51 protein-coding genes, 1 tRNA gene, 3 pseudogenes and 1 riboswitch (1 of these 56 running past the window's edge) are annotated in these 57,362 nt (G+C 63.4%); of the genes and pseudogenes, 21 read left to right on the forward strand and 34 right to left on the reverse strand.

All coding sequences use genetic code 11. The annotated features are described in order from the left end of the window. On the reverse strand, positions 1-519 hold the 5' portion of the coding sequence (locus LK440_RS14735) for a rod shape-determining protein (RefSeq protein ID WP_005018092.1). Its footprint begins 525 nt before the window's first position; 519 of the gene's 1,044 nt are visible here — the first part of the coding sequence; its start codon is at positions 517-519; its stop codon lies beyond the left edge, outside the window. Positions 520-744: 225 nt separating this feature from the next. On the opposite strand from LK440_RS14735, the gene gatC reads away from it, so the two are divergent. Genes gatC through gatB form a run of 3 tightly spaced genes read left to right on the forward strand, consistent with a single transcriptional unit; the run spans position 745 to position 4,040 of the window. Then, positions 745-1,053: an Asp-tRNA(Asn)/Glu-tRNA(Gln) amidotransferase subunit GatC gene (gatC, locus tag LK440_RS14740; protein ID WP_005018090.1), complete on the forward strand. Its 309-nt coding sequence runs from the start codon at positions 745-747 to the stop codon at positions 1,051-1,053. Between the two features lie 3 nt (positions 1,054-1,056). Then, a complete protein-coding gene (gene gatA / locus LK440_RS14745) occupies positions 1,057-2,580 on the forward strand; it encodes an Asp-tRNA(Asn)/Glu-tRNA(Gln) amidotransferase subunit GatA (protein ID WP_005018085.1) in 1,524 nt (507 codons plus the stop codon). 2 nt (positions 2,581-2,582) lie between these two features. Next, entirely contained in the window at positions 2,583-4,040 is a 1,458-nt protein-coding gene (gene gatB, locus LK440_RS14750; RefSeq protein ID WP_005018084.1) for an Asp-tRNA(Asn)/Glu-tRNA(Gln) amidotransferase subunit GatB, read from the forward strand. A gap of 47 nt (positions 4,041-4,087) precedes the next feature. On the opposite strand, the gene pyrE is transcribed toward gatB, so the two are convergent. Both pyrE and LK440_RS14760 read right to left on the reverse strand, forming a co-directional pair. Next, positions 4,088-4,756 (reverse strand): orotate phosphoribosyltransferase, encoded by a 669-nt coding sequence (pyrE, locus tag LK440_RS14755; RefSeq protein WP_005018083.1) that lies wholly within the window; start codon positions 4,754-4,756, stop codon positions 4,088-4,090. Between the two features lie 47 nt (positions 4,757-4,803). Then, on the reverse strand, positions 4,804-5,586 hold the full coding sequence (locus LK440_RS14760) for an exodeoxyribonuclease III (protein ID WP_005018082.1): 783 nt from the start codon (positions 5,584-5,586) through the stop codon (positions 4,804-4,806). Positions 5,587-6,089: 503 nt separating this feature from the next. Here LK440_RS14760 and gdhA point away from each other — a divergent pair. Then, positions 6,090-7,427 (forward strand): NADP-specific glutamate dehydrogenase, encoded by a 1,338-nt coding sequence (gdhA, locus tag LK440_RS14765; RefSeq protein WP_005018077.1) that lies wholly within the window; start codon positions 6,090-6,092, stop codon positions 7,425-7,427. An 83-nt stretch (positions 7,428-7,510) separates the two neighbouring features. Here the strand turns inward: gdhA and LK440_RS14770 are convergent, their stop codons facing one another. Next, entirely contained in the window at positions 7,511-8,035 is a 525-nt protein-coding gene (locus tag LK440_RS14770) for a trimeric intracellular cation channel family protein (protein ID WP_227944739.1), read from the reverse strand. 275 nt (positions 8,036-8,310) lie between these two features. On the opposite strand from LK440_RS14770, the gene LK440_RS14775 reads away from it, so the two are divergent. Next, entirely contained in the window at positions 8,311-9,180 is an 870-nt protein-coding gene (locus LK440_RS14775) for a universal stress protein (protein WP_005018068.1), read from the forward strand. Positions 9,181-9,203: 23 nt separating this feature from the next. Here LK440_RS14775 and LK440_RS14780 read toward each other — a convergent pair whose 3' ends face one another. The 4 genes from LK440_RS14780 to metX form a co-directional block, all read right to left on the reverse strand. Continuing rightward, complete coding sequence (locus tag LK440_RS14780) at positions 9,204-10,271, reverse strand: porin (RefSeq protein WP_005018067.1); 1,068 nt, start codon at positions 10,269-10,271, stop codon at positions 9,204-9,206. 119 nt (positions 10,272-10,390) lie between these two features. Beyond that, complete coding sequence (locus LK440_RS14785) at positions 10,391-11,647, reverse strand: muropeptide transporter (RefSeq protein WP_406564571.1); 1,257 nt, start codon at positions 11,645-11,647, stop codon at positions 10,391-10,393. Positions 11,648-11,708: 61 nt separating this feature from the next. After that, positions 11,709-12,320, reverse strand: coding sequence for a methionine biosynthesis protein MetW (gene metW / locus LK440_RS14790; protein ID WP_005018064.1), 612 nt, complete (start codon positions 12,318-12,320; stop codon positions 11,709-11,711). After that, on the reverse strand, positions 12,268-13,539 hold the full coding sequence (metX, locus tag LK440_RS14795; RefSeq protein WP_025341312.1) for a homoserine O-succinyltransferase MetX: 1,272 nt from the start codon (positions 13,537-13,539) through the stop codon (positions 12,268-12,270). Before metX ends, metW begins: the two co-directional genes overlap by 53 nt. Next, a riboswitch (SAM riboswitch) is annotated at positions 13,533-13,613 on the reverse strand. (Overlaps the previous gene by 7 nt.) Positions 13,614-13,740: 127 nt before the next feature. On the opposite strand from metX, the gene LK440_RS14800 reads away from it, so the two are divergent. Next, positions 13,741-14,748: an Ldh family oxidoreductase gene (locus LK440_RS14800; protein WP_005018060.1), complete on the forward strand. Its 1,008-nt coding sequence runs from the start codon at positions 13,741-13,743 to the stop codon at positions 14,746-14,748. On the opposite strand, the gene LK440_RS14805 is transcribed toward LK440_RS14800, so the two are convergent. From LK440_RS14805 to LK440_RS14815, 3 genes are all read right to left on the reverse strand, one after another. Then, complete coding sequence (locus tag LK440_RS14805; RefSeq protein ID WP_005018058.1) at positions 14,745-15,695, reverse strand: IS481-like element IS481 family transposase; 951 nt, start codon at positions 15,693-15,695, stop codon at positions 14,745-14,747. The genes LK440_RS14800 and LK440_RS14805 overlap by 4 nt on opposite strands. Positions 15,696-15,810: 115 nt before the next feature. Further along, positions 15,811-16,704: an AEC family transporter gene (locus LK440_RS14810; protein WP_005018057.1), complete on the reverse strand. Its 894-nt coding sequence runs from the start codon at positions 16,702-16,704 to the stop codon at positions 15,811-15,813. A 51-nt stretch (positions 16,705-16,755) separates the two neighbouring features. Beyond that, a complete protein-coding gene (locus LK440_RS14815; protein ID WP_005018055.1) occupies positions 16,756-17,241 on the reverse strand; it encodes a hypothetical protein in 486 nt (161 codons plus the stop codon). A gap of 54 nt (positions 17,242-17,295) precedes the next feature. Between LK440_RS14815 and LK440_RS14820 the strand changes: the two genes are divergently transcribed. Both LK440_RS14820 and gshA read left to right on the forward strand, forming a co-directional pair. Then, positions 17,296-18,216 carry an alpha/beta fold hydrolase gene (locus LK440_RS14820; RefSeq protein ID WP_005018051.1) on the forward strand — a complete coding sequence of 307 codons (921 nt, stop codon included), beginning with the start codon at positions 17,296-17,298 and terminating at the stop codon, positions 18,214-18,216. Positions 18,217-18,253: 37 nt separating this feature from the next. After that, a complete protein-coding gene (gshA, locus tag LK440_RS14825; protein WP_025341311.1) occupies positions 18,254-19,840 on the forward strand; it encodes a glutamate--cysteine ligase in 1,587 nt (528 codons plus the stop codon). 457 nt (positions 19,841-20,297) lie between these two features. Here gshA and LK440_RS14830 read toward each other — a convergent pair. Beyond that, positions 20,298-20,372: transfer RNA gene (locus LK440_RS14830), tRNA-Arg, on the reverse strand. Positions 20,373-20,575: 203 nt separating this feature from the next. On the opposite strand from LK440_RS14830, the gene LK440_RS14835 reads away from it, so the two are divergent. After that, entirely contained in the window at positions 20,576-21,463 is an 888-nt protein-coding gene (locus LK440_RS14835; RefSeq protein WP_005018045.1) for a c-type cytochrome, read from the forward strand. An 82-nt stretch (positions 21,464-21,545) separates the two neighbouring features. Here LK440_RS14835 and LK440_RS14840 read toward each other — a convergent pair whose 3' ends face one another. The 4 genes from LK440_RS14840 to LK440_RS14855 all read right to left on the reverse strand — a co-directional run bounded on the left by LK440_RS14840 (position 21,546) and on the right by LK440_RS14855 (position 26,220). Further along, complete coding sequence (locus LK440_RS14840; protein ID WP_005018043.1) at positions 21,546-23,060, reverse strand: 3-hydroxyacyl-CoA dehydrogenase; 1,515 nt, start codon at positions 23,058-23,060, stop codon at positions 21,546-21,548. Between the two features lie 33 nt (positions 23,061-23,093). Then, complete coding sequence (locus LK440_RS14845) at positions 23,094-24,326, reverse strand: CaiB/BaiF CoA transferase family protein (protein WP_005020378.1); 1,233 nt, start codon at positions 24,324-24,326, stop codon at positions 23,094-23,096. Positions 24,327-24,435: 109 nt separating this feature from the next. Beyond that, the gene (locus tag LK440_RS14850; RefSeq protein WP_005018041.1) at positions 24,436-25,584 is read right to left on the reverse strand and encodes an acyl-CoA dehydrogenase family protein; all 1,149 of its coding nucleotides are present in this window, start codon (positions 25,582-25,584) and stop codon (positions 24,436-24,438) included. Between the two features lie 3 nt (positions 25,585-25,587). Continuing rightward, entirely contained in the window at positions 25,588-26,220 is a 633-nt protein-coding gene (locus LK440_RS14855) for a TetR/AcrR family transcriptional regulator (protein ID WP_005018039.1), read from the reverse strand. Between the two features lie 151 nt (positions 26,221-26,371). Here LK440_RS14855 and LK440_RS14860 point away from each other — a divergent pair, with 151 nt between their 5' ends. Both LK440_RS14860 and LK440_RS14865 read left to right on the forward strand, forming a co-directional pair. Further along, entirely contained in the window at positions 26,372-27,364 is a 993-nt protein-coding gene (locus tag LK440_RS14860) for an NAD(P)H-dependent flavin oxidoreductase (protein WP_005018036.1), read from the forward strand. Further along, complete coding sequence (locus LK440_RS14865) at positions 27,361-28,134, forward strand: enoyl-CoA hydratase-related protein (RefSeq protein ID WP_005018034.1); 774 nt, start codon at positions 27,361-27,363, stop codon at positions 28,132-28,134. The genes LK440_RS14860 and LK440_RS14865 overlap by 4 nt, the downstream gene beginning before the upstream one ends. Here LK440_RS14865 and LK440_RS14870 read toward each other — a convergent pair. Then, the gene (locus tag LK440_RS14870; protein ID WP_005018030.1) at positions 28,112-28,945 is read right to left on the reverse strand and encodes an enoyl-CoA hydratase/isomerase family protein; all 834 of its coding nucleotides are present in this window, start codon (positions 28,943-28,945) and stop codon (positions 28,112-28,114) included. The genes LK440_RS14865 and LK440_RS14870 overlap by 23 nt on opposite strands. 77 nt (positions 28,946-29,022) lie before the next feature. Between LK440_RS14870 and LK440_RS14875 the strand changes: the two genes are divergently transcribed. The 10 genes and pseudogenes from LK440_RS14875 to LK440_RS14920 all read left to right on the forward strand — a co-directional run bounded on the left by LK440_RS14875 (position 29,023) and on the right by LK440_RS14920 (position 39,255). Next, entirely contained in the window at positions 29,023-29,886 is an 864-nt protein-coding gene (locus LK440_RS14875) for an NAD(P)H-hydrate dehydratase (RefSeq protein WP_005018028.1), read from the forward strand. A 133-nt stretch (positions 29,887-30,019) separates the two neighbouring features. After that, on the forward strand, positions 30,020-30,253 hold the full coding sequence (locus LK440_RS14880; RefSeq protein WP_005018027.1) for a hypothetical protein: 234 nt from the start codon (positions 30,020-30,022) through the stop codon (positions 30,251-30,253). Between the two features lie 329 nt (positions 30,254-30,582). Continuing rightward, positions 30,583-32,247, forward strand: a pseudogene (locus LK440_RS14885) (ABC transporter substrate-binding protein). Between the two features lie 139 nt (positions 32,248-32,386). Continuing rightward, entirely contained in the window at positions 32,387-33,343 is a 957-nt protein-coding gene (locus tag LK440_RS14890; protein WP_005018025.1) for a M14 family metallopeptidase, read from the forward strand. Between the two features lie 67 nt (positions 33,344-33,410). Beyond that, positions 33,411-34,388, forward strand: a pseudogene (locus LK440_RS14895) (ABC transporter permease). Positions 34,389-34,396: 8 nt separating this feature from the next. Further along, a complete protein-coding gene (locus LK440_RS14900; RefSeq protein ID WP_005018023.1) occupies positions 34,397-35,317 on the forward strand; it encodes an ABC transporter permease in 921 nt (306 codons plus the stop codon). Beyond that, positions 35,314-36,291, forward strand: a complete 978-nt coding sequence (locus LK440_RS14905; protein ID WP_005018021.1) for an ABC transporter ATP-binding protein — start codon at positions 35,314-35,316, stop codon at positions 36,289-36,291. Before LK440_RS14900 ends, LK440_RS14905 begins: the two co-directional genes overlap by 4 nt. Beyond that, positions 36,288-37,298: an ABC transporter ATP-binding protein gene (locus LK440_RS14910; RefSeq protein ID WP_005018019.1), complete on the forward strand. Its 1,011-nt coding sequence runs from the start codon at positions 36,288-36,290 to the stop codon at positions 37,296-37,298. Before LK440_RS14905 ends, LK440_RS14910 begins: the two co-directional genes overlap by 4 nt. A gap of 2 nt (positions 37,299-37,300) precedes the next feature. Further along, complete coding sequence (locus LK440_RS14915) at positions 37,301-38,206, forward strand: hypothetical protein (RefSeq protein ID WP_005018017.1); 906 nt, start codon at positions 37,301-37,303, stop codon at positions 38,204-38,206. Between the two features lie 14 nt (positions 38,207-38,220). Continuing rightward, the gene (locus LK440_RS14920) at positions 38,221-39,255 is read left to right on the forward strand and encodes a M20 family metallopeptidase (protein WP_005018015.1); all 1,035 of its coding nucleotides are present in this window, start codon (positions 38,221-38,223) and stop codon (positions 39,253-39,255) included. 22 nt (positions 39,256-39,277) lie between these two features. Here LK440_RS14920 and LK440_RS14925 read toward each other — a convergent pair whose 3' ends face one another. The 17 genes and pseudogenes from LK440_RS14925 to LK440_RS15005 form a co-directional block, all read right to left on the reverse strand. Then, positions 39,278-41,338: a UvrD-helicase domain-containing protein gene (locus tag LK440_RS14925; RefSeq protein WP_005018012.1), complete on the reverse strand. Its 2,061-nt coding sequence runs from the start codon at positions 41,336-41,338 to the stop codon at positions 39,278-39,280. Positions 41,339-41,380: 42 nt separating this feature from the next. Next, entirely contained in the window at positions 41,381-43,444 is a 2,064-nt protein-coding gene (locus LK440_RS14930) for a primosomal protein N' (RefSeq protein ID WP_038543082.1), read from the reverse strand. Between the two features lie 388 nt (positions 43,445-43,832). Then, a complete protein-coding gene (gene hemE / locus LK440_RS14935) occupies positions 43,833-44,906 on the reverse strand; it encodes a uroporphyrinogen decarboxylase (protein WP_005018010.1) in 1,074 nt (357 codons plus the stop codon). A gap of 82 nt (positions 44,907-44,988) precedes the next feature. After that, positions 44,989-45,198, reverse strand: a pseudogene (locus LK440_RS18135) (helix-turn-helix domain-containing protein); the annotation flags it as partial. Positions 45,199-45,451: 253 nt separating this feature from the next. Next, complete coding sequence (locus LK440_RS14945; protein WP_005018005.1) at positions 45,452-46,402, reverse strand: IS481-like element IS481 family transposase; 951 nt, start codon at positions 46,400-46,402, stop codon at positions 45,452-45,454. 98 nt (positions 46,403-46,500) lie between these two features. Next, positions 46,501-47,451 carry an IS481-like element IS481 family transposase gene (locus LK440_RS14950; RefSeq protein ID WP_005012067.1) on the reverse strand — a complete coding sequence of 317 codons (951 nt, stop codon included), beginning with the start codon at positions 47,449-47,451 and terminating at the stop codon, positions 46,501-46,503. Then, the gene (locus LK440_RS14955) at positions 47,438-47,848 is read right to left on the reverse strand and encodes a hypothetical protein (protein ID WP_005018002.1); all 411 of its coding nucleotides are present in this window, start codon (positions 47,846-47,848) and stop codon (positions 47,438-47,440) included. Before LK440_RS14955 ends, LK440_RS14950 begins: the two co-directional genes overlap by 14 nt. 173 nt (positions 47,849-48,021) lie before the next feature. Beyond that, positions 48,022-48,447, reverse strand: coding sequence for a F0F1 ATP synthase subunit epsilon (locus LK440_RS14960; RefSeq protein ID WP_005018000.1), 426 nt, complete (start codon positions 48,445-48,447; stop codon positions 48,022-48,024). Between the two features lie 9 nt (positions 48,448-48,456). Next, positions 48,457-49,857 (reverse strand): F0F1 ATP synthase subunit beta, encoded by a 1,401-nt coding sequence (atpD, locus tag LK440_RS14965; RefSeq protein WP_005017999.1) that lies wholly within the window; start codon positions 49,855-49,857, stop codon positions 48,457-48,459. Between the two features lie 37 nt (positions 49,858-49,894). Further along, complete coding sequence (atpG, locus tag LK440_RS14970) at positions 49,895-50,800, reverse strand: F0F1 ATP synthase subunit gamma (protein ID WP_005017997.1); 906 nt, start codon at positions 50,798-50,800, stop codon at positions 49,895-49,897. 97 nt (positions 50,801-50,897) lie between these two features. Next, the gene (gene atpA / locus LK440_RS14975) at positions 50,898-52,439 is read right to left on the reverse strand and encodes a F0F1 ATP synthase subunit alpha (protein WP_005017996.1); all 1,542 of its coding nucleotides are present in this window, start codon (positions 52,437-52,439) and stop codon (positions 50,898-50,900) included. Positions 52,440-52,476: 37 nt separating this feature from the next. Further along, positions 52,477-53,016 (reverse strand): F0F1 ATP synthase subunit delta, encoded by a 540-nt coding sequence (locus tag LK440_RS14980; RefSeq protein ID WP_005017994.1) that lies wholly within the window; start codon positions 53,014-53,016, stop codon positions 52,477-52,479. A gap of 12 nt (positions 53,017-53,028) precedes the next feature. Further along, on the reverse strand, positions 53,029-53,499 hold the full coding sequence (locus LK440_RS14985; protein WP_005017992.1) for a F0F1 ATP synthase subunit B: 471 nt from the start codon (positions 53,497-53,499) through the stop codon (positions 53,029-53,031). A 123-nt stretch (positions 53,500-53,622) separates the two neighbouring features. Beyond that, a complete protein-coding gene (gene atpE, locus LK440_RS14990) occupies positions 53,623-53,865 on the reverse strand; it encodes a F0F1 ATP synthase subunit C (protein WP_003815363.1) in 243 nt (80 codons plus the stop codon). A gap of 115 nt (positions 53,866-53,980) precedes the next feature. Further along, positions 53,981-54,862, reverse strand: a complete 882-nt coding sequence (gene atpB / locus LK440_RS14995) for a F0F1 ATP synthase subunit A (protein WP_005017990.1) — start codon at positions 54,860-54,862, stop codon at positions 53,981-53,983. A 66-nt stretch (positions 54,863-54,928) separates the two neighbouring features. Further along, entirely contained in the window at positions 54,929-55,345 is a 417-nt protein-coding gene (locus tag LK440_RS15000; protein ID WP_026087841.1) for an ATP synthase subunit I, read from the reverse strand. Between the two features lie 435 nt (positions 55,346-55,780). Further along, entirely contained in the window at positions 55,781-57,274 is a 1,494-nt protein-coding gene (locus tag LK440_RS15005) for a DUF1254 domain-containing protein (protein ID WP_005017985.1), read from the reverse strand. Positions 57,275-57,362 lie beyond the last annotated feature (88 nt).

Below are 57,362 nucleotides of genomic sequence, written 5' to 3' on the forward strand. Positions count from 1 at the left end.
TTCGGTCGTGCCGCCGCCGATATCGACGACCATGGAGCCGCTGGCATCGGAGACGGCCAGACCCGCACCGATCGCCGCGGCCATGGGTTCTTCGATCAGGTAGACATGCGAGGCCCCCGCGCCCAGGGCGGACTCACGGATGGCCCGGCGCTCGACCTGGGTGGATCCGCAAGGCACGCACACGATGATGCGGGGGCTGGGCGCCAGCATATTGCGCGGATGCACCATGCGGATGAACTGCTTGAGCATCTGCTCGGTGACAGTGAAGTCGGCGATGACGCCGTCTTTCATGGGGCGGATGGCCTCGATATTGCCTGGTACGCGGCCAAGCATCTGCTTGGCTTCCTGGCCGACGGCCTGGATGACTTTTTTGCCGTGAGGGCCGCCTTCGTGACGAATGGCGACCACAGAGGGTTCATCCAGCACGATGCCCTTGCCCCGGACATATATCAGCGTATTGGCCGTACCGAGGTCGATCGCCATGTCGCTGGAAAAATAACTGCGGAGGAATCCGAACATGGGAGCTCAGCTAGATTCAAGAATTAGGGTCGAGCCGCGATCTCAGGGGCGACGAGCTACACCATCGTGGCCTCTGACCGCAGCGATTAAACCGTGAATCATAACTTATAATTTCCTTGGAAATAGCGTACAAATCGCAGCTATTCAAGCTTTGTAACGGGTTCGGCCTGCGCATGCCGCCAGGTTTCCTTCACCCGCTACGCCCCCTGTTTTTGACCCTACCCCATGGCGCTGAACGAACAAGACGTGGCCCGCATTGCCCGCCTGGCCCGAATCGAACTGACCCCCGCGCAGCGCGCCCGGGCGCAGGACGAGCTCAATGGCATCCTGCACCTGATCGAGCGCCTGCAGTCGGTCGACACGCAGGGCGTGGAGCCGCTGGCCCACCCCCTCTCGGCGCACGAGGACATCGTCCTGCGTCTGCGCCAGGATGCCGTCACGGAAGTCCCTTCGGACCAACGCCGCGATGAGCTGCTGGCCAACGCCCCCGAGCAGGACGGCGGCCTATTCCTGGTCCCCAAGGTCATCGAGTAAGCCATGAGTCACTCCCACACTGAATTCGGCGATATCGCCGGCCTGCGCACCGCGCTGGCCGAACGGCGCGTAAGCGCGGTCGAGCTGGCCCAGGAGGGGCTGGCACGGGCTGCCGCCGCCGACCTGAATGCCTTTCTCCATATCGACACCGAGCTGACGCTGGCACAGGCCAAGGCCGCCGATGCCGCTCTGGCCGCCGGTACCGCCGGCCCCTTGGCCGGTATCCCCATCGCTCACAAGGACGCTTTCGTCACCCGTGGCTGGCGCAGCACGGCGGGCAGCAAGATGCTCGACGGCTACGTCAGCCCCTTCGACGCGACCGTGGTCGAGCGTCTGCAAGCCGCCGGCGCGGTATCGCTGGGCAAGCTCAATTGCGATGAATTCGCCATGGGCTCAGGCAATGAAAACTCCGCCTATGGCCCGGCCCGCAACCCCTGGGACCACCAGGCCGTGCCCGGCGGCTCCTCGGGCGGTTCGGCCGTCGCCGTGGCCGCGCGCCTGGTGGCCGCGGCCACGGGCACCGACACAGGCGGCTCGGTGCGCCAGCCCGCCGCCCTGTGCGGGGTCAGCGGCATCAAACCGACCTACGGCACCGTGTCGCGCTACGGCATCATCGCCTTCGGCTCCAGCCTGGATCAGGCCGGCCCACTGGCGGCCAGCAGCCGCGATCTGCTCGAGCTGCTCGACGTCATGAGCGGCTATGACGAGCGCGACGCCACCAGCCTGGAGCACTGCGACGGCGTGAAAAACGCCCCCGGCCGCGTGCGCGCGGCCTACGACTCGACCCAGCAAAGCTACCAGGCGGCTGGCAGCCTGCCGCTCAAAGGCCTGCGCATCGGCGTGCCGGCCGAATTCTTCGGCGCGGGTCTGGCACCCGAGGTGGCCGCAGCCATCGAGGCTGCCCTGCAGCGATTCGAGGCCCTTGGCGCCGAACGCGTGGCCATTTCCCTGCCACGCACCGAACTGTCCATCCCTGCCTACTACGTCATCGCCCCTGCCGAAGCGTCGAGCAACCTGGCGCGCTTTGACGGCGTGCGCTATGGCCATCGCGCCGCCCAGTACAGCGACCTGAACGACATGATCAGCCGATCCCGCGCCGAAGGTTTCGGCGACGAGGTCAAGCGCCGGATCCTGATCGGCACCTATGTGCTGTCGCACGGTTATTACGACGCCTACTACCTGCAGGCTCAGCGCCTGCGCAGATTGATCGCCCAGGATTTCCAGCGCGCCTTCGCCACGCAGTGCGACGTCATCATGGGCCCGGTGGCCCCAGGCGTGGCCAAGAACATCGGCGAGAACCGCGACGATCCGACCGCCGACTGGCTGGCCGATATCTACACCCTGGGCGTGAGCCTGGCGGGCTTGCCGGCCATGTCCGTGCCTTGCGGCTTTGGCAGCACTGGCCGCCCGGTGGGCCTGCAGATCATCGGCAACTACTTCGACGAAGGCCGTTTGCTGGCCATCGCCGACCGCTACCAACAAGTGACCGACTGGCATCAACGCACGCCGGCAACGCAGGACGCCTGACCATGGAATGGGAAATCGTCATCGGACTGGAAACCCATGTCCAACTCTCCACCGAATCCAAGATTTTCTCGGGTAGCAGCACCCGTTTCGGCGCCGCACCCAACACGCAGGCCAACGTAGTGGACCTGGCGCTGCCGGGCAGCCTGCCGGTCATGAACCGCGGCGCCGCCGAACGGGCCATCCTGTTCGGGCTGGCCATCGGTGCGCACGTGGCGCCGCGCTCGGTGTTTGCGCGCAAAAACTACTTCTACCCTGATCTGCCCAAGGGCTACCAGATCAGCCAGTACGAACTGCCCGTGGTGCAAGGCGGCACGCTATCGTTTTTCGTGGGCGAAGAAGAAAAAACCATCAATCTGACGCGTGCTCACCTGGAAGAAGACGCCGGCAAATCGCTGCACGACGACTTCCACCTGGCCAATGGCAACCCGGCCAGCGGTATCGATCTGAATCGCGCCGGCACGCCCCTGCTGGAGATCGTCACCGAGCCGGAGATGCGCTCGGCCGCCGAGGCCGTGGCCTATGCGCGTGCGCTGCACAGCCTCGTGGTGTGGTTGGGCATTTGCGACGGCAACATGCAGGAAGGCTCCTTCCGCTGCGATGCCAACGTGTCGGTACGCCCACGTGGCCAGGCCGAATTCGGCACCCGGGCGGAAATCAAGAACGTCAACTCGTTCCGCTTTCTTGATCGCGCCATCCAATACGAGGCCCGCCGCCAGATCGAGCTGATCGAAGACGGCGGCACCGTCGTGCAGGAGACCCGGCTGTATGACGCCGACCGCGACGAAACCCACAGCATGCGCAGCAAGGAAGACGCGCACGATTACCGCTACTTCCCCGATCCTGATCTGCCCACGCTGGTGATCAGTCCGGACTGGGTGGACGCGGTACGCGCCAACATGCCGGAGCTGCCCAGCGCCATGCGTGCCCGCTTCGTGGCCGATTACGGCCTGTCCGACTATGACGCGGCGCAATTGACCGTCAGCCGGGCCATGGCGGCCTATTTCGAGGAGGCTGCTCGGGCCTTGCCAGCAGGCCAGGCCAAGCTCGCGGCCAACTGGGTCATGGGCGAAGTCGCCGCCACGCTCAATCGCGACGAAAAAGAGCTGGCCCACGCGCCGGTGCAAGCCGCTCAGCTGGCTGCGCTCATCAACCGTATCGTCGACGGCACGATCTCCAACAAGATCGCCCGCGACGTGTTCGCGGCCATGTGGGCCGGCGAGCATGGCGCCGATCCCGATGCCATCATCGCCGCACGTGGCCTGAAGCAAATCAGCGACAGCGGTGCCATCGGTACGATGATCGACGAGGTGCTGGCCGCCAATCCGGCCATCGTCGCGGAATACCGCGCCGGCAAAGAAAAGGCCTTCAACTCGCTGGTGGGCCAGATCATGAAGGCCGCGCGCGGCAAGGCCAATCCGCAGCAGGTCAACGAGCTGCTAAAGGCCAAGCTGTCTGCCTGACCGGCCCGGCCCTTGCCTGCAGGCAAGGGCCGCGCTGCCGATGCCGCTCAGACGCCGTATTTCTGGCGGTAGGCCAGTACCGAAGCGCGATTGGCCGCAAACTGGTCATCGCCTTCAAGCAGTTTGAGGATGTCCGCCAGGGACGCGATGCTGACCACGGGTATGCCGTAGGTCTTGGCAACGTCTTGCACGGCAGAATGCGGCGACAACGCATCATCCGGACCGGCTCGTTCCATGCGGTCCATGGCGATGAGAACAGCCGCAGGCTCGGCGCCTGCGGCGCGGATGATGTCGACCGACTCGCGCACCGATGTGCCCGCGGTGATGACGTCATCGATGATGACGACTTTACCGGCCAGTGGCGCGCCAACCAGCGTGCCGCCCTCGCCGTGGTCCTTGGCTTCCTTGCGGTTGTAGGCAAAGGGGATGTCACGCCCGCCGGCTTGCGGATGCGCGGCCAGGGCCACCGACGTGGCGGTCGACAACGGAATGCCCTTGTAGGCCGGTCCAAACAGCATGTCGAACTCCACGCCGGACTCCAGCAATGCCTGGGCATAAAAGCCCGCCAACTTGCCCACCGAGCGGCCGCTGTTGAACAGGCCGGCGTTGAAAAAATAAGGGCTCATCCTGCCGGATTTGACCTTGAAGCTGCCAAAGCGCAGCACACCCTCGTCAAGGGCGAAACGGACAAAATCGGTGGCGGTGGTCGAGGACATGCGGCGGGTTCCAAATCAGGATGGCAAACCCCGCCATTATCCGCGATTTACAGCGTGAAATCGTAGTCGATGGTCAGGGGTGCGTGGTCGCTGAAACGGGCATCTTTGTAAATGGCTGCGTCACGAGCCGTCTCGGCCAGCCCATTGCTGGCGACGTGGTAATCGATGCGCCAGCCGACGTTCTTGGCCCACGCCTGACCACGATTGCTCCACCACGTATAACCCTCGCCCGTGGCAGCAGGCGCAAGACGGCGGTACACATCGACCCACTTCAGCTCATCGAACACCCGGGTGAGCCAGGCCCGCTCTTCAGGCAGAAAACCGCTGTTCTTGAGGTTGCCCTTCCAGTTTTTGAGGTCCGCTTCCTTGTGAGCGATGTTCCAGTCGCCGCAGATGACCACCTCGCGGCCGCGCGCGATCAGATCGCCCAGATGACGATAGAAATGCTCCATGAAATGGTATTTGGCCGCCTGCCGGTGCTCGCCACTGGATCCCGACGGCAGATAGACCGAGACCACCGACAGCTTGGGGTAGACCAATTCGATATACCGTCCCTCGGCATCGATCTCGGGCACCCCCAGGCCAATGACGACCGACTCGGGCTCGTGCGGGGTATAGATCCCGACGCCGCTATAGCCTTTCTTTTCGGCGTAATGAAAATAACCCCGGCAAGGACCGGGAGCCTTCATCGCCGGCGCGATGTCCGCCTCCTGTGCCTTGAGCTCCTGGACGCAAACGAAATCGGCGTTCTGCTGGCTCATCCAATCAAAGAAGCCTTTGGTATTGGCAGAGCGGATGCCGTTCAGGTTGGCGGAGATGACTCGCAGCATAGAAATTCCAGAAGCAGGTGGCGGCGCAAAATGCCAAGGGCATCAACTATAACGAGATCGCCCCGTTTCGAGGCCCAGGGACGACAAATAAAAAGGGGACAAAAAATTCGGTGAAATTTTTTTATACCCCGAGGCCGGTTTCGACAAAAACGGGGCGCGATTTTCAGAAACCCGCCAAGCCATGGGTATCAGTGAGCCGACAATATTGGGGCCGCATAATCAATCTCATTGATTTTGTTGAAAATAAAACATCGATCTCGCAAAAAACGCCGTACTGAAATTATCGATTTCGACTGCCAAACGTTTTGATGCGTCACCAATAAATAACGGGAATTGGCGACACGATGATGTCGCGCGCCCCCCTGCCGGAGCAGGCAAATCCTCCCTACAATCCGCGCACCAAATCAGTGCTTTTTGATGGCTTCGCACCGTTTCAGATCAGACGGCGCACCGAGTTGATTCATCAGGCACCGCTATGCAGCATTACCGGAGACTTTTTTTTCATGCAGTCATTGAACGACTTCCTGGGCCGCGTCGCCAGCCGCGATCCTCATCAGCCCGAATTCATGCAGGCCGTCCATGAAGTGATGGGCAGTTTGTGGCCTTTCATCGAAAAGAATCCGCACTATGGCCAGCAGGCCTTGCTGGAGCGCCTGGTCGAACCTGAGCGCGTGATCCAGTTCCGCGTGTGCTGGACCGATGACAAGGGCCGTGCCCAGGTCAATCGTGCCTTCCGCGTGCAGCATAGCTCGGCCATCGGCCCCTTCAAGGGCGGCATGCGCTTTCACCCCAGCGTGAATCTGTCGGTGCTGAAATTTCTGGCCTTTGAGCAGACGCTGAAGAACGCCCTGACCACCTTGCCCATGGGCGGCGGCAAGGGCGGCTCGGATTTCGACCCCAAGGGGAAATCCGATGGCGAAGTGATGCGCTTCTGCCAGGCGCTGATGATCGAACTCTATCGTCATCTGGGGCCGGACACCGATGTCCCGGCCGGTGATATCGGCGTGGGCGGCCGCGAGGTCGGCTTCATGGCGGGCATGATGAAGAAGCTGTCCAATTCGGCAGCGGCCGTCTTTACCGGCAAGGGCCTGACGTTCGGCGGCAGCCTGATCCGCCCGGAAGCCACCGGTTACGGCACGGTCTATTTCGCCGAACAGATGCTGCACCGGGTGAGCATGTCGTTTGACGGGCTGCGCGTGTCGGTCTCCGGCTCGGGCAACGTGGCGCAGTATGCCGTCGAAAAGGCCATGGCTCTGGGCGCGCGCGTGCTGACCGTTTCTGACTCGGGCGGCACAGTGCTGGACGAAGCGGGCTTCACGCCCGAGAAACTGCATGCGCTGATGCACATCAAGAACGTGCAGCGTGGCCGCGTCGAGGATTATGCTCAACAACTGGGCTTGCGCTTCCTGCCTGGCGTGCGCCCCTGGCAAATCCCGGTGGACGTCGCGCTGCCGTGCGCCACGCAAAATGAGCTGGATGAAAACGACGCCCGCACGCTGATCGACAATGGCGTGAAATGTGTGGCCGAAGGCGCCAATATGCCGGCGACCCTGGCAGCGGCCCAGGCATTCATCGATGCCCATGTTCTGTATGCACCAGGCAAGGCCAGCAACGCTGGCGGCGTGGCCGTCTCGGGCCTGGAAATGAGCCAGAACTCGGCCCGTCTGTCGTGGACCCGCGAGGACGTGGACCAGCGTCTGCGCGCCATCATGTGCGATATCCACGAAAACTGCGTTCGCCACGGCCATGCCGAATCCGGCTACGTCAATTATCTGGACGGCGCCAACATCGCCGGCTTCGTCAAAGTCGCCGACGCGATGCTGCAACAAGGCCTGTATTGACCCACCCGAGATCTAAAACAAAAGCTCCCGCAAGGGAGCTTTTGTTTTGGGCGCGGCAGAATGTGGCGGCCGCTGGCCGCGTGTCAGTGCCAGTCACCGCGATAGACGAACTTGGGCATCTGCCAATTAAAGCGCAACGCCAGCAAACGCAGGGCCAGCCCCCCGGCCAGCGCGGCCGGCACGGCCAGATTGCTCGTGCCCGTGAAGTCGTCCAGGGCCAGATATACGCTTGCGGTCACCACGGACACGCTGGCGTAGAGCTCACTACGAAACAACAGTGGAATGTCATTGCACAACACATCCCGCAGCACGCCGCCGGCGCAACCGGTAATGACGCCGGTGATCATGATCACCGGCAAAGACAGCTCCATTTGCTGAGCCACTTTGCAGCCGATGACGGTAAAAGCCACCAAGCCCAGCGCATCGAGCAACAGAAAGACCTTGCGCAAATGGCGCAACCTGTGCGCACAAAGCGCCGTGAGCAAGGCCGCCCCGGCCGTCATGGCCAAATACTCGGGATGCACGACCCACGTCAACGGGTAATGACCCAGCAGCACGTCGCGCATCGAGCCTCCGCCCAGCGCCGTCACGCAAGCAATGACGCACACACCGACCTAGTCCATATCGCGGCGCCCGGCCGCCAACGCCGCCGTCATGGCTTCGGCCACGATGGCAACGAGATAGAGCGAATGCAGCAGCAGTGTGGAGGTTTCTGGCGCCATGATTCGAAAGGGGATCGATACGGATGCATTATTGTAGGGCTCCCGCCCTGCCGTTGACGGCAGTCAAGCCCCTGGGGCACGATAGGCGGCAGAATCATTGCATCCCCCGCACAACCGTGCGCTGCCCGGTTGCCAACGGCAGTTCCACCAGGAGTAGACGCATGACCGACCCCACTGGCTCCATTCTGCTCGCCACGGACCTGAGCGCGCGCAGCGACCGCGCCCTGGACCGCGCCATCATGCTGGCCCGCCAGCAGCAATGCCGCCTGGTGGCCCTGCACGTGATGGAGGCCCCCAACGCCACCGCCTTGACCACGCCAGCCTGGCGCCGCCTGACGCCCGACCACAAAGCGTTGGCGCAAAGGCGCCTGGCCGATGACCTGGCCGAGGCCGGCGTCGCCAGCGAGGCGGTGGTCGTCAACGGCCATCCCCTGGATGTCATCCTGGATACGGTGGCGCATTTCGATTGCTCGCTCATTGTGACGGGCGTCGCTCGGGAAACCTCGCTGGGGCGGCTCATGCTGGGAAGCACTGTCGAGCGTCTGGCCCGCCAGGCCACCGAGCCGGTGCTAGTGGTCAAGGCGCGGCCGCGCCAGCCCTATCAGGACGTAGTGATCGCCACCGATTTTTCGGAAGGGTCCCGCCAGGCACTGGCCGCCGCGCTCAAGGTCGCTGGCCAGGCCCGCATCACGCTCTTTCATGCCTACGCAGTGCCGGTCCAACAGGACGGTGTGCCGCAAGATGCCGTCGTGCGCAGCTTCTACAACGACGCCCTGCAGAAGGCCCAGGCCTTTCTGGCAGACACTCCCGAACTGGCCGGGAAAACACCGCCGGACATCGTGCTCGAGCCCGGGCAACCCGAAAATCTGCTATCGGCATTCGTCTTCCAGCGCCGCTGCGATCTGGTGGTCACCGGCACCCATGGGCTGACCGGCATCCTGCGCACGGCCATCGGCAGCGTAGCCGAGAAACTGCTCGAAGCGCTGCCTTGCGACGTCCTCATCGTGCGACAGAACAAGGCAGCGGACTGATCGGGCGGCCAAGGCCGCCACCATCAGAAGATGTGGCGTATGCCCACGGCCGCACCAACCTGGGAGCTCTGTCCGGCGATATCCACCGACGAGGCGTCATAAACCTTGTTGTAGTCCACGGTGCCATAGAGCTGCGTACGCTTGGACAGGGAGTACTCCGCCACGCCCACCAGGGCGAGGCGTTTGCCCTTGTCGCCGTCGACCTGGATATTCTTGGCCACGTCGTAGTAGGCCGCGCCGGTCAGTGCCCAACTACCGGTGGCCTGCCAGGTCGCACCTAGGAAGTAGCCATTGTCCTTGCGATCCAGGCCCGTGGCGGGCACGGCATTGCCCACCACGGCGTTGACCCAGCCGGTCTCGTCACGGCCATTGAAGTAGCCGGCAAATAGTTTGACCGTATCCAGTTGGTAACTGGCGTTGAGGTTCCAGACCTGCTGCCGATAATCGGAATTGCTTTCCGAATAGGTCTTCTGATAGCCGCCGCCCAAGGAGAAAGGACCCGTGGTGTAGGTCAGCGCGGTGCCTACCTGCTTGCCCAGACGATGGTCGGCGAAATCATTGCCAAACGCGTAAGAGACGATGAAATCCAGACCGCCCAGCTTGGCGTTGCGGTAGCGCACGGAGTCCGAGCTGCGGGCTCGGGACATGGCCACTGGCAACCAGGAGTTTTCCGCGTAATTGCCCACGGTCAGCGGATCATACGAATCCGCCAGAATGGTAAAGAGCGGCGTGTCCTGCCGGCCCAGCGAGATGGCGCCCCATTGACCGCCGTCCAGGCCGACATAGGCGTGGCGATTGAACAGACGCCCGCTATCGGATTGCTGGCCATTTTGCAGATTGAAGCCGCTTTCCAGGCGGAAGAAGGCACTCATGCCATTGCCCAGATCCTCCACTCCCCGCAAGCCCCAACGGCTGTTGGAAATGGCGCCGTTCTCCATGGAAAAACGGCTGGAATTGACTTGGGTGGCGCCGTTGCTTGTGCTGAGGTAGCGCAGGCTGGCATCGGCGATGCCGTAGAGCGTAACATTGGTTTCGGCATGGATGGCCGGCGCAATGCACAGGCCTGCGAACGCGATGGCGTATCGCTTCATGGATGTCTCCTCGTGGTCGGGCGGGATCGGCCCTGTGTTGTTGGTCCGGCGTGTCAGGCAGGGCCGCGCGGATAGCGCAGAACAAACCTTATCACCGCCCTACTGCCCCCGCGCAAGGCTCAGGCTTTCGCACCGTCTCGTTCGAGCGCCTCGATGTCGCCTTTGCGCAACCAAAGCAGGACCAACCCCGGCAATGCGATGAAGACCGTCACCATGAAAAACCCCGGCCATCCCATGTAGGCAACCAGCACAGGGGTCAGCGGACCCGCCAGATAGGTTCTCCCCACGGCAGACAAGGCAGACAGCAGCGCGAACTGCGTGGCCGAAAACGCCTGGTTGCACATGGCCATGAGCAAGGCCACGAAGGCCGCCGTACCTAGACCGCCGCACAGATTCTCGATCCCCACTGCCGCAGCCATGAGGGTCAGACTCTTAGGCGCCACCGCAATGACCCAGTAGCCCAGATTGGAGACCGCCTGCAGCAACCCGAAGGCCATCAGCGAACGGTACAAGCCCCAGCGGCCCATGATCGCCCCGCCAGCCAGCGCGCCCACGATGGTGGCGGCCAGCCCGAGCACTTTGTTGACGGTGCCGACTTCGGTGGGCGTAAAGCCCACGCCCCGCAACAGGAAGGTCGTCGACAGCGCGCCTGCGAACGCATCTCCCAGCTTGTAGAGCACGATGAGCGCCAGCAGGGTCAATGCGCCTCGGCGGCTGAAAAACTCACGAAAAGGCTCGACCACCGCCCGTCCCAGGCTGCGCGGCGCGGCCGTGGGGCGCTCCGGTTCGGGAGCCCAGAAGGTGCCCGCGACGCCGGCCAGCATGAGAAATCCCATCAGCACATAGGTCGTGCCCCAGCCGAGCCAGTGATCGGCCAACACCAGAGCCAGCCCGCCCGAGCACAGCATGGCCAGCCGGTAACCCAACACCTTGACGGCCGCGCCGGCTCCCCGCTCATTTTTGTGCAGCACATCCGTGGAATAGGCGTCAAAAGCGATGTCCTGCGAGGCAGACAGAAACGCCACCAGCACCGCCAGGAGCGCCAGAGGCAACAGCGATTCGCCGGGAGACAGCAGGCCCATGCCCATGATCGTGACAGCCAGCAGCAATTGCGTGACCACCATCCAGCTGCGCCGCCGTCCCAGAAAGGGGGGGGCATAACGGTCGATCAGCGGCGCCCAGAGAAACTTCAGCGTGTAGGCACTGCCCACCAGGGTCAGAAAACCGATTTCCTGCAGGGAGACACCCTCGACGGTGGCCCAGGCCTGCAAGGTGCCGCTGGTCAGGGCCAGCGGCAAGCCACTGGCAAAGCCCAGCACCAGCAAGGGCGCCACGCGACGGCTCAAATAAATCCGGTAGCTATCGGAGGCGATGATCAATCTCCACGGCGGTGGCCCGCGGACGGGCCAGTTGCAAGGCAAGGTGAAATAGTAAAACCTATGCCTCGAATCGGTATACCGCAAGCGTGCTACGCCAGCCGGGCAACACCTTGACCTCGTGTTCGTCGTTGAAGGTGGCTCGCTCCAGAATGCGCACGCCTACATCACGCGCCAGATCCTCGAAGTCCTTGAGGGTGCACAGATGGATGTTGGGCGTGTTGTACCACTGGAAAGGCATCTGCCCGGTCACGGGCATACGGCCTCGCAGAATCGACCAGCCGTGGGGCCAATAGCCGAAGTTCGGAAACGACACGATGCCAAAACGGGACACGCGTGCCATCTCGCGCAGAATATGCTCGGTACGGTGCATCGATTGCAGCGTCTGCGACAGCACCACGGTGTCGAACTGCTTGTCATCGAACAGGGCCAGGCCGTCTTCGAGGTTCTGTTGAATGACCTCGACGCCTCGGCGCACGCAAGCAATGACGCGCTCGTCATCGATTTCCACGCCCGCACCGCGCACCTGGCGATGATCGTGCAGATAGGCCAGCAAAGCGCCATCGCCGCAACCCAGGTCCAGCACCCGCGAGGCGGGCGCGATCCAACTGGCAATGCGTTCAAGGTCGGGGCGCAACGCCACAGGTGCGGCGGTTTTCAGGGCAGGGCTCATGCCGGGCATTCCTCAGCGGATGACTGGCCTGCAACCCCAGGCTGCGGGCGATGCGCTCGTAATACCCCCTGACGACAGCGTGATAACGGGCATCCTCGAGCAGAAAGGCATCATGCCCGTGCGGCGCATCGATTTCGGCATAGGTCACCGGGCTGCCATTTTTCAGCAGACCGCGAACCAACTCGCGCGAGCGCTCGGGCGGAAACCGCCAGTCAGTGGTAAACGACACCAACAGGAAATCGGCGGTGGCAGGCGCTAACGCGCGCGCCAGGTCGCCCCCCGTGTCGCGCGCAGGATCGAAATAATCCAGCGCACGGGTGATCAACAAATAGGTATTGGCGTCGAAATAGCGCGAGAATTTTTCGCCTTGATAGCGCAGATATGACTCGACTTCGAACTCGACATCGTAGCCATAGTGGTAGGCGCCATTTTCAGCGGGCTCGCGCTGCGTGCGGCCAAATTTCTCGGCCATGTCGTCATCGGAAAGATACGTGATGTGGCCGAGCATGCGCGCCACGGCCAGGCCGCGGCGCGGAACCGTGTTGTGCGCGTAGTAGTCACCCCCGTGAAAATCCGGGTCGGTGATGATCGCGCGCCGGGCCACTTCGTTGAAACCGATGTTCTGCGCCGACAAGCGCGGTGTGCTGGCGATCACCACGCAGTGTGCCACCCGATGCGGCAGGGTCAGCGACCAGCTCAGGGCCTGCATGCCACCCAGCGAACCGCCCATGACGGCGGCAAAGCGCTCGATACCGAAATGATCGGCCACGCGGGCCTGCGCGCGGACCCAGTCCTCGACAGTCAACACCGGAAAGGCGGCACCCCAGGGCTGGCCCGTGGCCGGGTTCAGGCTGGCAGGGCCGGTCGAGCCAAAGCAGGAGCCGAGATTGTTGACGCCGATGACGAAAAAGACGTTGGTGTCCACCGGCTTGCCGGGTCCGACCATGTTGTCCCACCAACCGACATCCTTGGGGTTGTCCGCCGCCATGCCGGCGACATGATGGGAGGCGTTCAGGGCATGGCAAACGAGGACGGCATTGCTGCGATCCGCATTGAGCTTGCCATAGGTTTCGACGGTCAGGTCATAGGCGTGCAAGGACTGCCCGCTGGCCAGAGGCAAGGGCTCGTCAAAGCGCAAAAAAATGGGAGAAACGACCCCGACAGAACTCGGGGCTTGGGATGGAGCGGCGTTTGCCGCAGCAATAGCAGGGCTAGTCATGCAGACAGACCTCTTTAGCTGGATTTATAAGAGGCGCCCGCAAGCGGATCAGGCAAATCGGCGCCGACAATGTGCGACACATTCTAGCACCGCCCGGCAGCGCGCAAAATATGCAGCCCGTTAATGCGGACATTCCTGCATCGTGGCAGGATGCCGGATAGCGCAGCGCCACCAGGCCGCCGCTCTTTTGGAAATTGCATCATGGCCCATGTATATCTCGACGAATTGCACCTGTTGGCCGCCGCCTCCCTGGTCGCGGCAGGCGCCACGCCGGCCATGGCTCAGGCCACGGCCAGCGCCCTTGTCTATGCGGACAGCCAAGGCTTGAGTTCGCATGGCGTTTCGCGCGTGGCCGCCTACGCGGGACACCTGCGCGCAGGGCGGGCAGTGGGCAGCGCCGAACCCCGCCTGGTACACGAAAAAGGTGCCGCCGCGCTCATCGACGCCGGCTCGGGCCTGGCCTATCCGGCCTGCGCCATGGCCATCACCGAAGGTATCCGCCGCGCCGGCGAGCACGGGGTGGCCTTTATCGGGGTGGGCAACAGCCACCATTTCGGCGCGGCGGCCTACCATCTGGAGGCCGTCGCCGACGCCGGCATGGTCGGCCTGGCGCTGAGCAAGTCGCCTGCCGCCATGCCTGCCTGGGGGGGCAAACGGCCCCTGTTCGGCACCAATCCGATCGCAGCGGTCTTCCCCCGCCGACGCGGTGCCGCCTTGCTGATGGATCTGTCGCTGGCGCAAGCGGCGCGCGGCAAGCTCATGATCGCGGCACGAGACGGCAAGCCCATCCCGCAAGGCTGGGCCTTGGATGCCGACGGGCAGCCCACCACCGACCCGCAGGCCGGACTGGCGGGCAGCATGTTGCCCGCAGGCGGGGTCAAGGGCGCCATGCTGGCCATGATGGTCGAGTTGCTGGTCGTCGCGTTGACCGGTTCGCAGTTCGGTTTCGAGACCGAATCGTTTTTTGGCGATGCAGGCAGCCGCGCACGCCTTGGCCAGGCGTTCCTGCTGATCGATCCGCAGGCGCTTGCCGGGCGTGAGAGCTATCTCGAACGCGTTGAAACGCTCATCGCTGCCATGCTGGCCGACGAGGGCGTGCGCCTGCCAGGCCAGCGCCGCCGGGCGCTGCGCAACGAAGCACTGCACCATGGCGTCGAGATCCCGGATGCCCTGCTGGCCGAGCTTCGCGGGATGTGCGCAGCGGGCTAGATGTGAACTGTCAATAGGTTGTATTCGTCCAGGTTGAGTCTGGAGATGGGTACAGCGCGCCCGATGCCTTGGTGGGGTCGATGCCAGTTGTAGTGGTGTAGCCAGGATTTCATGGCATCGGCTCGGTGTTGGGAGTTCTGGTAGGTGTGAGCGTAAGCCCACTCACGCAAGGCCGACTGGATGAAGCGTTCGGCCTTGCCATTGGTCTGTGGGCGGTAAGGTCGGGTAAAGCGGTGCTTGATGCCCAGCTCATGGCACAGCGCGGCGAAGGCGCGGCTGCGAAAGGCCGAGCCATTGTCGGTGAGCAAGCGCTGGATGGTCACGCCCAGGCGCTGGTAGTAGGCCACTGCGTCCTTGAGGAACTGGACGGCGCTGGGGAAGCGCTCGTCGGGGTGGATGTCGGTGAAGGCCACGCGGGCGTGGTCATCGATGGCCACGAAGACGAAGTCCCAGCCGGCCCCCTCAACGGTATCGCGTCGGTTGCCCGTGACCCGGTGGCCAGGGCGCTGGATACGTCCCAGCTTCTTGATGTCGATGTGCAGCAGATCGCCGGGGGCCTGATGCTCGTAGCGCACCACCGGCTCGGCCGGCTCCAGGTCGGCCAGGTGCGACAGACCGGCGCGGGCCAGGACGCGGCTGACGGTGCTGGCTGACACGCCCAGCGCCTGGGCGATGCGCACTTGGGTCAGCCGCTTGCGGCGCAGCTCCACGATAGCCAGCGCCTTGGCCGGCGCAATCGCTCGGGGCGAGACCGTCGGGCGCGAGGACGCATCGGCCAAGCCCGCCTGGCCCTGAGCCAGAAAGCGGCCCAGCCATTTGCGCACAGTCGGCGCGGTGACCCCATAGGCGCGGGCCGCTTCAGGCACACAAACTTGATGGGCGATCAATTGCTGGACCATTTCGAGGCGACGTAGGAAGGTCAATCGGGCATGCTTATGGGTGTTCATCCGGCCGGGCTCCTTGAGTGAACTGGGGGGTTGGCGATTTCCAGTTTCTCAAATCCGGTTCGGATGAACCATGCATACAACCTATTGAATCTTCACAGCTATATGGCCCGCCGCGTCAATGGCGCGTAAACCACAATAGAGCGGGCGCGATCAATAAGAACAGCACGGTCGACACCAACACCGCGCCCGCGGCGGTATCACCCATATCGGTATAGCGGCGCGCGTACATGTAGCAGACCACGGCGCTGGGCATGGCCATCTGCAGCACCAATGAACCTGCCAGCGGGCTGTCCAGCCCCAACGCCCAGACGACAAGCAGCCCGGAAAGCAGGCCGACCACCAGGCGCATCACCCCCAGGCCCGCCCCAAGGCGCAGGCCACCCGAGGGAATCAAGGCCAGCGCGTGACCCAAGCTGATCAACATGAGAGGGACCGTCACGCCGCCCAGCATGCGCGCCGTTTCTATGAGCCACGACGGCACGGGAACGCCGCTGTAGCGCCAGGCAACCGCAATCAACGACGCGAGCAACACCGGGTTGCGCCAGCCGCCACGCGTAGCGACGCCGGGCAGAATACGCACACCGATGGTATGCATCACGAACGAGTTGATGGCAAAGAATGCCACTGCGGCGGACAAGCCCACATCCCCGAACGCCAACTGCGACACCGGCAAACCGAGGTTGCCCGCGTTAGGCATGAAAGCCGTGGGCAGCAGTTTGCGAACGGGCAAGCCGCTCAGGCGGAGCACTACCGCGCAAATCAGGGCGCAGATCAGCAGGGCCAGCAACGACGCGGCCGTGATGTCGCCCAGCGAACGGTCATCGAGCTGGGTGGTCACGAAGGTATGGAACACCAGCGCCGGCGTGGTGACCGATGTGACCAGCATGGTCACGAAGGTGCCGCCAAAGGGGTAGTCGCGCTTGCCCCAGAACACGCCTATGCCCACGCAGGCTAGCAAGGGCATCAACATGACAACAGCGGAAAAATAGAACTGCACAACGGCAAACATGGCAAACCTACTCTCTGGAGCTATCGGCGACGGCGGTTTCCGCCACCGCCGTCAGGGCAACAACACGGCCGAGCGAAGAAACTCCTGCGCGTGTTCGGGCGATAGTGAGCGACGGCTTCCAGTGGCCACGACCTCGAGCAACATGTCCGCCGTCACCCAGATCTTGCCCACCAGCCAGGCTTCGCGCGCTGGATCCGTCGCGTGGATTTCGAACAGGGTGCCGTCGGGCTGCCCGCCAGCCGGAGGCGGAACACCGAGGTTGGTGTACAAGGAGCGCCGCAGCGCCTCGCCCAGCTCGCCGGCAGCAGGGCGGCCACGCAACGCAGCGGGCAGCCGCGCATAGCCTACCGCGAACACCGCCCCATCGACTTGGGCCGACGCCAGGGAAAAACGCAGTGCATGCCCCGCCAGCACGAGGTCACGGCTGTCCGTCTGTACCTTGGCCGGAAAAGCCGCACGCACCCTTCCCTCGGCCACGTCCAGTTCGCGCCAGTCATAACGCGGCGAACACGCGGCCAGAAGGCTGAATGCAGCCATCAGAAAGAGTTTCTTGAGCATGCAATGAAAGCGCGCTGAAATGGCGAAACGCGAATGCCCACCGGCGGCCCGCTCTTGCGAGGAAGTTCGGAATTGTCGCCTATTTTGCTTGACCCCGTCTTGGCCGAGGACGGCACGCCGTTGGCGCGTTACCGCTGGCCCTCGGCGTGCCCACGTCCGGGTGCGACCGCCTACATCCTGCACGGGCTGGGTGAGTACGCCGGACGTCATGCCCGCCTGGCTCAATGGCTGAGTGCGCGCGGCTGGCGGGTCGGCGCTCATGATCATCGCGGGCACGGCCGCTCGGGAGGACCTCCCGCTGCCCTGCGTGAGCGCGATGACCTGGTCCGAGACGCTACCGCGCAGATTGCCGCCTTTGCGGCCGAGACGGGGCAGGCACCGTTGGTCATCGGCCACAGCCTCGGCGCGCTGGTGGCCTTGCGTCTGGGCCTGCAGCCCGATCCGCCAGTCAATGGCCTGGTACTGTCGAGTCCGCCTCTGGCGCTCCGCATGCCAGGGTGGCTGTTGCCGCCACTTCGGCAGATCGCCCGCCGCTGGCCAGACGCGGCACTGGCCTATCCGCTGGCTCCGGCTCGCATTTCTCATGATCCAGCGGTCGTGCAGGCGTTTCGCCGCGATCCGCTGGCTCGCCGCTGTATCAGCGGGCGACTGGCCAGCTTCATCGACAGCTCTCAAACCCTGGTCATGGCCGCCGCGCCGAGCCTGAGTCTGCCCACCCTGCTGCTGGTGGCCGGCGACGATCGGGTCGTGGCCGCTGGCGGCAGCCGCCAATTCGCGCAACGAGCGCCGGCCGGCCTGCTGACCCTGCGCTGGTACCCGCACGCCTGGCACGAGGTGTTCAACGAACGTGCCGACTACGCCGATCCGGTCTATGCTGATCTGGACGCGTGGCTCGCCGGCCACCTGAATTCCCTAGAAGACACGGGGCCAAATTCGGTGCCAAAGACGCTCTGACCGTAAAATCTACGCTCGATAACCCAAATTCATCGCCGTGACTGCACATTCCAACCCGCGCTTTGCCCCAGTTCAGGCTCATCTCGATTTGCTGGCGCAAACGCTGCGCGGCGTCGAGAAAGAAGGCCTGCGCGTGGACGCCCGAGGCGCATTGGCACGCACGCCCCATCCCAGCGGCCTGGGCTCGGCTCTGACCAACGAGCAGGTCACCACCGATTACTCCGAGTCCTTGCTCGAACTCATTACCGGCACGCATACCAGCGTCGAAGCCCTGATGGGCGAACTGCGCGACACGCATCGTTTTGTCTACAGCGTGCTCGAGGGTGAGTTCATCTGGAATCAGTCCATGCCGGCGCTGCTGCCGCCCGAGGCCGAGATCCCCATCGCCTGGTATGGCAAGTCCAATACTGCCCTGCTCAAGCATGTGTACCGTCGGGGCCTGGCCGAGCGTTACGGCAAAACCATGCAATGCATCGCCGGGGTGCACTACAACTTCTCGCTACCCGATGCCCTGTGGCCCGTGATCGAGCCGAGCGCGGCGACCTTGCAGGAGAGCCGCTCGCGCGGCTACATCGCCCTGATTCGCAATTTCACGCGGTATTCCTGGCTGCTGATGTATCTGTTCGGTGCGGCGCCGGCGCTGTCGAGCGCCTTTCTGAGCGGGCGCGATCACCCCCTGCAGCCGCTGGGCCCGGACACCTTGTATCTGCCGCACGCCACCAGCCTGCGCATGAGCGACCTTGGCTACCAGAACAAAGCGCAGGCGCAACTCAAGCTTTGCTACAACGACCTGAGCACCTTTCTGGGGCGGCTCTACGAGGCCGTGACGCAGCCCTGGCCGGCTTATCAAGCCATGGGCACGCATCGTGACGGCGAATGGATCCAGCTCAACACCAATGTGCTGCAGATCGAAAACGAGTACTACTCCAGCATCCGCCCCAAGCGCGCCACCGGGCGCGGCGAACGGCCGATCACCGCGCTGGCCGAACGCGGCGTGCAGTACGTCGAAGTCCGTTGTCTGGACATCGATCCGCACGAGCCGACCGGCCTGTCGGCCCAGACGGCGCGCTTCGTGGATGCTTTCCTGCTGTTCTGTGCGGTCTCGGAAAGCCCTTTCTTCTCCCAGCAGGGCTACTGTCAGCGCAGTGCCGACAACTTCGCCACGGTGGTCAAGGAAGGCCGCAAACCTGACCTGATGCTGGACCGCGATGGCCAGGCCATCGGCCTGGCGCAATGGGGTGACGAGTTGCTCGACCAGATCGCTCAGTATGCCGCGCTTTATGACCAGGCCCTCGGAGGCCAGGCTTACGCACAGGCCCTCGAGCAGCAGCGCGCCAAATTGCGCGATCCAGACCTGACACCGTCAGCCCGCGTGTTGGCCGAACTGCGCGCCAGCGGCTTGTCTTTCCAGGACTACACCCTGGCGCAAAGCCAGGCTCATGCGCGCACGCTGCGCGAGTCACCGCTGCCGCCGCAGCAGGCTCAGGCCTATGCCCAGGCCGCTCAGGCATCGCTCGAGCAGCAGCGACAGATCGAGCAATCCGATACGGTAGACTTTGACACCTATGTGGCGCGTTACCACGCCGCGTTGAAAAATCCGCTGCCGGCCCGCGACGCTACGTAAAGCGCCTCAGGCGGCCGCCATCGCAGGAGAATGTGCATGCGCCGCCTGATTTTTCTCACTCTGGCCGCCGACGCTTTTCTGGGCCGCGGGCGACCCACATTGCGATCTGGACTATATCGCTGAAGGCACACGCGAGCTTCCCGCGCTGCACACCGCCGTCAGCAACTCCTTTGGCATGGGCGGCAACAATGCCGTCCTGGCCTTCAGATCCGTCGCTGACGCGGCGCCACGCTAGCGGCCGGGCTTGGCGCGGTGGCCTGCCCCATCCGGCAGCCGGCCACACCGGGAGCACGTTGACGATGGCCCTGCGACGCGGCAGACGAGCCGATAACCGAGATGCACGAGACGCTGGGGGCAGGGCCTGATCGGACCGTGGGTCCGTGCCGGACTGAAGCGCCGGCGCCAGGCGAAGAGGGAAGGCCGCGTACTTACCGCGCACATCCAGAAACTGGGGGAGTGGCGCGCCCGACAGGAATCGAACCTGTATCAAGAGCTTCGGAAACTCTCATTCTATCCATTGAACTACGGGCACAGCGCGGCGCTATTGTACCCATTTTTTCATCCGCCGTTGGGGACTTACCCCAATTCGGATGTCGACTCCGCTTGCCGTTATATAATCGATCGTTCACTGCAGGCCGGAGGGTTTGTTCTTGCTCCGGCCCACCTCGTAGTTGCGTTCAGTTGTCGTGTCAGTCTGATTCCGCCACCAGGCGTTCCGATTAGCAGGATTAGGATATGAGCAACGAGCAGGATCACGTCGAAGAACACTCCTCCCCCATCAAGACACCCCGGCAGTTGATCGTCACGATCGTACTGTCATTCATCGTCCCCATCGTTGTCATCATCCTGCTGGTCAACCTGGTCGTATCAGGCACCCAGGTGGGCGCGGGCTCGGACACGCTATCCGAAGACGCCACTAATAAACGCATCGCTCCCGTGGCAGGCTTTGAGCTGGTCGACGCCAATGCGCCGCGCGTCTACAAGACCGGCGAACAGGTGTTTGCCGCCGTCTGTACGGCCTGTCATACCGCCGGCGTTGCCGGCGCGCCCAAGGTGGGCGATAAGGCCGCCTGGGGGCCTTTCATCCAAGGCGGTTTCGACGCCATGCTCGATGTCGCGTTGCACGGCAAAGGGGCCATGCCTGCCAAGGGCGGCAATCCGGCGCTGAGCGATTTCGAAGTCGCCCGCGCCGTGGTCTATATGGCCAACAAATCCGGTGGCGATCTGCCCGAGCCGGCCGAACCCAAACCAGAGACCGGACCCGAAACCGAGGCGGCAGCCGATGCTGCAGCCGTGCCAACGGCGCCGGCCGCTGCCATGCCGGCCAATCCGCCGGTTGCCCCAGCCCCCGAGCCGGCGCCCGATCAAGCTGCAGCCGTGAACCCGGCAGGCGAAGCGCTCTACAAGAGCACCTGTTTCGCCTGTCATGGCACGGGGGTGGCCAATGCGCCAAAGTTCGGCGACAAGGCCGCGTGGGCGCCTTATATCGCGACTGGCCTGGATGCCATGGTGAAGGTGGCCATCAACGGCAAGGGTGTCATGCCCCCCAAGGGTGGCGCGACGACTGCCTCGGAAGACGACATCCGCGCCGCCGTGCAGTACATGGTCAACGCGGCCAAGTAGACGGCACGCAGCGGCTGGCCGCAGGCATAAAGAAACGGCGCTCAGGCATGAACTGAGCGCCGTTTTTAACGGGTTTTATATATCAGGCTTGCGTCAAAGGCAGGCCCAACTGCACGCGACGTTGCAACCAGAGGCTGGGGCGATACCGCGGATCACCCGTGACGCGCTCCATACTGCGCAGGATTTCCAGTATGCGCGCCGCACCCAGGCTGTCGCCCAGGGCCAGCGGCCCCTTGGGATAGCCCAGGCCCAGGTGCACCGCCTGATCGATGTCCTCGGGCGTGGCAATGCGCTGCTGCGCGATGTCGCAGGCAATATTGACGATCGTCGCGACGATGCGTTGTGCGATAAAGCCGGGCGAATCGTCGATGACGCTGACAGCCACCGCGTCGTTGGCAAAGAGCGCATGCGCGGCATCGCGCCAGCGCGGCTCGGTGGCCGGCGAGGTCATGATGGTGCGACGGCGGCTGGCCGCGAAATCATTGAGCACATCCAACCCCACCACGCGGGCGCCATCGAGCCGCTGGCTGGCCACGCAGGTCGAGACGTCCTCGCCCAACGGGGTGACCACCAGCAGTGCATCGGCCGGCGCCGTGTCTGCCTGCACGGGTTCGACACCCAGCTGGCGCAACAGCGCCTGGGCGCGCGCCTGACCTTCGGCATGAGCCGGACTGACCCAGACGCGCAGGCCGGCAGGCAACGGCGGCACGGCGGGTTCTGCCGGCACCTGCTTCTGGCCATCTTTGTAGACGTAAAACCCTTCGCCCACTTTGCGGCCCAGAAGACCGCCTGCCAGGCGCACCGTGGTGATGGGCGAAGGACGGAAGCGCGGTTCGTCAAAGAACTGACGGTAGATGGACTCCATCACCGGATGCGAAACATCCAGCGCAGTCAGATCCAGCAACTCGAAAGGGCCCATGCGAAAGCCGGCCTGCTCGCGCATGATGGCGTCGATCTGATCGAAGGAGGCCACCGCCTCCTGGGCCGCGCGCAAACCTTCGGTGTTCATGCCACGACCGGCGTGATTGACGATGAACCCTGGCATATCCTTGGCGCGCACCGACGTGTGACCCATGCGGCGCGCCAGAGCCGCCAGCGCGTCACCGGTCGCCGGCGCACTGCGCAGCCCGTCGATCACCTCTACCACCTTCATCAGGGGCACAGGGTTGAAGAAGTGAAAACCCACCACACGCTCGGGATGCTGGCAGGCCGCCGCGATGGCAGTGATCGACAGCGACGAGGTGTTGGAAGCCAGAATGCAATCCGCACTGACGATGGACTCCAACTGTGCAAACAGATCACGCTTGACGTCCAGGCGCTCGACGATGGCTTCGACCACCAACTGGCAATCCGCCAGCTCGGCCAGCGCATGCGCGGGCAGCACATGCCCCAACGCCGCCTGAGCCGCATCGGCGCTCAATTTGCCTTTTTGGACCAGCTTGTCCCACGTTTGTGCCAGCGCATCCCGCGCTGCGGCCACGGCCTCGGCGTTGGTGTCGTACAGACGTACGTCAAGGCCTGCCTGGGCCGCGATCTGAACGATGCCTCGGCCCATTGCGCCGGCGCCCACCACCCCGAGGGTCTGAATATCTACCATCTCACTCTCCTTCTATTTTTCTGAGTCTCGTTGTCAGGCCGACGGGCCCACAGCCAGAGCCTGAATGTCCTCGTCCGACAGCCCCAGACGCTCGCTGAGAATCTGCCGGGTGTGCTCGCCAAGCATCGGAGCAGGGCGGCGATACTCGATCGGCGTGTCGGAGAACTTCAGCGGACTGGCAGCTATCGGCACCGTGCCTGCCAGCGCATGCGGCAACTCGCGCTTCATGCCGCGCGCCTGAACGTGCGGATCTTCGTAGACCTGGTCGAGCGTGTTGATCGGACCCGCCGGCACACCCGCTGCTTCAAGCTCCGCCAGCCAGGTGTCGCGCGCGCCCGTGGCCATGCGCTCGACCAGCAGTGGCACCAGGGTCTCGCGGTTGCGCACCCGCTGCGGATTGGTGGAAAAACGCGGATCGGCAGCCAGTTCCGGCAGTCCCAGCACACGGCAATAGTTGCGGAACTGCCCATCGTTGCCAACGGCGACAATCAGGTGCCCGTCGGCGGCCGCGAAAACCTGGTAGGGCACCAGATTCTGGTGTGCATTGCCGGCGCGTTGCGGAGCCTGGCCGGATGTCATGAAATTGAGGTTCTGGTTGGCCAGCATCGCCACCTGGCAGTCCAGCAAGGCCATGTCTATGTGCTGCCCCAGCCCGCTGCGTTCGCGCTCGATGACGGCAGCCAGAATGCCAACGGTGGAATACATGCCGGTCATCAGATCCGCCACGGCCACGCCGGCTTTCTGCGGGCCTCCGCCAGGCAGATCGTCACGCTCGCCAGTGATGCTCATCAGGCCCCCCATGCCCTGAATCATGAAATCATAACCCGGGCGGCTCGCGTAGGGGCCTGTCTGGCCGAAACCGGTGATGGAGCAGTAAATGATGCGCGGGTTGATGGCCTTGAGGCTTTCGTAGTCCAGCCCGTACTTGCGCAAGCCCCCGACCTTGAAGTTCTCCACGACGATGTCGCACTGCTTGGCCAGTTCGCGCACGAGTTCGGCGCCTCGGGCGCTGGCAATATCCAGCGCCACGGAAAATTTATTGCGATTGGCAGACAGGTAGTACGCAGCCTCGCTGGTGTTCTGGCCTGCGGCATCCTTCAGGTAAGGGGGCCCCCACGCGCGCGTATCGTCGCCCGCTCCTGGACGTTCTATCTTGATCACTTCAGCGCCGAGATCAGCCAGGTTCTGGGTGCACCAGGGACCGGCAAGCACGCGGGTGAGATCCAGCACACGAATGCCGGCCAGGGGAGCGGTACGTTGCGACATAGTTCTATCTGAGCAGGACTTGGGGAAGCTGGCATATTAGCCCCAGCCGCCCGGGATTGTTTTCCGTTTTGCGCACGAGTTTGTGCGGCCAGCGCACAAGCTCGTGCCATCAGGCATATGCCTTGAGTGCTTCGCGCGCGATCACCAATTGCTGAATCTGCGTGGTGCCCTCATAGATGCGGAACAGACGTACATCGCGGTAGAAGCGCTCGACGGCGTATTCCGCCATGTAGCCGGCGCCGCCGTGGATTTGCACCGCACGATCGGCCACACGGCCCACCATTTCGGTGGAGAACATCTTGGCGCAGGCCGCTTCCATGGTGGTGTTCTCGCCCCGGTCGCGCTTGGCCGCCGCATCCAGCACCATGCAGCGCGCCGCATACATCTCGGCCTGGCTGTCGGCCAGCATGGCTTGCACCAGTTGGAACTCGGCAATGGGTTTGCCAAACTGCTGACGCTCCAGCGCATAGCGGGCCGCATCGCGCACCAGACGCTCGGCGATGCCCACGCACAAGGCGGCGATATGCAGCCGCCCTTTGTCCAACACGCGCATCGCGGTGCGAAAACCTGTACCTTCTTTCTCACCCAGCAGGGCGCTGGCCGGGACCCGGCAGTTGTCGAACACCACGTCGCAGGTCAGCGCGCCGGCCTGTCCCATTTTCTTATCCGGCTTACCCAGCGTCAGGCCGGGCGTGCCCGCTTCGACCAGGAAGCAGGAAATGGAATCTGCGCGACGCTCGGTCGCCGTACGTGCCATGACCGAGAAAAGGCCGGCGATCGGCGCGTTGGTGATGAACCGCTTGGTGCCGTTGAGGATGTAATGATCGCCGTCACGGGTGGCCGTGGTGCGCAGCGCCATGGCGTCGGACCCCGCATCCGGCTCGGTCAGCGCAAACGAGCCGATCAGCTCGCCACTGGCCAGAAGCGGCAGATAATGGCGGCGTTGGGCATCCGAGCCGGCCAACACGATGGACTGCGAACCGATGCCGATGTTGGTGCCGGCCAGCGAACGGAAGGCCGGCGACGTTTGCCCCAGCTCGAACACCACCCTGACCTCTTCTTCCATGGTCAGACCCAGCCCGCCATACTCCGGCGAGATGGACAGGCCGAACAGGCCCAGCTCCTGCATCTCGCGCACGATGTCCTCGGGAATGGAGCCCGTATGCGCCAACTCGTCTTCGGCTGGCATCAGGCGTTCGGTCACGAAACGGCGTACCGCGTCGAGCAATAGGTTCAGGGTTTCTTGGTCCAGGGCCATGGTCTACCTCGGTTCGTTATCAGGGCGGCAAAGGCCGCCGGTGATCAGGTCAAAATAATCTTGTGCAATGGCGCGCGCCGTCTGGCCTTGTCCGGGCTTGTACCAGCGCACCATCCAATTGAGCAGCGACAGCACCGCACGGCCGGTGGCGGCCACATCGCGCTGCCGGAACACGCCCTGCGTTGCCCCTTGGGCAAGAATCTCGCGCAACAGCGCCTCGTAGCGGTCCCGCAGGCGGGCCGCGTCGGCCTGCTCGGGCATGGTCATGCCGGAATAACCGATCAGCATCGTCACGAATTGATCGTGGTGCGACTCGAAATAATCCGCGTGCGCCAGCATGAAGGCGTGCAACCGCGCATCGGCGGCGCCTTGCGCCTCGCAGGCCTGCGTCACCGCCCCCAACAGACCGCTGAGGACCTCCACGATGATGGCGTCGTAAATATCCTGCTTGGTGGGGTAATAGTGGTAGATCGCGGCTTTGGACACGCCGATGGCGCAGGCCAGATCCGCGATCGAGCTGCCCTCATAACCGCTGCGGGCAAACAGCGCCGCAGCAGCCTCGAGTATGCGTTCGCGCGGGGCGGGCAATGTCGGTGGGCGGCCGGCGCGACGCGCCGGAAAGGGGGCAGCAGACATGATGAAAGACCAGCGGATGCGCCGATTACTGGAGAATCAGCATTGACAGCGATTTACTGCATGCCGTTAAATGGATTTAATTAATTACCGGACGACCGGTCAATAATTATAGACCGGGCTTTTGCAACGCTCAATACCATCGGAAACCCTCATGCCCGCCCGAGACACCGCCGCGCCCCATCCCGTGGTCGCAGATCTGTATGGCCAGATGCATTTGCCCGTCATCTGCTCGCCTATGTTCATCGTGTCCAACCCGGCCTTGGTGCTGGCGCAGTGCACCAGCGGCGTCATGGGGGCTTTTCCGGCCCTGAATGCGCGCCCGCAAAGTCTGTTGGCCGACTGGCTGGCCGAGGTGCAGACCGGGCTGGCCGACTACCGGCGCGCGCATCCGCACGCCCGGGTGGCTCCATTTGCCGTCAATCAGATCATCCATCAGTCCAATGACCGCCTGGAGCAGGACCTGGCCGAATGCGCGCGCCATCGCGTGCCCTACATCATCACCAGTCTTCGTGCGCCTGGCGATCTGGTCGCTGGCGTCCATGCCTGGGGCGGAAGGGTGTTTCACGACGTCACCACCATCCGCCATGCCGAGAAAGCGCTGGAAGCCGGCGTGGACGGCCTCATCCTGGTAGCGGCGGGCGCCGGCGGCCACGCGGGAACGCTCAGCCCCTTCGCGCTGTTGGCCGAGGTTCGGCGCTTTTATGACGGCCCGGTCGCGCTGTCCGGCGCCATCGCCAATGGCGCGGGTGTGCTGGCCGCGCTGGCCATGGGCGCGGACTTCGCCTACATGGGCACCCGTTTCATTGCCAGCAACCAGGCCAACGCCAGCCCAGCCTACAAAACTGCTCTGGTGCAGGCCCAGGCCAGCGATATCCTCTACACGCCCTTTTTTACCGGCATACCCGGCAATTACTTGAAGTCCAGCATTGTCAACGCCGGCCTGGATCCGGCCAACCTGCCATCGCCCGAGCACGGCGCCTCCAATTTCGGCAGCTCGCGCGCCAAACCCTGGAAAGACATTTGGGGCGCGGGGCAGGGGGTGGGCAGCATCGCCAGCGTGCAGGATGCCGCGCATATCGTGGCGCAACTGCGCGCCGAGTACGAAGCGGCGCGCACGCGCCTGGACGGCAGGGTATTCGAATGAGCGAAACCGTGCTGAGCCAGCTGCGAGATGGGGTCCTCACCCTCACGCTGAATCGCCCCGACCGCCGCAACGCGCTGGACGCGGCCACCTACCATGCTCTGGCCGACAGCCTGCTGGCGGTGCAACACAACGCGCAGGCCGCCGCGGTGATCCTGACCGGCGCCGGCGGGCATTTCACGGCGGGCAATGATCTGCGCGACTTCCAGACGCAGCGCCCGGAAGGCGATAGCCCCGGCCTGCGCTTTTTGCGCGCGCTGATCGACTGCGATGCAACGGTTCTGGCCGCTGTAGAGGGCCATGCCGTGGGCGTCGGCGTGACGTTGCTGCAGCACTGCGATTTTGTCTATGCCAGCGAGCAGGCCAAGTTCAAGCTGCCTTTTCTGGCGCTGGGTCTGTGTCCCGAAGGCGGTTCCAGCCAATGTCTGGCGCAGATCGTCGGAGCCCGGCGCGCGGCCGAGTGGCTGCTGCTGGGAGACGGCTTCGGAGCCGCTGAGGGGATGGCGGGCGGCCTTATCAATGCGGTCACCGAGCCGGGGCAGGCCTTGAGCCAAGCCCAGGCCACCGCCGCCCGGCTGGCTGCCCAACCGAGGCAGGCGCTGCGGGTTTCCAAGGCCCTGATGCGCGGGCCGCAACGACCGGCCCTGCACGCCACCCTGGATCGAGAAGCCGATCAGTTCCGTCAACGACTGGCCAGCGCGGAGGCTCAGGCGGCCTTCGCGCGGTTCTTCGCGCCCGCAGCGACCGACCTCAAAAAGGCGAATCCGGCTTGAAGTCAGGCGCGCGCCGTTCCCGCAACGACTGTATGCCTTCGCGCACGTCCGGCCCGGAAAATCCCATGAACTCCAGCGCCAACGAGGTATCAAAGGTCGGGCCGGCCTGACGCAACCAGTTGTTCAGGGCGTACTTGGTCCAGCGAATCGCCGTCTGCGAGCCGCGGGCCAGGCGATAGGCCACCTCGAAAGCGCGTTCGACCAATTGCGGCTCATCGACGCACAGCGACACCAGACCAATTCGCTCGGCCTCCTCGCCGCTGACGGTCTCGCACAGCAACAGGTAGTACTTGGCCTTGGCCATGCCGCACAGCAGGGGCCACACGATGGCCGCGTGGTCGCCCGCGGCGACACCCAGTCGGGTATGGCCATCGATGATGCGCGCATCGCGCGCGGCGATCGACACATCGGCCAGCAACCCGGCCACCAGGCCGGCACCCACGGCCGCGCCGTGCATGGCCGAAACCACGGGTTTGTTGCAGTTGATGATGTTGTAGACCAGGTCGCGCGCTTCGCGCCAGACGCGCGCGCGAACCTCGAAGTCATCAGCCATCTGCTGCACGAGATCCAGATCCCCGCCGCCCGAAAAGCCCTTGCCTTCGCCACGGATGACCACCACACGGGTTTCAGGATCGGTATCGATATCACGCCAGATGTCGGCCAGCTCGCGATGCAGGCGATGATCTGCGGTCGAAAGCTTGCCGCTCGCATCCTTGGCCTCCATGATCAACTCCAGCACCCCCTCGGGGTGACGGCGCAGCTTGATCGCTTGGTAGCGCGCGTAATGGGCCAGCGTTGCCTCGGTGCTCATTCGTCAGTCTCCAGTGAGCGCGGCGGTGCGCGCGGTTTTTGGGCACTATAGAGGAAAGCCGCCTCTTTGGAATCACCATGCCCGCCTCCCTCCCTGAACGCATCGAACGCAGTCAATTTCCCGCCCTGTTCGCGCCGCGCGCGCCCGATAGCCACAAAGGCAGTTTCGGCAGTCTGGCCGTGGTGGGCGGCGGGCCGGGCATGACCGGCGCGGCCCTGCTGGTCGCCCGCGCCGCGCTCAAGCTCGGCGCAGGCAAGGTCCTGGTGGGACTGGCTCAACAAACCATCCCCCTGAGTTGTGACTTCCTGCAGCCCGAGCTGATGGTCCGTCAGGCCGCTGATCTGCTGGCCAGCGAACGACACCTGACGGCCTGGACGGCCGGCTGTGGCATCGGCACCACTGCATTGGCCGCGCATACCCTGGCCGAACTCTTTCAACGCCGCCGCAGTGCGCCCATGGTGCTCGATGCCGATGGCCTGAATCTGCTGGCAACAGGCCAGTTGCGGCCCAATTGGGGGCAGGGCCCGGTCGTGCTCACCCCGCACCCGGCCGAAGCCGCCCGGCTGCTGGGCCGCACGACAGCCCAAGTGCAGGCCGCAAGGCCCGCCGCAGCGCGCGAACTGGCACACCGCTACGGCGCCTGGATCGTGCTCAAAGGCGCCGGCAGTCTGGTTTGCGCGCCGGACGGCGCCTGTCTGCAAAATGCCACCGGCAATCCCGGCTTAGCCAGCGCCGGTACCGGCGACGTGCTGGCCGGTATGTTGGGTTCGCTGCTGGCTCAGGCGCTGCCGCCCGAACAGGCGGTCGCCGGCGCCGTGTGGCTGCATGGCGCCGCCGCCGATGCACTCGTCGCTCAGGGCCAGGGCCCCATCGGCCTGACCGCGGGCGAGCTAGCCGATGCCGCCCGAGCCATACGCAATGGCCGCTGGCTGGGCCCTTGACACGGGTGCCTGGCAGGCCCGTTAGGTTTGTTTACAACATACCTAGGGTTTGCCCTAGGTTTTTGTTGCGGCGCACATAGGGTTATCCCTATAATGGTTTCACCTAGTCGAGAAACGATGATTGGAGCAAACCATGAGCGACCTGACCCTGAATCAAAACGCCCGCATGACCGATTCGCTGGAGCGTGATATGCTGCGCGGCGCGATGGAAAGCCAACCCGTCCCCCACCCTGTGGCGGCGATCAAGCGTGTTGCCGCCAGTATCGGCCGCGGCATCTCCGCCCTCTTTGCCTTCATCGATGAAGTCAACGAATCCATGAACCGTGCGCGCGCCCAAAGCGCCAACTACACCGGTTCGCAGTGGTAAAGACTTAACGCGGCACGCGCGCGTTGCGGATCTTTCGCGTGTGTCGCCGGCACGGCGCCTGATTGGGCCGTGCCCCCCCTCTGACGGCGCCGGCCCTCCCCCCTCCCTCCCGCCGGCACTGTCCGCGTCGTACCCGGCCAGCAAGGCGGGCGCGGCGCACTTTTTGAGGACATCCCGCTCAGGGATTTCCCGGGTATGCATCCCATGCGCTCCCCACTGGCACGGTCGAAAAAACGTGCCTGTGGGGTATGGCCGCCGTAAGACCAAACGTTGACAATGCTGGTAGCGGCTATCAATAATCGCGGCCTTGTATACCGGAGTTGTCCAACATGAAGTCTCGCATCCTCGTGGCCGCCATGGCGGCGGGCCTGCTGGCCGCCCCCGGCGGCGCCGCATTGGCCCAGGCGCTGAAAATCGCCCTGTCTTCCGAACCGACTTCGGCCGACCCTCACTATCACAAGCAAACGCAGAACGACGCCTTCTCGGCGCATGTCTACGACTCGCTGGTGGGCCGCGACGCCAACATGCAGCTCAAGCCCTCGCTGGCGAAGTCCTGGAAGAACCTGGACGACCTGACCTGGGAATTCAAGCTGCGCGACGACGTCAAGTTCTCCAACGGCAAGCCCTTCACGGCCGACGACGTCAAGTTCTCCAACGGCAAGCCCTTCACGGCCGACGACGTCCGGTTCACCATCTGCCGTACGCTGAACAACGAGACCAACATCTCGCAGTCGTACATGGATATGACCAAGCGCATCGCCGACGTGCAAACGCCGGATGCACATACCGTCATCATCAAGACCTCCGAGCCGCTGCCCCTGCTGCCGGCCGAGCTGGCCCGCGGCCTGCCGATCATCTGGAACGGCATCGTCGAGCATGGCAAACTCAGCTTTGACCCCAAGGCCGGTTGCGGCGTGACCGGCAAGTGGCCCACCGTGGCCGATTTCAACAACGGCAAGGATGCCATTGGCACCGGCCCCTATATGTTGAAGTCCTATGTCAAGGGAACCGGCATCGAGCTGACCCGCAACGACAACTACTGGGGTGAAAAGCCGGCCTGGAAAGACGTCAAATTCGTGCCGGTGCCCAATGCCGGCCCGCGCCTGACCAGCCTGCTCTCGGGGGACTTCGACGTCATCGAGAACCCGGCGGCCCGCGACCTGCAGCGCATCAAGAGCAATCCGCAGTACGGCTATGTTGCAACCCCTTCCACGCGCCTGGTGTTCTTCCAGCCTGATGTGGGCCGCAAAGAAAGCCCCTTCGTCAAAGCAGCCGACGGCAAGAACCCGCTGCAGGATCTGCGTGTGCGCCGCGCCATCTCCATGGCCATCGACCGCAAGACCATCGTGGCGCGCATCATGGACGGTCTGGCGACGCCGGCCTACCAGTACATGCCCGACGGCATGTTCGGAGGGCTGCCCAACGCGCCTGAAATCAAGTACGACCCCGAAGGTGCCAAGAAGCTGCTGGCCGAAGCCGGTTACCCCAATGGTTTCGAGATGACAATCTCGACGACCAACGATCGTTATGTCAACGACGGCCAGATTGCCCAAGCCGTGGCTCAGTACCTGTCGCGCATCGGCATCAAGGCCAATGTCGACGCCATGACGGCCTCGATCTACTTCCCCAAGCGGGCAAAGCGTGAGTTCAGCTTCCCGATTGGCGGCTGACCTTCTGAAGTCGGTGAAGCCTCCGGCCTGTTCCAACTGTGGGTGGCCTCGCTGGACTCGCCCAAAAGTCTGGGCACCAGCAATTACGGCGGCTTTTCCAACGCTGACTTCGACAAGGTCTATCAACAGGCCATCGTGACGGTCGATCCGGTGGAGCGCAAAAAACTGCTGCAGCAAGCCACGCAAATCGCGCTGGACAACGTGCCGCTCGTCCCGCTGCACTTCGAAAGCAGCATCTGGGCCTTCCGCAAGGGCCTGACTTACGAAGGCCGCCGCGACCAGTACACCTTGGCCACGTCGGTCAAGCCGGCTGACAAGAAGTAAACTGTCGTGATCCGGGTGCGGTTTCCTCACAAGGGACACTGACCCGCCCGAGGGCGTCGCCATAGGCGGCGCCCTTGTTCCTTTCTGGACGGACAAATTTGTAACCCCTATACAATCTGCCTCGCGTTCCGGAGTTGCCATGTCCTTTCCTACTAGACCCTTTGAATTAGCGCGTCCGAACCTGGACGACGAGCGTGCCGGCAATACCGGTACACCAGGTGTCTGGCACTTCGATTCCGGGCTGCCGGGCAGGCAGGTCCTGCTCACCGCGCTGATCCACGGCAACGAGCTGTGCGGCGCCTGGGCCTTGAAGATATTGCTGGCCAGCGGGCTGATGCCGCGGCGCGGCGGCCTCACGTTGGCCTTCTGTAATCTGGCGGCCTTCGACCGCTTCGATCCGGCCGACTATGCCCGCTCGCGCTTTGTCGACGAAGACATGAACCGCGTCTGGAGCGCCGACAAACTGGCCGCCGGCGACAGCCAGGAGCGCCGCCGCGCAGGCGAATTGCTGCCCTGGGTGGAGCGGGCCGACTGGTTGCTGGATTTCCACTCCATGAGCAACGCCAACGAGCCGCTGCAGTTAAGCGGCCTGGCCGCCCGCAACGTCACGCTGGCCCGAGCGCTGGGCAACCCCGCCTATATCGTCTCCGATGCCGGCCACGCCGCTGGCGTGCGGCTGCGCGACTACGGCCGTTTTGCCGCCGATGGGGATCCGCAGACGCGCTCCCTGCTCATCGAGTGCGGCTTCCATGGAGATACGACAAGCGCAGCCGTGGCCTTGGACATCATGGCGCGCTTTCTGCTGGCCTCAGAAATCGTGAGTGCGACCGATGTGCCCGCCAAATGGCTGCGACCCGCCGCCAATGTGCCGCAGGCGCTGTGCGTCACCGATGCCGTGACCGCCCGCAGCAACGACTTCCGCTTCGCGCATCCGTGGAAAGGAATGGAAAAGCTGCCTCAGGCAGGCACCGTGATCGGCTGGTCGGATGGCGAACCCGTGACCACTCCCTACGACAACTGTGTGCTCATCATGCCTTCGCTGGCCAATTTGCGGCCGGGCGTGACGGTGTTGCGGCTGGCTCGGCCGCTGGCGTAAGAGCCGGCTTTTCTGCGATCGCGCTCCCGGGCGCATCTTTCATTGAGACCACCAAGGAAATCGAAACGTGGCCTTGTTTATTCTGCGCAGGCTGATACAAAGCCTGTTTGTCCTGCTGGCGGTATCGCTCGTCGTCTTCCTGGCGGTGTACGCCGTGGGCGACCCGATCGAACTGCTGGTCAGCCCCGAAGCCAGCATGGAAGCACGCCAGGCAATGATCACACGCCTGGGCCTGGATCTGCCGGTATGGCAGCAGTACCTGAATTTCCTGTGGCGTGCCCTGCATGGCGATTTGGGTACGTCTTTCGTGCACGGTATTCCCGCCATCGAACTCATCGTGCAGCGCATGCCGGCCACGTTCGAGCTGGTGCTCGTGGCCATCACGCTGACCTGTATTGTCGGCATCCCTATGGGTCTGGTCGCCGGACTGTACCGCGACGAGCCTCTGGGCCGCGGCATCATGGCCACCTCCGTGCTGGGATTTTCCTTGCCCAACTTCTGGCAAGGCATGATGCTTATTCTGCTGTTCTCGGTGTGGCTGGGTTGGCTGCCGGCCTCCGGACGCGGCACAACGGTCACCATTCTCGGCATCCCGTTCTCGTTGCTCACGGCCAATGGCTGGGCCCACGTGATCATGCCTGCCATCAATCTGGGCCTTGCCAATATCGCCCTGGTTCTACGCATGACAGCCAGCGGCGTGGCCGAGGCCCAGTCGCAGGAGTACGTTAAATTCGCACGGGCCAAAGGCATCAAGCCCGGACGCATCGTACGCCGTCACATCCTGCGCAACATCCTCATCCCGGTGGTGACCGTCATCGGCATGGAGTTCGGGCAGCTGATCGCCTACTCGACCATCACCGAAACCGTGTTCGCATGACCGGGCATGGGCAAGCTGCTGATCGACAGCGTCTACCAGCTCGACCGCCCGGTGGTGGTCGCCTATGTGATGCTGGTCACGCTGATCTTCGTCATCATCAATCTCATCGTCGACATCATGTACGCCGCGCTCGACCCGCGCGTGCAACTGGTCGCTCCCGCTCAATAAGGTCCGCCATGGCAACTCCCTCCAGCAGTGGCCGCACGCGCACGGTCGCACCTCTGGCCGAAACCCCGCGTCACGCCCAGATCCTGAAGAAGCTGCGCAGCCGCCCGACGCTGCGCGGCTCGGCATTCGCGCTGTTCATCCTGATCGCCGTCGTTCTTTTGGCGCCTTTTTTCGCGCCACAGAATCCCTACGATTTGGCCAACCTCAACCTGCTCGATGGCCGGTTACCGCCACGCTCGCCCATGATGGAAGGCGGCATCTACTGGTTGGGCACCGACGATCAGGGCCGAGATATGCTCAGCGCCATTCTTTACGGCCTGCGCATCAGTCTTTTCGTGGGTTTGAGCGCCGTGGCGCTTGCCACGGCCATCGGCAGCTTAGTCGGCCTGGTGGCCGCCTACACCGGCGGCATCATCGACGCGATATTGATGCGCATAGTCGATTTCATCCTGGGTTTTCCGACCATTCTCGTCGCGCTGGTCCTGCTGGCGATGATGGGCCGCGGCGTCGACAAGGTGATCCTTGCCCTGGTGATCGTGCAATGGGCCCACTATGCCCGCATCATGCGGGGCCGGGCCTTGCAGGAAAGGCGCAAGGAATATGTGGAAGCCGCCGCCAACCTGGGTTTTCCGGCCTGGCGCATCATGCTTTTCCACCTGCTGCCCAACTGCCTGGGGCCGGTGATGGTATTTGCCACCATCCAGATTGCCAATGCCATCGTGCTGGAAGCCACGCTGTCTTTCCTCGGCGTCGGGGTGCCGGTGACCGAGCCCTCGTTGGGCCTGCTCATCGCCAATGGTTTCCAGTACCTGCTGTCGGGCGACTACTGGATCAGCCTTTTTCCGGGCCTGGCCCTGCTGATCCTCATCCTGACCATCAACATCGTGGGCGATCGCCTGCGTGAAAGCCTGGACCCGCGACGAGCATGAGCGACTCTATTCTCGAGGTGCGCGGATTGCGCACCGCATTTCATACCGAGGCCGGCGCCTGGCCGGCCGTCGACGGCGTAGACCTGACGGTCAAACGCGGCGAGATCGTGGGGCTGGTGGGTGAGTCCGGCTTCGGCAAATCGGTCACCGGATTCTCCCTGCTCGGCCTGATCGACCCACCTGGCGAAGTCGTGGCAGGCGAGATCCGGTTCAAGGGCAAAGACCTGCGCAAACTGAGCGAAGAGCAGATGCGCCAGTTGCGTGGCAACCGGATTGCCATGATCTTCCAGGATCCGCTCATGACGCTCAACCCGGTGCTCAAGGTTGGCGAACAGATGCTCGAAGCCATCCTCACGCACGAGAACGTGCCGCGCCACCAGGCGCTGGAGCGCTGCCGCGAGGCGCTGGCCATGGTTGGCATCCCGGCGCCGGAAAAACGCCTCAACGCCTATCCGCACGAATTCTCCGGCGGCATGCGCCAGCGCGTGGCCATCGCCATCGCCATGCTCAACCGCCCCGACCTCATCATCTGTGACGAGCCGACCACGGCTCTGGACGTCACAATCCAGGGCCAGATCCTCTATCGCATGCAGGAGATCTGCCGCGAACACCACACCGCCCTGATCTGGATCACTCACGATCTGGGCGTGGTCGCCGAACTGGCGGACAAAGTGGCCGTCATGTATGCCGGGCGCATCGTCGAAGCCGGGCCGGTCAACGACGTGCTGGATTCGCCGCGCCACCCCTACACCCGCGGCCTGCTGGACTCCATGCCCGCGCAGTCCATGCCGGGTAGCCGGCTGCACCAGATCAACGGCATGGCGCCCAGCCTGTCGGCCCGTCCATCGGGCTGTGCGTTCCGCCCCCGCTGTCCCAATGTTATTCCGCGCTGTACCGAGCAGCCGCCAGCGCCCACCCAGGAAGGGCCGCGCAGCTTCCGCTGCTATGTACCGATTGCCCGCGAGGCCGCATGACCCAGAACGACACTCCCGTTATCGAATTGCGCGACGTCCACAAGCGCTTTGAAAATCGCCCCGACATCGCTCAGCGCATTCTCTCGCTGGCCGGCAGACCGGTAGACCGGCGCACCGTACACGCCGTCAACGGCGTCTCGCTGTCGGTCGTGCGTGGCGAGGTCGTCGGCCTGGTGGGCGAGTCCGGTTGCGGCAAGTCCACCCTGGGCCGAGTCGTGGCCGGGCTGCATCATCAAAGCTCGGGCCAGCTGTACTACCAGGGCCGTGAGGTCGACAGCCTGCAAGGCGCCGATAAACTTGCCTACACGCTCGGCGTGCAGATGATCTTCCAGGACCCGCAGGCCTCGCTCAATCCGCGCCAACGCCTGCGCCAGATCCTGGGCGAGGCCCTGCGGGTGCACAATCTGGCGCCCAAGGCGGAGATTGCCGGCCGCGTGGACCGCGCACTGGAGGAAGTCGGCCTGGATCGCGAGTACCGCGACCGCTGTCCTCATCAGATATCGGGCGGCCAACGCCAGCGTATCGGCATCGCGCGTGCGCTGCTGGTCGCGCCCAAGTTTCTGGTCTGCGACGAACCGGTCGCGGCGCTGGACGTCTCCATCCAGGCGCAGGTCATCAACCTGTTCATGGATCTGCGCGAACAGCACGGTTTTACCTATCTGTTCATCAGCCATGACCTGGGCGTGGTGCGGCACATCTCCGATCGGGTGGCCATCATGTATCTAGGCAAGATCGTCGAGCTGGCCAAGGCCTCCGAAATCTTTGCGCGCCCCAATCATCCCTACACCCAGGCCCTCATGGCCGAAGTGCCCGACGTCGATCGGCGTGCACGCAAGTTCACACCGATCCGCGGCGAAATTCCGTCGCCGTTGAACCCGCCCTCGGGCTGTACCTTTCATCCTCGCTGCCCGCATGCCATGCCGCGCTGCAAGGAAGAAATTCCCGAACTCAAGACCATCGCTGCGGGCCATGTTTCCGCCTGCCATCTCAACGACAACGCCGCCTGATCATGAAACCCGCCGAACTGAGCAACGCCGACCGCATGGCCATCGAACTGGGCCATGCGGGCCGCAACAGCTTTGCCTACATTGACGACGACCGCAACGCCGACCGTCCTTTTACGCTCAACACCTACCGTCCCTATGGCTACACGCCGGAAGACCCGGTGGTCATCGTCCAGCACGGCGTGCTGCGCAATGGCGACGACTACCGCGACTTCTGGATTCCGGCTGCCGACAAACACCGCCTGCTCATCATCGCCCCGACCTTTTCCAATGACATTTGGCCCGGCGTCGAAAGCTACAACAACGGCCGCGTGTTCACGCCTTCGGGCAACCCGCGTCATGTCGACGGCTGGACCTATGCCTTGGTAGGCCGCGTGCTGAAGGACCTGGCCGCTTCCGAGATTTCGGTATGCAAGCCGGTCTACCTCTTTGGTCACTCCGCCGGCGGTCAGTTCGTGCACCGGCTGATGAGCAGTCAACCTTCCGAGGCCTTTGCAGGCGTGATCGCCGGCAATCCCGGCTGGTACACGCTGCCTACGCTGGATCTGCCTTACCCCGAAGGCATGGGTGGCGTAGGCCTGACCGAGCAACATCTGGCGCGCCTGCTGGCTTACCCCATGATCATCCTGGCTGGCGATCAGGACATCGTCACCGACGACCCCAATCTGCCCAGCCAGCCCGAGGCCCTGCGCCAGGGCCCGCATCGCTATGCCCGGGCCCATCATTACTACGAAGCGGGCCGCAAAGAGGCCGAGCGCCGTGGCCTGCCCTTTGCCTGGCACTTGCAGACCGTGCCCGGAATCGGCCATGATGGCCGAGCCATGTCCGCCGTTGCCGCCAACATCTGGTTTGACGGCAGCATGCCCGACGCCGAAACGCTGGCCACGCTGGCCGGCCATCACACCGCCTGAGCCCCATCCACGCCATGACCACGCTTCCGACTACGCAAGAACTCATCGCCGAAATCCAGACCTGGGTGCAGTGCGAATCGCCTTCGCATTACGTCGAGGGCATCACCGCGATGGCGCATCTGGCCGCAGAGCGGCCCGGCATTCTTATCATCGGCCATATCGATACCGTCCACCCGGTGGGCACGCTGACCGAAAACCCCTGCCGTATCGAGGATGACCGCCTCTACGGACCGGGCAGCTACGACATGAAGGCAGGCATCGTGCTGGCGCTGGCTGGCCTGCGTGGCTTGACCGAACCGGGCGCGGCCCGCCTGCCCATCGACTTTCTGATGGTGCCCGACGAAGAAACCGGCAGCCATGCCTCGCGCGAGCACATCGAGCATCTGGCCAAACAGGCCAAGTACGGTCTGATGTGCGAACCTGCTCGCCCCAACGGCGGCAAATGCGTTACCGCGCGCAAAGGCACCGGCATGCTGCGTCTGGGCGTCACGGGCCGGCCGGCGCACGCCGGCATGTCGCACGAAAAAGGCGGCAGCGCCATTCGCGAAATGGCCCACCAGATTCTCGCGCTGGAAAACATGACCGACTACGCCCGCGGCGTGACGATCAGCGTCGGGACCATCGCCGGCGGCACCGTCACCAACACCGTGCCGGCACAGTGCCGTTGCGTGGTGGACTTCCGGGTGCCCGACATGGGGGCGGCCAAGGATGTGCTGAGCCGCATGCGCCAGCTTTGCGCAGTCGGCCCCGACGTCGAGTTGGACATCGATGTCGAGCTTAACCGCCCGCCGATGGTCAAGACGGCCGAGTCGGCCGCTCTGCTGGCACAGGCACAAGGTTACGCCAACCAGGCCGGCTTCCCGCTCGAAGACGCGCCCATGACCGGTGGCGGCAGTGATGCCAACTTCACCTCCGCGCTGGGCGTGCCCACGCTCGATGGCCTGGGCGCCGACGGCGATGGCGCGCACACGCTGCACGAATATATCCAGATTTCCACGCTGGATATGCGTGCCAAGTTCTGGCATTTGCTGCTGCGCGATCTGGATTGACCCCCGCGCGACCGATGCAGCGTTATTTCTGCAATAAGGCCTTGAGCATGCCCAGGCGCTCCTTGGGGCTCAAGGCGGCGGTCGCCGCGTCCTCTTTGATACCGGGCTGAGACAGGCCCATCTCCTCGATGAAGAGTGAGGGCTCGCAGACGCGGTCCTCGCGCGCGCGGCGCCGTTTGCGGCACCAGCTCAGATGCAGACTGCGCTGCGCACGCGTGATTCCGACATACATCAGGCGGCGCTCTTCCTGGATGCGTGTGGCCAGATTGTTGGCTGCATTGTCCGGGTCGGTGTCCTCTTCATCCCGCCCGCCATGAGGCAAGAGCCCTTCCTCCACGCCCACGAGATACACGTGGGGATACTCCAGACCTTTGGAGGCATGCAGGGTGGACAGTTTGACCGCGTCGGGCTCTTCATCGTCGCCGCGTTCGAGCATCGTGACCAGCGCAACATGCTGGACCAGTTCGAACAGGGTCATGCCGTCTTCATCGGCTTTGCGCTTGAGCCAGGCGACAAGCTCCATCACGTTCTGCCAGCGTGTCTGCGCCGGGCGCTCCTCCAAGGTGTCAAAGAGGTAGCGCTCATATTGAATGGCGGCAAACAGGTCTTCCAGCAGGGCGCCTGCCGGCTCGGCCGCGCGCGTGGTCGCGCCGTGCGCACCGCGCCCGGCACGCCACTGGATACGCCGGATGAACTCGCCAAAGGTGCGCAGGGGTTCGAGCTGCCGGGGCTGCAACAGCGCCTCCAGCCCCTCTTCGGCAGAGGCCTCCAGCAGGGAGATGGCACGCTGCGCCGCGTACTGCCCCAGGGTCTGCAAGGTCGCCTGGCCGATTCCGCGCTTGGGCGTTGTGGCAGCACGAATGAAGGCCGGATCATCCTCATCGTTGGCCACCAGACGCCGATAGGCCAGAATGTCACGCACCTCGGCCTTGTCGAAAAAGCTCTGCCCGCCCGAGATGGTGTAAGGGATCTTCAGATTGCGCAGCGCCTGCTCGAGAATGCGCGACTGATGATTACTGCGATAGAGGATGGCGAAATCCTTCCATTGCGCCTGTCGTTCGAATCGCGAGGCCGAGACCTTCATCGCCACCGACTCGGCCTCATGCTGGTCGCCGTCCATGGGGCTGACCGTGATCGGCTCGCCGGCGCCGAGATCCGACCAGAGCTTCTTCTCGAACAACTTGGGATTGCGTTCGATCACATTATTGGCCGCGGCCAGAATGCGCTGCACCGAACGGTAGTTCTGCTCCAGCTTGATGAGCTTGAGGTTGGGATAGTCGGTCGTGAGCTTGGCCAGGTTCTCGATGGTTGCACCCCGCCACGCATAAATGGCCTGATCGTCATCGCCGACGGCGGTGAACAACGAGCGCATACCGGTGAGCAACTGCACCAGGCGGTATTGGCAAACATTGGTGTCCTGATACTCATCGACCAGCAGATAGCGCACACGATTCTGCCAGCGGGTACGCACCTCCTCGTTGTGCTCCAGCAGCTTGGCGGGAATACGGATCAGATCATCGAAATCCACCGCCTGGTAGGCAGCCAGCGTCGCCGCGTAGCTGCGGTATACGGCCACCGCCTCGACCTCGCTCGGCGTGACGGCTACGTTGGCCGCTTCATCGGGCTCGATCAGCCCATTTTTCCACAACGAAATGATGGACTGGACTTCGCACAAACGGCCCCGGTCCGTCGTGGCCAGCAGGTCCTGGATGATGGCCATGGCGTCATCCGCATCCAGAATCGAGAACTGCTGCTTGAGACCCGCATGCGCGGCCTCTTCACGCAGCAGGCGCACGCCCAAGGCATGGAACGTGCTGATGGTCAGCCCTTTGGCCAATTTTCGGTCCACCAGCGGCTTGACCCGTTCGGCCATTTCGCGCGCGGCCTTGTTGGTGAAGGTCAGCGCCACGATGTTGCGCCCCATGTACCCACATTCGCGCAGCAGATAGGCGATCTTCTGCGTAATCACGCGCGTCTTGCCACTGCCTGCCCCAGCCAGCACCAGGCAAGGCCCGTCCAGATAAAGCACGGCCTCTTTCTGGGCAGGATTCAGGCCGTGGCCGATCGGGGTATCAGTGGACATGGATATCAACGTGGGAGGTCAGGACAAGCGCGCGCGAATGGGTCAAATCTCCAGAGGGTCAACCTCCAGTTGCCAGCGCGCGCGCAGGCGCGCGGCCAACGGTGCGATCGCGTCGAGCCAGTACGGCAGAAAAGCCTGCAGCACGGGGCGGCTGGCACTTTCCACCAGCAACTGGGCACGTTCCACATTGGCAACGCGCACAATGCGTAACGGCACCGGATCGTAGAGTGTAATCGCCGTACTCAAGCTCTCGCCGGCCTGCCGGGCCGCCTGCAGAAACTCCAGCGCCTGAGCGACTTCGCGCGCTTCCGAGGTCAGCAGCGCCTGGTAGGCAAAAGGCGGCAGCCCCGTGACCTCCCGCTCTTCGAGGGAATGGCGGGCAAAACCCGCGTAATCATGCCGGATCAATGCTTGATAGACCGTCTGTTCGGGGTAGCCCGTCTGGATGAGCACCTCACCGCCGCCCACATGCCGCCCGGCACGACCGGCCACCTGCATCAATTGTGCGAAAAGACGCTCCGGGGCCCGAAAATCCTGAGCAAAGAGCATCGAGTCCGCGTTCAGCACCCCGACCAGACCGAGTCGGGAAAAATCGTGCCCCTTGGCGACCATCTGAGTGCCCACGAGGATGTCGACCTCGCCCGCATGGACCGAGGCAAACAACGCCTGCGCGCTACCCTTGCGGCGCGTACTGTCAGCGTCGATGCGGGCTATGCGCGCCTGCGGAAAGAGTTCGGCCAGATGCTCTTCAATACGTTGTGTGCCCCGCCCCATGGGTTGCAGATCCTGGTCGCCGCAATCCGGGCAGGCACGTGGCACCGGGCCCTGATAGCCACAATGGTGGCAATGCAGGCGATAACCGCCCTTGGCCCCCCCTCGATGCAGCACCGTGAAGGCCGAGCAACGCGGGCAATGTGTCACCCAGCCGCAGGACGCGCAGTGCAATACGGGTGCATAACCACGCCGGTTGAGAAACACCAGCGCCTGCTCGCCGCGCGCCAGGCGCTCGGTGATTCCGTCGATCAGTTGCGGCGACAGCCCGTGCTTCATGGGCAAACGCCGTGTATCGATCAGACGCATACGCGGCAGCTCGGCAGCGCGCGCGCGATGCGCCAACGTCAACAGTTGATACTGGCCGCGTTGGGCGTGATGCCAGCTCTCCAGCGACGGCGTGGCTGAGCCCAACACGACGGGAATACGGCGTTCGTGCCCGCGCCAGACCGCCAGATCGCGCGCCGAATACCGCAATCCCTCTTGCTGTTTGTAAGAGGCGTCATGCTCCTCATCGACCACGATCAGTCCCAAATCCGGCATGGGCGCAAAAATCGCCATGCGCGTGCCCAGCAGCATTCGTGCTTGACCGCGCTGCACCCGCGCCCATGCCTGCAGTCGTTCGCCGTCGGAAAGCCCGCTGTGCAGCACCGCCAGTCCGTCCTGGCCGATCAACGCCTCCAATCGGGCACGCAAGGCCGTCTCCAGTTGGGGCGTGAGGTTGATTTCGGGCACCAGCAGCAGCACCTGTCTGCCGGCGGCCAACGCCGCTTGAGCGGCGTGCAGATAGACCTCCGTCTTGCCGCTGCCGGTCACACCGTGCAGCAGCACGGTCTTGAAACCGCTGATGCTGCCGATCGTGGTGACGGCCGCAGCTTGCGCGTCGTTCAGGGCGGGCGCGGTATCTGGCGCAACCGGCAAGGCGGCCGCGCGCGGTTTACGCGCATCCAGGCGCGCCACTGGCCCGGCGCCCGAACGCTTGCCCTGGTAGGCAGAGGGCTTGCGCAACGGAGGCGGCAGCACCGGCAACATGACCTCACCCAGCGGCCGCTGGTAATACTCGGCGGCAAATTGCGCCAGGCGTATCCAGTCGGCGGGCAAGGGGGGAAGGTCCTGCAGGACCTGTTCAATTTCGCGCACTTGCGCCGCGTCGATGGCGGGCTGCTCGGGCAGCTCCAGGACGACGCCAATCAGTTTGCGGCGGCCGAAAGGCACGATGACGCGGCTGCCCGGCTCGAGCACCGCCTCGCCGCTCAGGGAGGCCGGCACCCGATAGTCGAATGGTCCGGGCAGCGGCACGTCCAGGGCAACCCGGACCCATCTGGGCTCAAGCATGGTGTGCGCTGACCGGGCGCGTCCGACCACTGTCAGAGACCGGACAGCGCCGGACGAAACACTGGCTCAAGCGGGACCCCAACTTAAAGTGGATTCTGGAAGATGAAGCTAAGCAGCACACCGGCCCAGGGGATTGATGAGAAATTTTCCAGACTGTGGATAACTTTGGGGAAAAAGGCACAACAATTCGATCAGACCGATCTGCCACAGGCCTGGCCTGCTTGGCAAGCCCGTGGGACGCAATGAAATTATCATTTAAATTCATTGGCTTATATGATTTTTACACAGCCGTGACGAGAAATTTCGGGTCTTCCCCATCGCTGTCATTGCTGTGCACAACTCAAACCGAAGACAGGCCGAGAATGCTGTTTTTGACGCAAGCGGTCACTCACTTAGCATGCAAGGCCCGGCTGTATTGGTGCACTTCGTCGACCAGTTCCGCGACGGCTTCGGGCGGGGTGAACTGCGAGATGCCATGTCCCAGATTGAAGACGTGGCCACCCCGGCCAACCGGCCCAAAAGCATCCAGCGTGCGACGCGCCTGCGCGCGTATGGTCTCGGTGGTGCCGAAGAGCGTCATGGGGTCCAGATTGCCCTGCAACGCCACCCTGTCATCCACCCGCCGGCGGGCCTGCCCCAGATTGACCGTCCAATCCAGCCCCACCGCATCGCACCCACTGGAAGCGATCTCTTCCAGCCACATGCCACCACCCTTGGTAAAGGCAATCACCGGAACACGGTGTCCGTCATGCTCACGATGCAATCCGGCGATGACTTTGCGTGTGTAGGCAAGCGAAAACGTCTGATACAGCCCGTCGGCAAGCACGCCACCCCAACTGTCGAAAATCATCACGGCCTGCGCACCTGCTTCAATCTGCTGATTGAGGTAGCGGGTCGTGGCCTCGGCGTTGACCTCCAGGATGCGATGCAGCAGATCAGGACGCGAATACAGCAGCGTCTTGATCTGACGGTAGTCATCGCTACCCTTGCCCTCGACCATATAGCAGGCGATCGTCCACGGACTGCCGGCAAAGCCGATCAACGGCACGCGGCCGTCGAGTTCGCGCCGTATGCTGCCGACCGCATCAAAGACATAGCGCAGCTTCTCCATGTCCGGCACGGCCAGGCGGACAACATCCGCCTCGTCACGGATGGGATGCGCAAAGCGGGGCCCTTCACCGATGGCGAAATCCAGGCCCAGGCCCATGGCGTCCGGTACGGTCAGAATATCCGAGAACAGAATCGCCGCATCCAGCTCGAACCGGGCCAGAGGCTGCAATGTCACCTCAGTGGCATAGGCCGTATTACGGGCCAAAGCCATGAAGGATCCCGCCTTGGCCCGGGTGGCGCGATACTCGGGCAAGTAGCGGCCCGCCTGACGCATCAGCCAGATCGGCGTGTAGGGCACAGGCTCGCGCAGCAGGGCGCGCAGGAACACATCGTTCTTCAGGGCAGGGGACACGGCTTTCCTAGGATGATGGGCGGCGCATGATTTTAACGCCCCCTCGACGGCATGCCTTGCGCGGCCGCAAGTCTGGCGTTCGCTAGCTGGCGCGCGGGCGCTGCTCGCGCGCCTGTTCGCGATAGGGCGCGGCCTGAATACGGTGCTTGCGCATCAGAGCCCAGAATGCACGGCGGTGCTTGGCTGCCGCCCGCGCCGCCTGAGTGACGTTGCCCTCATAGCGTGCCAGACTGCAGTACAGATAGGTCCGTTCGAAATGGCCGACGACCCGGGCCTTGGCCGCACCAAACGGAGTGTCGAGCAACGAGGCCTCGACGCCGCCCAGGGGCTCGGCGGGCTCGCTCAGCGTCGAGGCATCCTGAAACTGGCCCCGCCGCACATCGTAGACCCAGGCCTCTTCGGGTTCCAGCGCGGGCGTGGCGGCACGGGTGCGCCGACGGCAGGCCAACGCAATACGCAGGCGCAGCTCTTCGGCCGAATCGGGCCGGAGAAAATCATCCAGCCCCAGTGGCAGCAGATCGCGCAAGGCGATGCTGCCGACCTCGCTAGCTGTGAACTGTCAATAGGTTGTATTCGTCCAGGTTGAGTCTGGAGATGGGTACAGCGCGCCCGATGCCTTGGTGGGGTCGATGCCAGTTGTAGTGGTGTAGCCAGGATTTCATGGCATCGGCTCGGTGTTGGGAGTTCTGGTAGGTGTGAGCGTAAGCCCACTCACGCAAGGCCGACTGGATGAAGCGTTCGGCCTTGCCATTGGTCTGTGGGCGGTAAGGTCGGGTAAAGCGGCGCTTGATGCCCAGCTCATGGCACAGCGCGGCGAAGGCGCGGCTGCGAAAGGCCGAGCCATTGTCGGTGAGCAAGCGCTGGATGGTCACGCCCAGGCGCTGGTAGTAGGCCACTGCGTCCTTGAGGAACTGGACGGCGCTGGGGAAGCGCTCGTCGGGGTGGATGTCGGTGAAGGCCACGCGGGCGTGGTCATCGATGGCCACGAAGACGAAGTCCCAGCCGGCCCCCTCAACGGTATCGCGTCGGTTGCCCGTGACCCGGTGGCCAGGGCGCTGGATACGTCCCAGCTTCTTGATGTCGATGTGCAGCAGATCGCCGGGGGCCTGATGCTCGTAGCGCACCACCGGCTCGGCCGGCTCCAGGTCGGCCAGGTGCGACAGACCGGCGCGGGCCAGGACGCGGCTGACGGTGCTGGCTGACACGCCCAGCGCCTGGGCGATGCGCGCTTGGGTCAGCCGCTTGCGGCGCAGCTCCACGATAGCCAGCGCCTTGGCCGGCGCAATCGCTCGGGGCGAGACCGTCGGGCGCGAGGACGCATCGGCCAAGCCCGCCTGGCCCTGAGCCAGAAAGCGGCCCAGCCATTTGCGCACAGTCGGCGCGGTGACCCCATAGGCGCGGGCCGCTTCAGGCACACAAACTTGATGGGCGATCAATTGCTGGACCATTTCGAGGCGACGTAGGAAGGTCAATCGGGCATGCTTATGGGTGTTCATCCGGCCGGGCTCCTTGAGTGAACTGGGGGGTTGGCGATTTCCAGTTTCTCAAATCCGGTTCGGATGAACCATGCATACAACCTATTGAATCTTCACAGCTAGCTGTGAACTGTCAATAGGTTGTATTCGTCCAGGTTGAGTCTGGAGATGGGTACAGCGCGCCCGATGCCTTGGTGGGGTCGATGCCAGTTGTAGTGGTGTAGCCAGGATTTCATGGCATCGGCTCGGTGTTGGGAGTTCTGGTAGGTGTGAGCGTAAGCCCACTCACGCAAGGCCGACTGGATGAAGCGTTCGGCCTTGCCATTGGTCTGTGGGCGGTAAGGTCGGGTAAAGCGGTGCTTGATGCCCAGCTCATGGCACAGCGCGGCGAAGGCGCGGCTGCGAAAGGCCGAGCCATTGTCGGTGAGCAAGCGCTGGATGGTCACGCCCAGGCGCTGGTAGTAGGCCACTGCGTCCTTGAGGAACTGGACGGCGCTGGGGAAGCGCTCGTCGGGGTGGATGTCGGTGAAGGCCACGCGGGCGTGGTCATCGATGGCCACGAAGACGAAGTCCCAGCCGGCCCCCTCAACGGTATCGCGTCGGTTGCCCGTGACCCGGTGGCCAGGGCGCTGGATACGTCCCAGCTTCTTGATGTCGATGTGCAGCAGATCGCCGGGGGCCTGATGCTCGTAGCGCACCACCGGCTCGGCCGGCTCCAGGTCGGCCAGGTGCGACAGACCGGCGCGGGCCAGGACGCGGCTGACGGTGCTGGCTGACACGCCCAGCGCCTGGGCGATGCGCGCTTGGGTCAGCCGCTTGCGGCGCAGCTCCACGATAGCCAGCGCCTTGGCCGGCGCAATCGCTCGGGGCGAGACCGTCGGGCGCGAGGACGCATCGGCCAAGCCCGCCTGGCCCTGAGCCAGGAAGCGGCCCAGCCATTTGCGCACAGTCGGCGCGGTGACCCCATAGGCGCGGGCCGCTTCAGGCACACAAACTTGATGGGCGATCAATTGCTGGACCATTTCGAGGCGACGTAGGAAGGTCAATCGGGCATGCTTATGGGTGTTCATCCGGCCGGGCTCCTTGAGTGAACTGGGGGGTTGGCGATTTCCAGTTTCTCAAATCCGGTTCGGATGAACCATGCATACAACCTATTGAATCTTCACAGCTAGCCAGCGCCAGCACCGGGGTCTGAAGCTGCTGGCTGGCAGTTGCCAGCGCCGTGCGCACCCAGGGCAGGGTGGCAGACTCCACGGGCAGCAGGCAGGCATCGAAACGGCGCAAGCTCAACGCCGCCGATGCCAGCCAGGAAGGATCGCATACGCCAGGCGAGACGGCGGGCTCCTGCGGGAACAGGCGCGGATAGCCGCCGCGCAGACCATGCCGCTGCACATTCTGCATCCAGTCGTGCAGCCACGCGCCATGCCCAGGCACCAATACCAAGGCGCAATCGTAAGTTTCACGCATCGCAACTCCTCTCTCGTACGGGAACAAAGAGGCTACGCGACTTCTTCGGCCAAGCGATAGGCGATAACGCCGCATTGCGGCAACTGCGCGAGACAAGTTCGAAGCACCACAATCTGCGTCAAAACAAAACAGCGACCCGAAGGTCGCTGTTTTGCTTGCCGTTCGCGCAGTGCTTAGTGCGAATTGCGGCCGTTGCGCAGGCGGCGGGCCGCTGCGGCCTGAGCTGCCAGCATGGCCAGCTCCGCCTCGACGACGGCGATGTCCTCGCGGTCCTTGGCATTGCGCAAGGCCTCCTCGGCCTTCTCGCGCGCAGCCAGGGCACGGGCTTCGTCCAGGTCAGCCGCCCGGATGGCCGTATCGGCCAACACGGTCACGCTGCCGGGCTGCACTTCCAGAATGCCCCCGGCGACGAAGATGTTTTCCTCGCCTTCGTCGGCACGGACGATCTTGACCGTCCCGGGGCGGATGCGCGAAATGAGCGGGGTGTGCCCGGGCAGAATGCCCAGTTCACCCGACTCGCCAGGCAGCACCACGAACTTCGCCTCATCGGCAAAGATCGCTTCCTCTGCGCTGACCACATCAACATGCAGGGTTGCCATAATGGTTCCTTATTGCAGTTTCTTGGCCTTCTCGAAGGCTTCGTCAATCGTGCCGACCATGTAGAAAGCCTGCTCGGGCAGCGTATCGCACTCGCCCTCGACGATCATCTTGAAGCCACGGATGGTTTCGGCCAGCGGCACGTACTTGCCCGGCGAGCCAGTAAACACTTCTGCCACATGGAAAGGCTGCGACAGGAAGCGCTGGATCTTACGCGCGCGGGCCACGGCCTGCTTGTCTTCCGGGGACAGTTCGTCCATACCCAGAATCGCGATGATGTCACGTAGTTCCTTGTAGCGCTGCAGCGTTTGCTGCACGCCACGGGCGACCTGGTAGTGTTCTTCGCCCACGACTTGCGGGTCGAGCTGGCGGCTGGAGGAGTCCAGCGGATCCACGGCCGGGTAGATACCCAGGGCGGCGATGTCACGCGACAGCACCACGGTCGAGTCCAAATGCTGGAAGGTCGTCGCCGGCGACGGATCGGTCAAGTCATCGGCAGGCACGTACACGGCCTGAATGGAGGTGATCGAGCCGGTTTTGGTCGAGGTGATGCGCTCTTGCAGAACGCCCATCTCCTCGGCCAGCGTGGGCTGATAGCCCACGGCCGACGGCATACGGCCCAGCAGTGCGGACACTTCCGTACCGGCCAGGGTGTAGCGGTAGATGTTGTCAACGAAGAACAGGATGTCACGGCCTTCGTCGCGGAACTTCTCGGCCATCGTCAGGCCGGTCAACGCCACGCGCAGGCGGTTACCCGGGGGTTCGTTCATCTGACCGAACACCATGGCGACCTTGTCCAGAACGTTGGACTCTTCCATTTCATGGTAGAAGTCGTTGCCTTCGCGGGTACGCTCACCCACACCGGCGAACACCGACAAGCCGCTGTGCTGCTTGGCGATGTTGTTGATCAGTTCCATCATGTTGACGGTCTTACCCACGCCGGCGCCGCCGAACAGGCCAACCTTGCCGCCCTTGGCGAACGGGCACACCAGGTCGATAACCTTGATGCCGGTCTCGAGCAGTTCAACCGAAGGCGACAGCTCATCGAACTTCGGGGCGTGCTGGTGAATGGCGCGCTTTTCGTCAGCCTGGATCGGGCCGGCTTCGTCGATGGGACGACCCAGTACGTCCATGATGCGGCCCAGCGTGCCGTGACCCACGGGCACCGAGATCGGAGCGCCGGTGCGGTTGACGGGCATGCCACGGCGCAGGCCGTCGCTGGAGCCCAGGGCAATCGTGCGGACCACGCCGTCGCCGAGCTGCTGTTGCACTTCGAAGGTCAGGCCCTTCTCGGCGAACGAGGAACCCTCGTCGGCCAGGGTGAGCGCTTCGTAGATCTTGGGCATTGCGTCGCGGGGGAACTGAATGTCCACCACGGCGCCGATGCACTGAACGATGGTTCCGTTGCTCATGTCGATTCCTTGATATTTTGACGGGATACTGCCCGGCTTACACCGCGGCAGCGCCCCCTACGATTTCCGAAATTTCCTTGGTGATCGCGGCTTGGCGGGTCTTGTTGTAGACCAGCTGGAGCTCACCGATGACCTTCTTCGCGTTGTCCGACGCCGCCTTCATGGCGACCATACGAGCGGACTGTTCCGAGGCCATGTTCTCGGCCACGGCCTGATACAGAAGGCCTTCGACGTAGCGTTGCAGCAAATCGTCGATCACGCTCTTGGCGTCCGGTTCGTAGATATAGTCCCAGCTATAGTCAGATTTGACCTCAGCGGTACCATCCAGAAGCTCCACGCCCGACTGGAAGGGATCGTCCAAACCAGAAGCCAGCGGCAAGAGGCGCAAGAACACCGGCTCCTGCTTCATCGTATTGACGAAGCGGGTGGTCGCCACGTAAAGCGCATCAATGCGGCCTTCGAGGTAGTCGTCCAACTGCACCTTGATGGCACCCAGCAGACGATCCAGATCGGGCTTGTCGCCCAATTGGGTCTCCTGCGACACCAGCTTGGCGCCAATACGGGTCAACAGGCCGAGGCCCTTGTTGCCGAAGGCGGTCGACTGAACCTTGATGTTCTGCGCTTCGAAGTCCTTCAGGCGCGACAGAGCAAGACGGCTGATGTTGGTGTTCAGGCCACCGCACAAACCCTTGTCCGTGGTTACCAGCACCACGCCCACCGCCTTGATCTCGCGCTCCTGGAGATAGGGATGGTTGTACTCGGGGTTGGCCTGCATCAGATGCGCGGCGATCTCGCGCACCTTGTTGGCGTACGGACGACCCGCGCGCATCCGATCCTGCGCCTTGCGCATCTTGGATGCGGCGACCATTTCCATCGCCTTGGTGATCTTGCGCGTGTTCTGCACGCTCTTGATCTTGGTTCGGATTTCCTTGATTCCGGGCATTGCGCTTTCCTGTTGAGACGGCTGGCGGGTCCGGCCACTGGCCTCGCCCGCCCTACCGTAGGATGGGTGTTAACCCATCTCTACGCCAGAACTTGCCTTAAAAAGCACCGTGCTTCTTGAAATCCTGGACAGCTGCGGCCAATTCGGCCTCGTCGTCCTTGGACAGTTCCTTGGTGTCCTCGATGCGCTGGATCATGGCAGCATGCTTGGCCTTGAGCAGGTCCTTGAAGGACTTCTCGAAGGACAGCACTTGGGCCACGTCCACATCATCCAGGTAACCGTTGTTCACGGTGAACAGCGAAACGGCCAGTTCCCACACTTGCAGCGGCTGATACTGCGGCTGCTTGAGCAGTTCGACCACACGCTTGCCGCGCTCGAGCTGGCGACGCGTAGCGTCGTCCAGATCGGAGGCGAACTGCGCGAAGGCGGCCAGTTCACGGTACTGCGCCAGGTCGGTACGGATACCGCCCGACAGCTTCTTGACGACCTTGGTCTGAGCGGCACCGCCCACACGGGACACCGAGATACCGGCGTTGATAGCGGGACGGACACCGGCGTTGAACAGGTCGGTTTCCAGGAAGATCTGGCCATCGGTGATCGAGATCACGTTGGTCGGAACGAAGGCGGAAACGTCGCCGGCCTGGGTTTCGATGATCGGCAGCGCGGTCAGCGAGCCGGTCTTGCCCTTGACGGCACCGTTGGTGAACTTCTCGACGTACTCTTCGTTGACACGAGCGGCACGTTCGAGCAGACGCGAGTGCAGGTAGAACACGTCGCCCGGATAGGCTTCGCGGCCCGGCGGACGGCGCAGCAGCAGCGAGACCTGGCGATAGGCCCAGGCTTGCTTGGTCAGATCGTCATAAATGATCAGGGCGTCTTCGCCACGATCACGGAAGTACTCGCCCATCGTGCAACCGGCGTAGGCGGCCAGGTACTGCATGGCTGCCGAGTCGGAGGCCGAAGCGGCCACGACGATGGTGTATTCCATCGCGCCGTGCTCTTCGAGCTTGCGCACGACGTTGTTGATGGTCGATGCCTTCTGGCCGATGGCGACGTACACGCAGGTGACGCCCTTGCCCTTCTGGCTGATGATGGTGTCGACGGCAACGGCCGTCTTGCCGGTCTGGCGGTCGCCAATGATCAGCTCGCGCTGGCCACGACCGATCGGAACCATCGAATCGATAGCCTTGATACCGGTTTGCAGCGGCTGCGACACCGAGCGACGGGCGATAACGCCAGGCGCCACTTTTTCGATGATGTCGGTTTCCGTCGTGTTGATCGGACCCTTGCCATCGATAGGCAGACCGAGCGTGTTGACCACGCGGCCCTTGAGCGCGGGGCCGACCGGCACTTCGAGAATGCGGCCGGTGGTCTTGACCTGGTCACCTTCGGACACGCCGGTGTAGTCGCCCAGAATCACGGCGCCGACCGAGTCGCGCTCGAGGTTCAGAGCCAGACCGAAAACATTGTTGGGAAATTCGAGCATTTCGCCCTGCATCACGTCGGACAGACCGTGAATGCGGGTAATACCGTCGGTCACAGAGACGACGGTACCTTGGGTACGAACATCAGTCGAAGCGCCCAGGCCCTCGATGCGGCTCTTGAGCAGTTCGCTGATCTCGGAGGGATTGAGTTGCATATTGACTCCTGGAATCCTGTTAGTCTCGCGTGCCTTGTCAGGCGGCCAGCGTATCGCGCAAGCGGGCCAGTTGGGCTTTCACGGAAGTATCGAGCACCTGGTCTCCGACGGCCACGCGCACGCCGCCGATCAGGGACTGATCGACGGTGACATGCGGCTTGAGCTTGAGACCGAATTTGACTTCGAGCGCGGCGATCAGCTCGTTGACCTGAGCATCACTCATTTCGAACGCGCTGGTAATTTCCGCCTGCGCCGTGCCCTCATGACGATTTTTCAGATCGACAAATTGCGTGGCGATGATGGGCAGCAGCAGCAGCCGGTCGTTCTGTACCAGCAGGTCGATGAAATTGCGCACGGCCTGCGGCAGCGGCGATTTGATCAAGCTGGTAAACACCTGGCCACGCTGTGCGTCGTCCAGGCGCGGATCGGTCATCGCCTCGCGCACATCGGGGTTGGCGGCAAGCTGGGCCAGTTCGCCGAGAAGCTCGGCCCAAGCGGCCAGGCCAGCCTTGTCGTCGCGCGCAGCGCCGAACAACGCTTCGGCGTAGGGGCGGGCAACAGTGGAAAGTTCAGCCATGACGTTCCCGGATTAAAGCTGTGCCTTGAGCTGGGTGAGCAGCTCGGCATGGGCGCGGGCGTCCACCTCGCGTTTGAGGATCTGTTCGGCACCCTTGACGGCCAGCGCGGCGACTTCGTCGCGCAGGGCATCACGGGCACGCTGAACTTCCTGAGCGGCGTCCTGGGCGGCCTGGGCCACGATACGGGCACGCTCGGCTTCGGCTTCGCGGCAGGCTTGATCAATCAGGCCGGCAGCTTGCTTCTCAGCGTCGACAATGCGCGCGTGGGTTTCAGATTTGGCAGAAGCCTCGATCAGACTGACGCGCGCTTGGGCCTGGGCCAGGTCGGCTTTCCCTTTCTCGGCGGCGGCAAGGCCGTCGGCGATTTTTTGGCGGCGCTCATCGATCGCCTTCGTCAGGGGCGGCCACACGAATTTCATCGTGAACCAGCCCAGAACGAAGAACACGAGCATCTGGAAGAAGATCGTCGCGTTCAGATTCACGGTCGTTCCTTTAACACCTTTCGGCTCCGGCTACCCGACGCGGGGCGGCACGGAGCTCTCGATACTTGCCAGGCGCGTAACACGCCCAGCTGCGGGCCCGCCTCGCGCCGGCGGGCATGGCCTTTAGCCGACGAACGGATTGGCGAAGGCGAACAGCATGGCGATACCCACACCGATCAGGAACGCCGCGTCGATCAGGCCAGCCAACAGGAACATCTTGGTTTGCAGCGCGTTCATCAGTTCGGGCTGACGAGCCGAAGCTTCCAGGTACTTGCCGCCCATCAGTGCGATACCGATGCAAGCGCCGATAGCGCCCAGACCGATGATGAGACCGCAAGCGAGAGCAACGAAAGCGACGTTGGTCATGACAACTCCTTGGTTAAAAATCTGAATTCAGAAATGTTGGAAAACGGGTACTACTTGAATGCAAGAAACTCTTGCCATCGGTGCTCGCCACCATGGCGCACACCGAAAATTGGGATCAATGACCTTCGTGAGCCTGACCGATGTACACCAGGGTCAGCATCATGAAGATGAATGCCTGCAGCAGCACGATCAGGATGTGGAAGATTGCCCACACCGAACCGGCCAACACATGCCCAATGCCCAAACCGATGCTGGAGGCATTGAAGCCCGTCCAGGCGCCACCCAGCAGGGCGATCAGCATAAAGATCAGCTCACCGGCAAACATGTTGCCGAACAACCGCATGCCGAGCGAAACCGCTTTGGCGGCGTACTCGATGAGGTTGAGCAACAGGTTAAAGGGCGCCAGCACGACAGCGGCCAGGCCATGCGCGTGAAACGGCGCGGTGAACAATTCTTTGACGAAACCAGCGGGGTGCTTGATCTTGATGCCGTAATAGAACATCAACAACAGCACGCCCAGCGACATGCCCATGGGCACGTTCAGGTCGGCAGTGGGCAGAATGCGGTGGTAGTAAAGCGGATCGCCGTGGTGGGCACCCAGACCGGTGAGGCGCCACAGGGAAGGCAGCAGGTCGACCGGCAGCAGGTCAAGCGCGTTCATCAGGATGATCCAGACGAACACGGTCAGCGCCAGCGGAGCGACGAACAGGCGGCTCTGGGCGTTATGCACGATGCCCTTTGCCTGATCGTCGACCATGTCGACGATCATTTCGACGAAACCCTGGAAGCGGCCCGGCACACCCGAGGTGGCACGGCGCGCGGCCAGCCACAGGAAAAAGACGACGACCAGGCCCATGAGCCCTGACCAGAACAACGAGTCATAGTTGATGACATTGAACTGGGCGATAACGGACTGTTTCTCACCCAGGTTGTTCAGGTGCACCAAGTGATGCTGGATGTACTCGGACTGAGGCGACGCGCCACCGGCTGCAGCCATGTGAAATCCTACCCTGTTTGCTGTGCGCCGCCACTTGCGTGACGGCATGCACGATTGTTAATTGCGCTATGACAACTTGCGGAACATCAGCAGCACGAGGTAGCCCTTGAGCGTCAGTATCAAGCCCAACAGCACCGCCGGCCAGACCAACCAGGCCTGTGTGTAGTGCCATATCAGCCACAACAGCAATGCCGTTATGAGCAGCTTGAACATCTCGCCCAGGAAGAATGTCAACGGATTGGGAGGCACCGACTTGACGACGTTTATCAGCAAGCGCAATGCAAACAATGCATTGGGCAAGAAATACGCCCCCGCTCCCAATAACGCCGACGTCGCCGCCGCCGTTCCCGCAACAACCCCCGCGATTGCTGCCGCTACGAGTCCCATCAGCCCCTGTGCCAAGACAGCCATGAAGAGTTCCCGGCACGCACGCGCATTAATGGCCGCACGATCCGCATCGGTAAGAACCAAACTCTTCTGCATTAAGCTTTCCCCGCCCATAACCGCCCACGATATCGCCACGACATCGCAGCACGGTTTCAGGCCTGCCTCGAAAGCGACACCGCGACCCGACCGCCCCGTCATCCGCCGCCCCCGCCATCGCTCACCGACAACGATCGGTAAGGACTGGCATGTGCATCGGATAAGCCCCCAGGATATGGGGTAGGAATCGAGCCACCGAACGTGGCTTCTCTAGCGTATTTCGCCCAATTTGCTATTGGCCGCCCAGGCGCAGCTTTTAAGCTACGTGTTACCCCGCAAGCGTCAAACCGCGAAAGTATAGCTTGAAAGCAATTCGGCAGACAAATCTAAAACGGGCAAACAGATGGGGATGCCCTGTCCCTTTTCAAGCCCGCAAAAAAAATCCCCCCGGAAAACGGGGGGAAAACACGGAAACCACTGACCGCAAAGGGGTTTTCAATCACGCACTATGGGCGGCGGGGCCCACTGGCCGTCCAGTGCAATGTTGTTTGGCGCATACAACCGCATGTTCACGAGGAAATTCCCCTCGCGCGGCGCCGGCAGCCAGTTGGCCATGCGCGATTCGCCCGGATGATCGCGGCGGATGTAAATGTCCAGCGAGCCATCGCTGTTGTACTTGAGCGGGTCGGAGCTGCGCAGGGTGTAACGGTTGGCCGAGTTTTCGGCAAAACCCTGACGCGCGTCGTAAAGATTGATGGACCAGAAACCGTCGACGGGCGGCAGTTGTCCCTTGTCGAAGTGCAGCACGTAATCGCGGCCGCTTTCCAGCGCGCGGCCCTTGTTGTCCGCACCCGTCACCGGATAGATGACCTCTTCAGGAGGACTGGCGCCCAATCCGGCGTAGGCCACCGACGCCCGGCGCAGATAATCGGTGCCGTATGTCCCGATGCCGGAGAGCACGGTGTTCCAATTGTTGGCCTGGGTGCTGAGACGGCCGACCCCATCGGCGATACGCCGGCCCGCCAGCGGCTGCGCCTCGTTCAGTGCCTGCTGCACCACCGGTTCGAGCTGACCGAACACCAGCGGGCGGTCACCTATGCCGATGCGACGCAGACGGTCCAACATGGGGTAGTCATTGGCGTGAGGCGGATTGTTTCGCACCAGCTCCGAAAACAGGGTAAAGAAGGTAGCCGCATCCATGTTGGCGACTTGCTCGGCCGGTGTGCCCTGCGTGTTCCAGGTCGTATTGACCGGTCCGTTGGCCACGAAACCATGGCTGCGGCCATATTGGTTAAGGGGGGTGGCCGACAGCCCAGCCTGAAACTGGCTCATGGCCTGGGCGTCGTTGGCACCGCCGGCCTGTACACGGCCGATCAACCAGCCGGTTGCAGTCGGGCTGCGCACGAGATCCACACCGGCCGGCAACGTGCCTTGCCAGCTCGGGCCGACAATGGCGAACGTCTGCGGACCGCGTCCATTGGCACGCGTGCCGCGCGTGGCAAAACTATCGGTCCACATATCCAGCAAGTTGAGCATCACGAAGCGCTCGCCGGCATCGGGCACCTGCACGATGAGCGGGTCGGTCGAGACGTCGTACCAGAGGCTGGAATACAGCGTGTCGGTGCTGGGCCAGGCAACGTCGGCCGTGCGTGCATCAGGCATCGACGTGCGGTGTCCGAACTGATTCATCGGCGCGCGGCCCGCTACGGGAGATTGCACGTTGGTGGTCTGACGGCGCGTGACTTCCATCAATACCATCGGATAAGCATAGACATAGGCGTCCACGGCCAAATCGCGCAGTTCCTGGGCCGACAGCGGCGCCAGATGCACGCCACGGTTGGCGGCCGGATAAGGCGTCTCTGACACCAGGCGAAGCGTCGACGTCGGCGAGCGATCCTGCGCGTGCGCGCTGCCCAGAGCGGCAATACCCAGCACGCTGGCCACCAAGGCCGCTTGCCCACGCAACTTGCGGTTAACCGGTGTTTGCATATGAGGCTCCTTGTTTCTCGTTGGACGACGGCCGCCAGCGCAAAGCGAGAGGCGAGACGGCACGATGTTGTCCACTCAGCATAGGCCT

The organism is Bordetella holmesii, from assembly GCF_020735985.1.
GTDB classification, from domain to species: domain Bacteria; phylum Pseudomonadota; class Gammaproteobacteria; order Burkholderiales; family Burkholderiaceae_B; genus Bordetella; species Bordetella holmesii.

Bases quoted from the DNA above. Each gene is read 5' to 3' on its own strand.
- gatB (WP_005018084.1), top strand. From the start codon at position 2,583: ATGGAATGGGAAATCGTCATCGGACTGGAAACCCATGTCCAACTCTCC.
- LK440_RS14960 (WP_005018000.1), bottom strand. From the start codon at position 48,447: ATGGCAACCCTGCATGTTGATGTGGTCAGCGCAGAGGAAGCGATCTTT.
- LK440_RS14930 (WP_038543082.1), bottom strand. From the start codon at position 43,444: ATGCTTGAGCCCAGATGGGTCCGGGTTGCCCTGGACGTGCCGCTGCCC.
- LK440_RS14845 (WP_005020378.1), bottom strand. From the start codon at position 24,326: ATGTCGCAACGTACCGCTCCCCTGGCCGGCATTCGTGTGCTGGATCTC.
- LK440_RS14945 (WP_005018005.1), bottom strand. From the start codon at position 46,402: ATGAACACCCATAAGCATGCCCGATTGACCTTCCTACGTCGCCTCGAA.
- LK440_RS14980 (WP_005017994.1), bottom strand. From the start codon at position 53,016: ATGGCTGAACTTTCCACTGTTGCCCGCCCCTACGCCGAAGCGTTGTTC.
- LK440_RS14865 (WP_005018034.1), top strand. From the start codon at position 27,361: ATGAGCGAAACCGTGCTGAGCCAGCTGCGAGATGGGGTCCTCACCCTC.
- LK440_RS14805 (WP_005018058.1), bottom strand. From the start codon at position 15,695: ATGAACACCCATAAGCATGCCCGATTGACCTTCCTACGTCGCCTCGAA.
- LK440_RS14835 (WP_005018045.1), top strand. From the start codon at position 20,576: ATGAGCAACGAGCAGGATCACGTCGAAGAACACTCCTCCCCCATCAAG.
- gatA (WP_005018085.1), top strand. From the start codon at position 1,057: ATGAGTCACTCCCACACTGAATTCGGCGATATCGCCGGCCTGCGCACC.
- LK440_RS14950 (WP_005012067.1), bottom strand. From the start codon at position 47,451: ATGAACACCCATAAGCATGCCCGATTGACCTTCCTACGTCGCCTCGAA.
- LK440_RS14880 (WP_005018027.1), top strand. From the start codon at position 30,020: ATGAGCGACCTGACCCTGAATCAAAACGCCCGCATGACCGATTCGCTG.
- LK440_RS14920 (WP_005018015.1), top strand. From the start codon at position 38,221: ATGACCACGCTTCCGACTACGCAAGAACTCATCGCCGAAATCCAGACC.
- LK440_RS14810 (WP_005018057.1), bottom strand. From the start codon at position 16,704: ATGTTTGCCGTTGTGCAGTTCTATTTTTCCGCTGTTGTCATGTTGATG.
- LK440_RS14870 (WP_005018030.1), bottom strand. From the start codon at position 28,945: ATGAGCACCGAGGCAACGCTGGCCCATTACGCGCGCTACCAAGCGATC.
- LK440_RS14760 (WP_005018082.1), bottom strand. From the start codon at position 5,586: ATGCTGCGAGTCATCTCCGCCAACCTGAACGGCATCCGCTCTGCCAAT.
- LK440_RS14840 (WP_005018043.1), bottom strand. From the start codon at position 23,060: ATGGTAGATATTCAGACCCTCGGGGTGGTGGGCGCCGGCGCAATGGGC.
- LK440_RS14850 (WP_005018041.1), bottom strand. From the start codon at position 25,584: ATGGCCCTGGACCAAGAAACCCTGAACCTATTGCTCGACGCGGTACGC.
- LK440_RS14900 (WP_005018023.1), top strand. From the start codon at position 34,397: ATGGCAACTCCCTCCAGCAGTGGCCGCACGCGCACGGTCGCACCTCTG.
- LK440_RS15000 (WP_026087841.1), bottom strand. From the start codon at position 55,345: ATGCAGAAGAGTTTGGTTCTTACCGATGCGGATCGTGCGGCCATTAAT.
- LK440_RS14875 (WP_005018028.1), top strand. From the start codon at position 29,023: ATGCCCGCCTCCCTCCCTGAACGCATCGAACGCAGTCAATTTCCCGCC.
- gdhA (WP_005018077.1), top strand. From the start codon at position 6,090: ATGCAGTCATTGAACGACTTCCTGGGCCGCGTCGCCAGCCGCGATCCT.
- LK440_RS14915 (WP_005018017.1), top strand. From the start codon at position 37,301: ATGAAACCCGCCGAACTGAGCAACGCCGACCGCATGGCCATCGAACTG.
- LK440_RS14955 (WP_005018002.1), bottom strand. From the start codon at position 47,848: ATGCGTGAAACTTACGATTGCGCCTTGGTATTGGTGCCTGGGCATGGC.
- metX (WP_025341312.1), bottom strand. From the start codon at position 13,539: ATGACTAGCCCTGCTATTGCTGCGGCAAACGCCGCTCCATCCCAAGCC.
- LK440_RS14855 (WP_005018039.1), bottom strand. From the start codon at position 26,220: ATGTCTGCTGCCCCCTTTCCGGCGCGTCGCGCCGGCCGCCCACCGACA.
- atpE (WP_003815363.1), bottom strand. From the start codon at position 53,865: ATGACCAACGTCGCTTTCGTTGCTCTCGCTTGCGGTCTCATCATCGGT.
- LK440_RS14860 (WP_005018036.1), top strand. From the start codon at position 26,372: ATGCCCGCCCGAGACACCGCCGCGCCCCATCCCGTGGTCGCAGATCTG.
- LK440_RS14820 (WP_005018051.1), top strand. From the start codon at position 17,296: ATGCCCACCGGCGGCCCGCTCTTGCGAGGAAGTTCGGAATTGTCGCCT.
- LK440_RS14775 (WP_005018068.1), top strand. From the start codon at position 8,311: ATGACCGACCCCACTGGCTCCATTCTGCTCGCCACGGACCTGAGCGCG.
- LK440_RS14815 (WP_005018055.1), bottom strand. From the start codon at position 17,241: ATGGCTGCATTCAGCCTTCTGGCCGCGTGTTCGCCGCGTTATGACTGG.
- atpB (WP_005017990.1), bottom strand. From the start codon at position 54,862: ATGGCTGCAGCCGGTGGCGCGTCGCCTCAGTCCGAGTACATCCAGCAT.
- atpD (WP_005017999.1), bottom strand. From the start codon at position 49,857: ATGAGCAACGGAACCATCGTTCAGTGCATCGGCGCCGTGGTGGACATT.
- pyrE (WP_005018083.1), bottom strand. From the start codon at position 4,756: ATGTCCTCGACCACCGCCACCGATTTTGTCCGTTTCGCCCTTGACGAG.
- gatC (WP_005018090.1), top strand. From the start codon at position 745: ATGGCGCTGAACGAACAAGACGTGGCCCGCATTGCCCGCCTGGCCCGA.
- atpA (WP_005017996.1), bottom strand. From the start codon at position 52,439: ATGCAACTCAATCCCTCCGAGATCAGCGAACTGCTCAAGAGCCGCATC.
- LK440_RS14925 (WP_005018012.1), bottom strand. From the start codon at position 41,338: ATGTCCACTGATACCCCGATCGGCCACGGCCTGAATCCTGCCCAGAAA.
- LK440_RS14890 (WP_005018025.1), top strand. From the start codon at position 32,387: ATGTCCTTTCCTACTAGACCCTTTGAATTAGCGCGTCCGAACCTGGAC.
- LK440_RS14905 (WP_005018021.1), top strand. From the start codon at position 35,314: ATGAGCGACTCTATTCTCGAGGTGCGCGGATTGCGCACCGCATTTCAT.
- LK440_RS14800 (WP_005018060.1), top strand. From the start codon at position 13,741: ATGGCCCATGTATATCTCGACGAATTGCACCTGTTGGCCGCCGCCTCC.
- atpG (WP_005017997.1), bottom strand. From the start codon at position 50,800: ATGCCCGGAATCAAGGAAATCCGAACCAAGATCAAGAGCGTGCAGAAC.
- LK440_RS14780 (WP_005018067.1), bottom strand. From the start codon at position 10,271: ATGAAGCGATACGCCATCGCGTTCGCAGGCCTGTGCATTGCGCCGGCC.
- LK440_RS14910 (WP_005018019.1), top strand. From the start codon at position 36,288: ATGACCCAGAACGACACTCCCGTTATCGAATTGCGCGACGTCCACAAG.
- LK440_RS15005 (WP_005017985.1), bottom strand. From the start codon at position 57,274: ATGCAAACACCGGTTAACCGCAAGTTGCGTGGGCAAGCGGCCTTGGTG.
- metW (WP_005018064.1), bottom strand. From the start codon at position 12,320: ATGAGCCCTGCCCTGAAAACCGCCGCACCTGTGGCGTTGCGCCCCGAC.